Below are 55038 nucleotides of genomic sequence, written 5' to 3' on the forward strand. Positions count from 1 at the left end.
CCGACGAGGCCGCCAAGCCGCGCCGACGCGCCACTGCGGAGAAGCTCTTGTCCTGGGCCACGTCGACGAACATCGAGAGGCTTTCGGCGAATCGGATGGATTCCATTTGTGCGGCCTGTGCAAAGGCCTTTGGCCTTCGGGATGGATTCCCCTGATCGGGCGCAAAGAATAGCATCGCTGCGACCCTCCAACCAGGACCCGTTCCCATGCACTCACAAGAGACAACGCCCGTCGTCGCACGACGCTTCCCCTCGGTTTTCTCGCGCCGCGTCGCCATTGCTGCGGCGCTGCTGGCTGGCGCCGTGCCGGCCTTCGCGCAGCAGGCGGCCTATCCGTCGCGGCTGGTCACGGTGATCGTGCCCTTCGCCGCGGGCGGCACGGTCGACAAGGTCGCACGCCAGATCCAGGAGCCGCTGCGCGCCCGACTCGGCCAGCAGGTGATCATCGACAACCGCGGTGGCGCGGGCGGCACCATCGGCATGGCGGCGCTCGCCAAGAGCACGCCCGACGGCTACACGGTGGCACTGGTGTTCGATTCGTACGCGACCGAGCAGCACATCTACCCGAAGCTCTCGTACCACACGCTGCGCGACTTCAGCGGCGTGTCGTACGTGGCGCGCTCGCCCATGGTGCTGGTGGTGCCGGCGGCCTCGCCCTACAAGACGCTGCAGGACTACGTCGAGGCCGCAAAGAAGCCAGGCGCGGTGTCGTACGCCTCGGTCGGCGCGGGCAGCTCGAACCACCTGGCGGCCGAGCTGTTCCACGAGACCGCGGGCAGCCACGGCCTGCACGTGCCTTTCAAGGGCGGCGGACCGGCCATCACCGACCTGATGGGCGGCCATGTCGACTCGATGATCGCCAGCCTGCCGCTGGTGCTGCAGCAGGTGCAGAGCGGCAAGCTGCGCGCACTCGCCGTGACCTCGCCGCAACGCAATGCCGCGCTGCCCGAGGTGCCGGCAGTGGCCGAGCGCTACAAGGGCTTCGAGGTCTATTCGTGGGTCGGCATGGTCGCGCCCGCGAAGACGCCTGCGGCCGTGCTCGACAAGCTGGCCGCCGAAATGAGCGCCACGCTGCGTGATCCCGAAGTGGCCAAGCGGCTGTCGGACGGCGGCTTCGAAGTGGTGGCGGGCGGGCGCGAGCAGATGGACCAGCTGGTCAAGGCCGAGAGCGCGCGCTGGGGCCGGCTGATCCAGAGCCACAAGATCGTCGCCGAATGAAGGACCCCGGCATGGCCGCTCGCAAGCCTTTCGCCTTCGAGACGCGCGCGCAGCGCGTGCTGTTCGGCCATGGCACGCTGGGCCAGGTCGCGGCCGAGCTCGCCGCGATGGGCGCACGCAAGGCGCTGGTGCTGTGCACGCCGCAGCAGCGCGCCCAGGCCGAGCGCGTGGCCGCCTTGCTGGGCGAGCGGTCTGCCGGCATCTTCGACGGCGCGGTGATGCATGTGCCGATCGCGAGCGCACGCGCGGCACGCGCCGCGGCCGAGCGCGCCGGCGCCGATGCGGCGGTGGCCGTGGGCGGCGGCTCGACCATCGGACTGGGCAAGGCCATCGCGCTCGACTCGGGGCTGCCCATCCTCGCGATCCCGACCACCTACGCCGGCTCGGAGATGACGCCGATCTACGGCCTGACCGAAGACGGCCTCAAGCGGACCGGCCGCGATCCGCGCGTGCTGCCGCGCACCGTGATCTACGACCCCGCGCTCACGCTGGGCCTGCCGCCGGGCATCTCGGTGACCAGCGGCATCAACGCCATCGCGCATGCGGCCGAGGGCCTCTACGCGCCCGACGGCAATCCGGTCATCGAGCTGATGGCCGCCGAAGGCATCGCCGCGCTCGGTCGCGCGCTGCCCGGGCTGCATGCCGACGCGGGCGACCTGCAGGCGCGCACCGACGCGCTCTACGGTGCCTGGCTCTGCGGCACGGTGCTGGGCAGCGTCGGCATGTCGCTGCACCACAAGCTGTGCCACACGCTGGGCGGCAGCTTCAACCTGCCGCATGCCGAGACCCACACCATCGTGCTGCCTCACGTGCTGGCCTACAACGCGGCGGCGGCGCCCGAGGCGATGCGCCGCATCGCGGATGCGCTGCAGGCGAGTGACGCGGCGCAGGCGGTGTACGACCTGGCCCGGCGCCACGGTGCGCCAACCGCGCTCAAGGACATCGGCCTGCGCGCGCAAGACCTGGATCACGCCTGCGACATCGCCCTGCAGAACGCCTACGCCAACCCGCGTGCGGTCGAGGCACGGCCCTTGCGGGCTCTGCTGCAGGACGCCTTCGACGGCACGCCGCCTCGGCCTTGACCCGCACGCTCCCAGGGTCGCGCACCTGTGCCTAAGATGCCGCTCCGCCACCGACCCCGCCCATGACTGCCGTCGCCGCATCGCCCAGCCGATTTGCCCGCCAGCTCGCGCACCAGTACGGGCTGGACGAAGTTGCCACCGCGAGCGCCGGCACGCGGCCGCTGGACATGGTGCGCATGCACTACGAGCAGCCGCATCTGTTCGTGCTGGCCCCGCTGCCGGCCGACGATGCCTTCGTGGTCAGCGTGGAGCTGTCGCGCGCAGGCAGCCGGCGCTTCTTCCAGGGCGATGCGCAGACGCGGCTGGGCCTGATGGAGGTCGGCGCGGTGCACATCGCCGACCTGGCCGCCCGGCCCGCGGCCTACGTCTGCAGCCCCTTCCATTCGGTGCTGTTCCGCATCACGCGCGCGGCGATGGACGACTTCGCGCGCGACGCCGGCCAGGCCCCGGCCACGGCCCTGCGCTGCACGCCTGGCGTCACCGACCCGGTGCTGGTCCATCTGGCCGCCGCCCTGCTGCCTTCGCTGCAGCGGCCGGAGGAAGCCTGCCCGCTGTTCCTCGACCAGATGGCGCTGGCGCTCTACGCGCACGTGGCCCACGCCTACGGCGACACGGCGCAGCGCGCGGCGGCCGTTGCGTGCCGGCTGGCACCGTGGCAGGAGCGGCGCGCCAAGGAACTGCTGGGCACCGACCTCGCGCGCGAGCTGTCGCTGGCCGAGGTGGCGGCCGAATGCGCGCTCTCGCGCAGCCATTTCGGCAAGGCCTTCAAGGCGAGCACCGGCCTCGCGCCGCACGCCTGGCGCATCGGCCGCCGCATCGAGGCCGCGCAGGCCATGCTGCGGCACGACGACGCCCCGCTGTCGGAGATCGCCATCGCCTGCGGCTTTGCGGACCAGAGCCACCTGACACGCGCCTTCAGCGCGCGGGTGGGCCGTTCGCCCGCGCAGTGGCGGCGCATGCGCAGGACGTAGAGCCGGTTCACACCGCAAGGTCAGCGGGCCGTCAGCAGTCAGCGCCGTCGGCGCCCCGGGAACCACTAAGATTTGCGCCGGCGCGCGGACCCGCGCGCCATGCGGCCTTCCCCACCCCGTCCGTTGCTGCCCCGATGTCCGTCGACACGCTCCTCGTCCCGCCCGCGACCCGCCGCCTTCCACTGCCCGGGGGCGCCACGCCATGAGCCGCCAGCGCAGCTCCGCCTTCGCGTCCGGTGGCGGCGAGATGGGGGCCCGGATGCGCGCCTTCGACTGGTCGGCCACGCCGATCGGGCCCATCGCCGCCTGGCCGGCCGCGCTGCGGATCTCGGTCGACAGCATGCTGTCCTCGGACTTCCCGGCCTGCCTGTTCTGGGGCCCTGACCTGATCGCCCTCTACAACGACGGCTACCGCAAGCTGCTGGGCAACAAGCCCGACGCGCTGGGCCAACCCTTTCGCGTGACCTGGCAGGAAGTCTGGGAGACGCTGCGGCCCATCGCGGAGAAGGCCCTGCAGGGCGAGTCGACCTTCATCGAAGACTTCCCGATCCACATCGACCGCTACGGCGTCCTCGAAGAGGCCTTCTTCACCTTCTGCTACAGCCCGCAGTACGACGCGCACGGCGACATCCTGGGCGTGCTCGACACGGTGGTCGAGACCACCGGCAAGGTGCTGGCCGAACGCGGCCTGCGGCACGAGCGCGAGCGGCAGCAGAACCTGCTGCAGCAGATGCCCGGCTTCGTCGCGGTGCTGTCGGGCCCGACCCATGTCTTCACCTACGTGAACGACGCCTATGTCCAGATCGCGGGGCCGCGCGACTTCATCGGCCGCACCGTGCGCGAGGTCTTCCCCGAGCTCGACGGCCAGGACATCTACGAACGGCTCGACCGCGTCTTTTCGACCGGCCAGCCGGTGCACGCCAAGGCCCTGCCGCTGCTGCTCGAGGGCGACCGGGAAGCCCGCTACATCGACCTGCTCTACGAGGCCATCCGCGACGACAACGGCCAGACGACCGGCATCTTCGTCGGGGGCTACGACATCACCGAGCACGAGCGCGCCAAGTCCGACCTGGCCGCGAGCGAGACCCGACTCAGGGAGCTGGCGGCTTCGCTCGAACAGCAGGTGGAGGAACGCACGCGCGCGCTGCAGGACTCGGAAGACTTCACCCGGCTCGCACTGGGCGCCACCGGCGGCGTGGGCGTATGGTCGTACCGCGTGGCCAGCGACACCTTCTTCTGCGACGCGGCGATCTCCGAGCTGTACGGACTCGACCCCAAGGTCGCGGCCAAGGGCATCCCGCGCACCGCCTTCCTCGCCAACGTGCACCCCGACGACCTGCCGCGGCTGCGCGAGACCATGTCCGGCGGCCTGCGCAACGAGGGCGCGCTCGAGCTCGAGTACCGCATCCGCCACCCCGACGGCTCGGTGCGCAGCGTGCTCTCGCGCGGCCACACCTACTTCGACGACGCCGGCCAGGCCGTGCGCCGCACCGGCGTCGGCATCGACATGACCGGCCAGCGCCAGCTCGAGGAACAGCTGCGCCAGTCGCAGAAGATGGAGGCGCTGGGCCTGCTCACGGGCGGCATCGCGCACGACTTCAACAACATGCTGCAGGGCATCGTGATGCCACTGCAGCTGATGAGGAAACGGCTCGAGCAGCGGCGCTACGAAGGCCTGGAACGCTACATCGAGGCCGGCCTCGACTCGGCGCGCCGCGCCGCCTCGATCACGCAGCGGCTGCTGGCCTTCTCGCGACGCCAGCCGCTGGCCAACCGCAGCCTCGAGATCGCGACCGCGCTGCGCGGCCTGGAAGAGATCCTGCGCAACGCAGTGGGCGAGAACGTCGCGGTGGTGTTCGACGAGCAGGAGGGCACCTGGGACGTGCTGACCGACCCGCACCAGTTCGACAGCGCGCTGCTCAACCTGACGATCAATGCACGCGACGCCATGCCGGTCGGCGGCACGCTGTCGATCCAGGTGCGCAACCTCAGCCTGAGCGCGTCGGAGGCCAGCCGCATCCAGGGGCTGATGGCCGGCGATTACGTGCGGGTCTCGGTCGCCGACACCGGGATCGGCATGTCGGCCGCGGTGATCACGCAGGCCTTCGAGCCCTTCTTCACCACCAAGCCGATGGGCCAGGGCACCGGACTGGGCCTGTCGATGATCTACGGCTACACCCGGCAGTCCAAGGGCAGCATCACGATCGAGAGCGCGGAAGGCACGGGCACCACGGTCAGCCTGTTCCTGCCGCGCGCGCCGCTGGCCGCGGCGCCCGAGGACGCCCTGGCGCCGCCGGCCCCGGGCGCAGGCCCCACGCGCCGCCGCATCCTGGTGGTCGAGGACGACGCCGTCGTACGGCAGATCGCGGTCGAGCTGCTGCGCGACCAGGGCTACGAGGTGCTCGAGGCCGCCGACGGCACGGCCGGCATGGCCTGGCTGGAGCAGGCGCCCCACATCGACCTGCTGTTGTCGGACGTCGGCCTGCCCGGCCCCAACGGCCGCCAGCTCGCGGATTTCGCGCTCACGCGCCGGCCCGGCATCCGGGTGATCCTGATGACCGGCTATGCGGCCCACGTCGCCACCGACGCGGCGCTGCTGCAGGGCAACGTCGAGCTGATGACCAAGCCCTTCGACGCCGATGCGCTGCTGCACAAGGTCAACCGGATGCTCGGCGCGCAGGACGACGCGTAGGCTCTTTCCTGCGCCCGTTCATGCCCTGGGCTCACCCGGCGCGAGGCGGCAACGCGAAGAATCGGAGCAAAGGTTCTTCACCATGCCCCTGCCCATATTCCTTGCCGAAGACGATGCCCGGCTGCGCGACGCCCTGATCGCCGCCATGGACGCCGTGTGCGACGCCGAAGTCGTCGCGACCGCCGAAACCGAAGCCGATGCCGTGCGCTGGCTCAATGCCCATCCCCGCGACTGGGGCCTGGCCGTGCTGGACCTGTTCCTGCGGGACGGCACCGGTTTCGGCATCCTGCAGAAGCTGGCCGGCGAGGCCAAGGACCGGGTCATCGTGCTGACCAACTCCGCCACCCGCGAGAACCGCAGCCGCTGCCTGCAATTGGGCGCACGCGCGGTCTACGACAAGACCACCGAGCTCGACCAGTTCCTGGACCACTGCCTGCGGCACCACCACCAGCACGCGGTCGCCTCACGCGCCGTTTGAGTGCGCGGGGCCGCTGGCCTTGCAGAATTCTTGGAGATCCTTGCACGATCCTCCGGCGACGCATCGGCGGGCGAGACAAGCGGCGGCGAGTTGCCTAAGCTTCGGTCCATGCTGACCTCGACCCCCCACACCCTGCGCAACGACCCACCCGTCGACCGGCTGCGGGCGACCGTGATGCGGGCCGAGTTGGCCGCGATGATCGATCGCCTCACCGTCACCGACGGCGCCCACGAGACCGCGATCCCGCGCCTCGGCCTGGTCCGCGCCACCCAGACCCAGCACCCGGTGCACGGCATGTGCGAGCCGGCCTTCTGCGTGCTCGCCCAGGGCAGCAAGCGCGTGCTGCTCTGCGACGAGGTCTACATCTACGACAGCAGCCAGTACCTGGTGGCCGCGCAGAACCTGCCGGTGACAAGCCAGGTGATCGACGCCTCGCCGGAAGCGCCCTACCTGGGCTTGCGGCTCGGCTTCGACGTCAAGGAAGTCACCGCGCTCGCGCTCGATCTCGCCTTCGGCAAGACCGCGCCGACGCGCGCCTCCCAGCGCGGCATCTTCACCGGGGAACTGTCGCCCACCTTGCTCGATCCCGTGCTGCGGCTGGTCAAGCTGCTGGACTCGCCCGAGGACATCGGGGCGCTCGCGCCGCTGATCACGCGCGAGATCCTGTACCGCGTGCTGCGCTCGACCGACGGCTGGCGGCTCGCGCAGATGGCGGTGGTCGACAGCCACAGCCAGCGCATCGCGCAGGTCATCAGCCTGCTGTCGCAGCGCTTCCAGGCGCCGTTGCGCATCGAAGACCTGGCCGACCAGGTGCACATGAGCGTGTCCTCGCTGCACCAGCACTTCAAGGCCGTCACCGCGATGAGCCCGCTGCAGTTCCAGAAGCAGCTGCGGCTGCAGGAGGCCCGGCGCATCATGATCGGCGAACACCTCGACGCCGCCACCGCGGGGCACCGCGTGGGCTACGAGAGCCAGTCGCAGTTCAACCGCGAGTACAGCCGCTTCTTCGGCTCGCCGCCCGCGCGCGACATCAAGCGCCTGCGCGAACGCCAGCTGGGGCGCCCGGACAGCTGACGGGCGTCGGCCCGCGCCATCCCGCACACCCGTCGCACCCGCAAGGGCGGCGGCCGCATTTCCGAGAAAAAAGCACTGTCGGTGCCGCCCAGCGGCGCACCGCGGTCGCATCCGTTCCTTCGCTGGGCAGCCAACACCCTAGGGGTACCCCATGAAAATCCATCTGACACTGAACCATGGCACGGTGATTTCCGCCACGCTGGCGGACCACAGGACGGCCGAGGATTTCGTGGCCATGCTGCCGCTGACCCTCACGCTGCACGACCTGTTCCGGCGCGAGAAATTCGGCCCGCTGCCCGGCCTCGTCTCGGGCCGCGGCACGCGCGAGCGGGGCTATGCGGTGGGCGACATCGTGTGCTGGACGGCCGGCCCGGACCTGGCGATCCTGCACCGCCAGGACGGCCAGCCCCTGCGCGGCGGCTTCGAGCTGCTGGGCCGGCTCGACTTCGGCGCCGAACACTTCGCCGTGCCCGGGCCGATCGACGTGACCATCACGCTGGCCGCGCCCGCGCACACCGATGTCACGACGGCAGGATGTCCGGCACCAGCGGCCGCTGAAGGCGCGCGCGCCACCACTTGAGCGCCTCGCCCATGGCGCTGGGCTTCCAGGCCAGCCAGAAGGTCTCGTCGGGCCGCGATTCCTCGCAGGCCAGTTCGACCAGCGTGCCACGCGCCAGCGCGTCCTTCACGCAGTCGCGCGGCAGGAAGCCGTGGCCCAGGCCGTCGATCTGGCAGGTGATCTTGGCCGCCATCGACGGCACCGTGATGCGCCGCTGCCCGGCCAGCAGGCCGATGGTGCGGTCGGACATCGTGCGTGCGCCGTCGCCCACCACCACCGCCGTGTGCTGCAGCAGGTCGGCGCGCGTGAGCGGGCGCCGCAGCATCGCCAGCGGGTGCGTCGGCGCCACGCAGAACACGAAGGCCAGGCTGCCCACGGCCACCGCCTTGTAGCCGCCACCGGCCGGGCCGTCGCCGGCGGCCACGATGATGTCGGCCCGGCCGTCGCGCAGCGCCTCCCAGGTGCCGGTCATGGTCTCGCAGGCGATGCGCAGCCGGGTGCCGCAGTTCAGGTCCTCGAAGGCGCAGATGTCGTGGTTGAAGGCGCTGGTGGGGATCAGCGAGTCGTGCACCAGCCGCAGTTCGGACTCGAAGCCGGTGGCGATCTGCCGCATGCGCGATTCGAGCTCGCCCGCGGCCGCCAGCAGCCAGCGCCCCTCCTTGAGCATCTCCTGCCCGGCCGGCGTCAGCGTGACGCGCGGCCCCTGGCGCGTGAACAGCGCGAGGCCCAGCTGCTCCTCCAGCTTGCCGATCGCGTAGGAGATGGTCGAGGGCACCTTGTGCAGCCGCTCCGACGCGGCCGCGAAGGAGCCGTGGCGCGCGATCGCATCGACCAGCTCGATCGCCTCGAGGGTGATCTTCAGCATGGGCCTGCCTCTTTCTTGATCATCGAAATATTCGATTGTTCTCGCATAAAACCTTCAGCATGGACGGCCTCCCGGCGTTCGATACTTCTTTCACACCGAGAGATCTTCCTCTGTGGATCGCCCGAACAGGGCGACCGATCCACCGCGGATCTTCTCGTGAATCTTATCGACAGTCTCAACGCAAAAGGACCCCATCATGCTCGAACTTCGCAAGGCCGATCACCGCGGCGTCGCCAACCACGGCTGGCTCCGCTCGCGCCACACCTTCTCCTTCGGCCACTACCACGACGCCCGGCAGCAGGGCTTCTCCGACCTGCTGGTGATCAACGACGACCGCGTCGACCCGGCCCAGGGCTTCGGCACCCATCCGCACCGCGACATGGAGATCTTTTCCTATGTGCTGGAGGGCGCGCTGGCGCACCAGGACTCGATGGGCACCGGTTCGGTCATCCGCCCCGGCGACGTGCAGATGATGAGCGCCGGCACCGGCGTGCGCCACAGCGAGTTCAACCACTCGAAGACCGACGGCGTGCACTTCCTGCAGATCTGGATCGTGCCCTCGCTCAAGGGCGCGGCGCCGCGCTACCAGCAGGTGCATTTCGCCGAGGCCGAGAAGCGCGGCCGGCTGCGCCTGATCGCCTCGCCCGAGGGCGACGGCGGCTCGCTGGGCGTGCACCAGGACATGCGCATGTACGCCGGCCTGTTCGACGGCGCCGGCGAAAGCGCCACGCTGGAACTGCCCGCCGACCGCTACGCTTACGTGCATGTGGCACGCGGCAGCGTGGAAGTGAATGGCGAGCGGCTCGGCGAAGGCGACGGCGCGCGCATCCGCGGCGAAAGGCAGTTGCGCTTCGCCAAGGGCGAGCAGGCCGAGGTGCTTGTGTTCGACCTGCGGCCGCACGAGCTGCCGTCGATGTGAGCACGGAACAAACCAGGAAACGCAGCATGCAAGACCCGCAAGCCCAGCCCGCGATCGTGAGGGACCGCCCCGAGAAGAGCCGCTTCGAGATCGCGCTCGACGGCCACCGCGCGGTCGCCATCTACGAACACGCGCCCGGCGTCATCACCTTCGTTCACACGCTGGTGCCCGACGAGCTGCAGGGCAACGGCCTGGCCCGGCAGTTGGTGCTGGCCGGCCTGGCCTCGGCGCGCGAACGCGGGCTGGCGGTGATCCCCCGCTGCCCGGTGTTCGCCGCCTACATGCGCAAGCACCCCGAGACACACGACCTGCTCGCGCCCGAGGGGCGGGCCCTGCTGGGGCTGTAGCTCAGTCCTTCGCGGCGGCGGCCCGCGCATGCTTCATGTCCAGCGCCAGGAAGTGGTGCACCACCGGCTGGCCCGGCCCGATGTGGAAGCGGATCGCCTCGTTCTGCAGGTCGGCATCGGCATGCGATACGCGGTGGTGCTGCCGCAGGTGCTCGGCCCAGGACTCGACCAGGAACCACTCCATCAGCCGCTCGGGCTCGCTGGTGTGCTCGGTCAGGCCCCAGGCGTAGGCGCCGTCGCGCCGGCGCTCGAGCGACACCCGTTCCATCGCCTGCACGAAGGCCGGCTGGTCTTCCTTGCGGATGCGGTACTCGACCTGCACCATGACCGGGCCGCGATCGTGCGCCACCGGCGCGGTCAGCAGGGGCTCGGGCCAGTGGTTCGAGGCCTGCAGGTCGGCCTCGCCGGTGGGCAGCCTGATGCGGTGGAACACGAAGGCCACCACGGCCAGGCCCGCGGCGCCGATGACCAGGGTCGTCGGCACGCCGATCTGCTGCGCGACCAGGCCCCAGCCCAGGCTGCCGCCGGCCATCGCGCCGTTGAAGACCGTGAGGTAGATCGCCAGCCCGCGGCCGCGCACCCAGTTGGGCAGCACCGCCTGCGCCACGCCATTGAGCGTGGTGAGCGCGATGATCCAGCCCACGCCCAGCAGCAGCATCAGCAGCACGGCCACCCACTGCGGCGGCGCGAGGGCCAGTGCCACCATCACCACGGCCGAGATCAGCGAGGCGGCGAGCACCAGCCCGTCGGCATCGAGCTTCGCGCGCAGGCGCGGCAGCAGCACCGCACCGAGGATCGCGCCCGCGCCCACCGCGCCCAGCATCACCCCGTAGAAGCCGGCCGTGCCGCCGAGCATCTTGCGCGCCACCAGCGGCAGCAGCGCCCAGACCGCGCTGGCGAACAGGAAGAACACCGCTGCGCGCAACAGCACCACGTGCAGCTCGCGGCTGGCGCGCGCATAGCGCAGGCCGGCGCGGAAGGCACCGAAGAACTGCTCCGACAGGCCGGTGTCGACGGCGGCCGGCCGCTTCCACCACAGCAGCGCCGCGATCACGAACACATAGCTCAGCACGTCGGCCCCATAGGCCGTGGCCGCGCCGAAGCTCGCGAGCAGCAGGCCGCCCACGGCCGGGCCGATGGCGCGCGCGATGTTGATGCCCAGCGAGTTGAGCGCCACCGCGTTCTTCAGGTCGGCGCGCGGCACCAGCTCGGGCACGATCGATTGCCAGGTCGGCCCCATCAGCGCGGCACCGATGCCGCCGACGAAGGTCAGCGCGACCAGGTACTCGACCGTGAGCGCGTTGCTGCGCGACAGCAGCAGCAGCGTGGCGCTGACGCAGGCCAGCATCACCTGGATGAAGATCAGGAAGCGCCGGCGGTCGAGGATGTCCGACAGCACGCCCGCCGGGATCGCGAGCAGGAAGATCGGCAGCATGGCCGCGGTCTGGATCAGCGCCACGGCCGCAGGGCTGGCCGACAGCTCGGTGACCATCCACGAACTGGCCACGTCGCGCATGAAGCTGCCGACGTTGCCCAGCACCGTCGCGGCCCAGAGCACCGCGAACACGGGCTGGCGCAAGGGCGCGAAGCTGCCTTGCGCCTTGGTTGCGTCAGTGCTCATCACGCCCCTTCAGGTCATGCCAGGCCACCAGCAGGAAGCCGCCTACCAGGCCCCAGTGCTCGAAGAAGGCGTTGGCCGCCATGAAGCGCTCGGGCGCCGCCACAGCGATCTCCCAGAAGCGGTTGGCCACGAAGGTCGCCATCAGCGTGAATCCCGCCAGGCCCAGCGCGCCGACCCAGCGATGGAAGCCGGTGAGGATCATCAGCGCCGCACCCAGCTCGAACACGATGACCGCCACCGCCATCGGCCCGGCGGGCGACAGCCCGAAGTGATTCATCTCGGCGATGGCCGAGGGAAAGTCGGTCGCCTTGTTGAAGCCGCCTTGCAGGTAGGCGGCACAGAGGAAGAGCAGTGCGAGCCAGTGCACTGCGCGCGTGGTGAAGAGGCGGCGCATCTAGACGGCCCAGCAGGCGCAACCCAAGGCGCCCCAGAAACTCTTCAAGTCCGCGATCGGCAGCTGGCTGCTCCACGCGGTCGCATGCTGGTGCCCGTGCACGTTGCAGTCGTTGGCGCAGGCGCAGTCGGCGGCCATGCGACGCAGCGTGGCCTGCATCGGCTGGCCCTCCTTTTCGCCCCAGCCGCCGTAGCCGCCGAAGGTGCGCACCGGCGACCAGTCGGGCATGGCGGGCGGCGGCGTGCCGTCGTCATGCGACTGGAAAGGGCCCGCGCCGTAGACCACCCGGCCGCCGACCATCGTCAGCAGCGCGGTGGTGTCGGCGATCTCGGATTCGGGGCAGGCGAAGAAATCGCGGTCGGGCACCACCAGGTCGGCCAGCATGCCGGGCTCGATGCGCCCTTTCTTGCCGACCTCGTTGGAGAACCAGGTCACGTTCTCGGTCCACATGCGCAGGGCCGCTTCGCGGTCGATGCAGTTGCGCTGCGGATAGAGCTGCAGGCCGCCGACCGTCTTGCCCGTGACCAGCCACGACAGCGAGACCCAGGGGTTGTACGAGGCCACGCGCGTGGCGTCGGTGCCGGCCGAGACCTTCACGCCCTTCTCCAGCATGCGCTTGACCGGCGGCGTGGCCGCGGCCGCGCCCGCGCCGTAGCGCTCGACGAAATACTCGCCCTGGTAGGCCATGCGGTGCTGCACCGCGATGCCGCCGCCCAGCGCGGCGATGCGGTCGATCGATTTCTCGGAGATGGTCTCGCAGTGGTCGAAGAACCAGTTCAGGCCGGCCAGCGGCGTGTCGCGGTCCACCTTCTCGAACACGTCGAGCGCGCGCTCGATGGTCTCGTCGTAGGTCGCATGCAGGCGCCAGGGCCACTTGTTCTGCACCAGCACGCGCACCACTTCCTCGAGTTCGCCTTCCATCTCGGGCGCCATGTCGGGGCGCGGCTGGCGGAAATCCTCGAAGTCGGCGGCCGAGAAGACCAGCATCTCGCCCGCGCCGTTGTGCCGGAAGTAGTCGTCGCCCTGCTTGTATTTCGAGCTCGCGGTCCAGTTGAGGAAGTCCTGCTTCTCCTGCCTGGGCTTCTGCGTGAACAGGTTGTAGGCCAGGCGGAGGGTGAGCTGGCCGGCGTCGGCCAGCTGCTGGATCACCTGGTAGTCCTCGGGGAAGTTCTGGAAGCCGCCGCCCGCGTCGATGGCGCCGGTCACGCCCAGACGGTTGAGCTCGCGCATGAAGTGGCGCGTGGAGTTGAGCTGGTAGTCGAAGGGCAGTTTGGGCCCCTTGGCCAGCGTCGCGTAGAGGATGCTGGCGTTGGGCTTGGCCAGCAGCAGCCCGCTCGGGTTGCCGGCCGCGTCGCGCACGATCTCGCCGCCCGGCGGCGCGGGCGTGTCTTTGGTGTAGCCCACGGCACGCAGCGCGGCGCCGTTGAGCAGCGCGCGGTCGTACAGGTGCAGCAGGAACACCGGCGTGTCGGGCGCCACCGCATTGAGCTCGGCGATGGTCGGCAGCCGCTTCTCGGCGAACTGGTGCTCGGTGAAGCCACCCACCACGCGCACCCATTGCGGCGCGGGCGTGATCGCGACCTGGCGCTTCAGCATGCCCATCGCATCGGCCAGGCTGCGCGTGCCGTCCCAGCGCAGTTCGAGGTTGTGATTGAGCCCGCCGCGGATGATGTGCAGGTGGTTGTCGATCAGGCCCGGCAGCACCGCGCGGCCCTGCAGGTCGATCACGCGCGTGCCGTCGCGCGCGAGCGGCAGGATGTCGGCATCGCGGCCCACGTGCGTGAAGCGGCCGTCGCGGATCGCGACCGCGGTGGCCGTCGGGTTGGCGCGGTCCAGCGTGGTGAAGCGGCCGTGGTGCAGGATGAGTTCGGGGGCATCGACCATGTCGGGCGTCCTTGAAGAAGCGGGAGTTTGCGCCAGGCCGGGCGCGGCCCATGCGGCGCCCAGTGCGCCCAGCGCACCGACGAACTGGCGGCGTCCCCGGGGATCGGATCCGGCGCTCATGCCTTGCGCTCGACAGGTGCCTGCGCACCGTCGGCCGCAGGCTTCGCGCATTGCGGCAGTTGGCCGAACATGTGCGGCTTGACCTGGTGCTGCAGCCAGGATGTGGCCGTGGGGCCGCGGTCGAGCACGCGCTTGACCAGCGGCGGCAGCTGCTCGCCCGCGAGGATGCCCAGCAGGCCGACCAGCGCGATGATCGGCGGCGCCGGCGAGCGCACGCTGAACAACGCGTAGATCACGCCGACCAACACGCCGAGGGCAAGCGAGACGATGTAGGGCTTCATGGCGCGCTGGCGCTCAAGCCTCATGCGCGTTGAACATGGTCTTCGCGTAGGCGATGCCCAGGCCGTACGCACCGCCGAACCGGCGCGCGATGCCCGTGGTCATCTCGTAGCTGTCGGTGCGGGCCCAGTCGCGCTGCAGTTCGAGCAGGTACTGCAGCGCGGTCATCGGCTGTGCGCCGGCCTGCACCATGCGGTCCATCGCGCGGTCGTGGGCCTCGGCGGAGACGTCGCCGCAGGCATCGGCGATCACGTAGACCTCGAAGCCCTGGTCCAGCGCCGACAGCGCCGGGCCCACGATGCACACGCCGGTCCACAGGCCCGAGAGCACGATGCGCGACTTGCCGATCTCGTTGATCCGGCGGATCACGGCGGCGTCCTCCCAGGTGTTCATCGACGTGCGGTCGAGCATGGCCTGGCCCGGGAAGGCGGCGGTGATCTCGTCGAACATCGGGCCCGAGAAGCTCTTCTCGGCCACCGTCGTGAGGACGGTCGACACGCCGAAGCCGGCCGCGGCGTTCGCCACCAGCGCGGCGTTGTTGCGCAGCGTGACGGCTTCGATCGAGTGCGTGGCGAAGGCCATCTGCGACTGGAAGTCGATCATCAGCAGCGTGTGGTCCTGCGGGTTGAGCAGCTTGGCGCCGGGGGTCGGCGTGGCGGTGAGGGACATGGTGTTTCTTTCGGGGAAGTGTGGAGGGGAGTTCAGAAGGTGCGAGCGGCCATGCGCACCTTCTTCAGGCCTGGAGGAAGGCCAGCAGGTCGGCGTTGAGCCGTTCCTTGTGGGTGAACGGCAGCGCGTGCGGCGCGCCCGGGTACACCTTGAGCGTGGCACCGGCGATGTTCTCGGCGGCGAGCTTTCCCGTGGCCTCGAAGGGCACCACCTGGTCGTCGTCGCCGTGCACGACCAGCGTGGGCACGTCGAACTTCTTCAGGTCGGCGAAGAAGTCGGTCTCGGAGAAGGCGGTGACGCAATCGACCGTGGCCTTGATCGAGGCCAGCAGCGCGATCTGCAGCGTCTGGGCGAGGATGCCCTTCGACACCTTGGCGCCTTCGCGGTTGGTACCGTAGAACAAGGTGCCGAAGTCGTCGAGGAACTGCGGGCGGTCGGCCAGGATGCCGGCCTTGATGCCGTCGAACACGGCCTTGTCCACGCCCTGCGGATGCGCGGCGGTCTTGATGAACAGCGGCGTGACCGCGCTCAGCAGCGCCACCCTGGCGATGCGCGCCGTGCCGTGGCGGCCGATGTAGCGCGCCACGTCGCCGCCGCCCATCGAGAAGCCGACCAGCACCACGTCCTGCAGGTCGAGGGTCTCGATCAGTTCCGACAGGTCGTCGGCGAAGGTGTCGTAGTCATAGCCGGTCCACGGCTGGCCCGAGCGGCCGAAGCCGCGGCGGTCGTAGGCGATCGCGCGCAGGCCGTGCTCGGCCAGGAAGTGCATCTGGTACTCCCACATGTCGGCGTCGAGCGGCCAACCGTGGCAGAAGACGACCGGCTGGCCCTGGCCCCAGTCCTTGTAGTAGATCTCGCATCCATCGCGTGTGGTGAAAGTGCTCATGTCGGACTCCGGCTGAGGAGCGCTGGCGGCAGAGGGCAGCGCAGGACACGCGCCCTCCCGTCAGACGCCCGAAAGGAGTCCGCAGGCTACCGGCGCACGGCACCGGTGGCTTGAACAAAAAGGCGCCGCCTTGTCGGATTGCGCGGTACGGCTGCAACAGAAGGCAAACGCCGCGCCGGCTCAGGCTTCCAGGGGCGGCAGCGCGCCGATGCGCTTGTCCAGCGTGAGCGGGTAGTCGCGCACCCGCGTGCCGGTCGCGTTGTACATCGCGTTCGACACCGCGGCCCCCACGCCGCAGATGCCCAGTTCGCCCACGCCCTTGGCCTTCATCGGCGAGGACATCGGGTCGGTCTCGTCGAGAAAGATCACGTCCTGGTGCGGAATGTCGGCATGCACCGGCACCTCGTAGCCGGCCAGGTCGTGGTTGACGAAGAAGCCCAGCCGGGGGTCGACCGCCAGTTCCTCCATCAGCGCCGCGCCCACGCCCATGGTCATGCCGCCGATCACCTGGCTGCGCGCGGTCTTGGGGTTGAGGATGCGGCCCGAGGCGCAGACCGCGAGCATGCGACGCACGCGCACCTCGGCGGTGAAGGCATGCACGCCGACCTCGACGAAGTGCGCGCCGAAGGTGGACTGCTGGAACTTCTTGTCCAGGTCGCCGTAGTTCATGGTGTCCTCGGCCACCAGCGCCTGGGCCGAGGCGAGTTCGGCCAGCGGCACGCTGCGCCCGCCGGTCGTCACGCGGCCATCGGCGAAGGTGGCGCTGGCGATGTCGAGGCCGGCGCGCTGCGCCACCAACTGGCGCAGCTTCACGCAGGCCGCGTAGACGCCCGCGGTCGAGCTGTTGGCGCCCCACTGCCCGCCGGAGCCGGCGGAAACGGGGAAGCTCGAGTCGCCCAGCCGTACCACCACGCGCTCGATCGGCACGCCCAGCATCTCGGCCGCGGTCTGCGCGATGATGGTGTAGCTGCCGGTACCGATGTCCGTCATGTCGGTCTCGACCGTGACCACGCCCTGCGCATCAAGCCGCACGCGCGCGGCCGACTTCATCACCAGGTTGTTGCGGAAGGCGGCGGCCATGCCCATGCCGACCCACCATTGCCCGTCGCGCACGCGGCCGGGCACCGGGTTGCGTCGGTCCCAGCCGAAGCGCTCGGCGCCGATGCGCATGCACTCGATCAAACGACGCTGCGAGAACCTGCGCTCGGGCTTGGCCGGATCGACCTGCGTGTCGTTGAGCGCGCGGAACGCGATCGGGTCCAGCCCCAGGCGCTCGGCCATCTCGTCCATCGCGACCTCCAGCGCCATCAGGCCCGGCGCCTCGCCAGGGGCGCGCATCGCGTTGCCTTCGGGCAGGTTCAGCACCGCGAGCCGCGTGCCCGTCAGCCGGTGGGGCGCGGCGTAAAGCAGCGCGCTCTGCTGCGTGGCCTCTTCGGGCTGGCCGCCGGGCTGGTCGCCGGACCAGCTCTCGTGGCCGATGGCCGTGAGCCGGCCGTCCTTGCCCGCGCCCAGCCGGATGCGCTGGACGGTGGCCGGCCGATGGGTGGCGTTGTTGGCGATCAGGGGACGCTGCAGCGCGACCTTCACCGGCCGCCGGGCGATGCGCGCGCCCAGCGCCGCGAGCAGCACGTCGGCACGCAGGAACAGCTTGCCGCCGAAGCCGCCGCCGATGAAGGGCGAGACCACGCGCACCTTGGCCTTGGGGATGCCCAGGGTCTTGGCCAGGTCGGTGGCGGCCCAGTCGATCATCTGGTTCGAGGTCCAGACCGTGAGCTGGTCACCGCGCCAGGCGGCGATGCTCGCCATCGGCTCCATCATCGCGTGCGAGTGGTCGGGCGTGGTGTAGGTGGTGTCGAGCTGGACTTCGGCCTGCTCGAAGTGGGTGGCGAAGTCGCCGACCTTCTTGTCCTTCTTGACCAGCTTGGGCTGCGACGCCTTGGCCTGCGCCAGGTCGAAGCTGCCGTCGGCCGGCGCGTAGTCGATGCGCAAGAGCGCCGCGGCCGCACGCGCCTGCTCGAAGCTCTCGGCGACCACCAGCGCGATCGCCTGGTGGTAGTGGTCGATGCCCGGTCCGCCGAGCAGCCTGGCGGTATTGCGCTCGCCCTTGCCCAGCTTGCCCGCGTTTTGCGCGGTGACGACGGCGATCACGCCGGGCGCGGCCTGGGCCAGCGACGTGTCCATCGACACGATGCGGCCCTTGGCGATGCCGGCGCCGACCACGACGCCATAGGCCTGGTTCGCGACCACGTCGTGCTGCTCGTAGGCATAGCGCGCGGTGCCGGTGGTCTTGAGGCGGCCGTCCACGCGGTCGACGGCCTGGCCGACGACCTTGAGCTGGTCGATCGGGTTGGTGGTGGCGGGGGTGTCGAACTTCATGGCTCAGCTCCTCGCCTGGGCAAAGGTGGCGGCCAGCGTGCGCTCGGCCAGCGGCAGCTTGAAGGCGTTGTGCGATGTCGGCCGGGCGTCGGCGAACAGCGCATCGGCCACGGCCTTGGCACCCCGCGGCATGAGCGCGTCGGCGCGCTCCATGCGCCAGGGCCGTGGCGCCACGCCGCCCAGCGCGACGCGCCCGCTGCCGTCGCGCTGCACGATGGCGGCCACCGACACCACGGCGAAGGCATAGGACGCGCGGTCACGCACCTTGTGATAGATGTGCGTGCCGCCGACGGGGCTGGGCAGCGTGACGGCCGTGATCAGCTCGCCCGCGGCCAGCGCGGTCTCGACCTGCGGCGTGGTGCCGGGCAGCCGGTGCAGTTCGGCGATCGGGATCACGCGGCGCGTGCCGTCGGGGCGCAGGGTCTCGACCGCGGCATCGAGCACCCGCATCGCGACCGCCATGTCGCTCGGGTGCGTGGCGATGCAGGCCTCGCTGGTGCCCACCACCGCCAGTTGCTTGCTCACGCCGCCGAGGGCCGCGCAGCCGCTGCCCGGCTGGCGCTTGTTGCAGGCCTGGTTCGTGTCGTAGAAGTAGGGGCAGCGCGTGCGCTGCAGCAGGTTGCCCGCGGTGCTGGCCTTGTTGCGCAGCTGGCCCGAGGCGCCGGCCAGCAGCGCGCGCGACAGCACGCCGTAGTCGCGCCGCACGCGCAGGTCGGCCGCGAGCTGGGTGTTGCTCACCAGCGCGCCGATGCGCAGGCCGCCCTCGGGCGTCGCCTCGATCGTTTTCAGGCCGAGCCCGTTGAGGTCGACCAGGTGGGCCGGCGTCTCGATCTCCAGCTTCATCAGGTCGAGCAGGTTGGTGCCGCCGGCAATGAACTTCGCGCCCGGCACGCGCACCGCCTGCGCCAGCGCGTCCTCGGTCGAGGACACGCGTTGGTAGGTGAAGGACTTCATGCCTTGGCTCCCGTGCCGCCCGCGACTTCGGTGATCGCGTCGACGATGTTGCTGTACGCGCCGCAGCGGCAGATGTTGCCACTCATGCGTTCGCGCAGTTCGCCCGCCGAGAACATCGGCTGCGCGTTCAGGTCCTCGCTCACGTGGCTGGGAATGCCCTTCGCGATCTCGTCGAGCACGCCCGCGGCCGAACAGATCTGGCCCGGCGTGCAGTAGCCGCACTGGAAGCCGTCGTGCTTGACGAAGGCCGCCTGCAGCGGATGCAGCCGCTCGGGCGTGCCCAGGCCTTCGATGGTGGTGACCGCGCTGCCCTCGTGCATGACCGCGAGCGTGAGGCAGGAATTGATGCGCTGGCCGTCGACGATCACGGTGCAGGCGCCGCACTGGCCGTGGTCGCAGCCCTTCTTGGTGCCGGTGAGGTGCAGGTGCTCGCGCAGCGCATCGAGCAGCGTGGTGCGCGTGTCGAGCGCCATGCGCTGGGTCTTGCCGTTGACCTGGAGCGTCACGGTGGTGAGCGGCGGGCCGCCGGCGGGCGTGTTCGGGGAGCGCGCGGCGTCCTGCGCCTGGGCCGGCCTGGCGACCATGGTGGCCGAGGCGGATGCCGCGCCGGCGGCGAGCAGGCCACGCCGGGTGATCGGCAAATGGTTCGAGGTTTGCATGGGTTCGTCCTTCTTCGTGGGGAGGCGGTGTCGAGCGCTGCACGGGCATCGCCCGCCGCTCGCACACCGAACGAACCACTCTAGGGACCGATGGCGCATCACACCAGAGGCGCAGCGCCCGACCCCGTGCCCAGCAGTGAGGGCAAATCGGCGCCCGAAGCCGCGCCTCAGAGGGAGATGGCCCCGCGCGATCAGGCGCCGTCGGCCCCCTCCTACGGCAGCTGTCGAATCCAGCCTAAGCGCGCGGCGGGGCGTGCTCGCACCGCCACGGTGCACAACACGCCCGGGCTGGCGCGCATCGCCTTACTTCGCGCCCGGGTACAGCCCCAGCACGTTGGCGCCGATGGCGGGGTCGACGAAGCGCTCCAGCCGCTGCGGATGCAGGATCACCGTGATCTCGCACGAGCCCGTGCCCACCGTCATGCCGAGGAAGTGGCCGCCGGCGCCGATGAAGGTGCCGTCGGTCACGATGCCGTGGGCGTGGATCGAGGGCTTGCCTTCCTTCCACGCAATGCTTCCGGTGAGGTTGGCCATCTCGACGTCCTTGAAGGTCTTCGGGTTGAAGACCTTCTTCGAGAAGTCGTAGAAGCCGAAGGTCGCCTCGCGCATGAAGCCGATGCCGAAGATGCTCGCGCTCTGGATCTGCTCGACTTGCGCCAGCTTCTCGATGTGCGCGAGCACGTCGTCGCCGTTGCGCAGCACCATCAGGTAGCCGGTGGGCGTGCGCGTGACCTTGCCGGTCAGGTCCTGCGCCTGGGCCGACGTGCCGAAGGCGAGCGCGGCGAGCAGCGCAATGCACAGGGATGTGAAAGTCTTGATGACCATGGGATGCCTCGATTTCTTGGTTTGGGTGAGAGGGTGATGCACGGATGCGGCTTGCGCCGCGCGATGGCCGTCGCCGCCCCTCGAACGGTTCCGGCCGGGTGAGGAACGGCTGCACGCGCGGCCGGGGCCGTGCGCGCAGTCGTTCGACGCTGGAGGCCTCCGCGGAGGCCGAAGGAGATCAGCCCGCGGCGGCGGTCTTCGGCAGGCTGCCCTGCACCTTGGCGCGCAGGCGCTCGACGTTCACCACGAAGCGGCTGTGGGTGCCGCGCGCGACTTCCTTGTCGCCCTCGTGCACCGTGAAGTCGAAGCCCACGCTGCGGCCGTCGACCGCGTTCACGCGCGCCTCGATGCGCACCGCCTGGCCCAGCAGCGTGGCGCCGCCGTGCGTGAGTGCAATCGCCGTGCCCACCGAGTTCTCGCCCGTGGCCACATGGCCGAGCAGGAAGTCGAGGCAGGTCTGCTCCACGTCGCGCACCAGCTCGGGCGTGGCGTAGAGGCGCAGTGCCTCGCCCAGGAAGTCCACGGTGCGCGGCCGGTCCACCACCAGTTGCCGATGGGCGACGGCGCCCACCACGAGTTCGTTTGTCATGCCGATTTTCCAAGGGCGCCGCAGCGCGTGGGAGTGTGAACAGAGCGCAGTCTAGGAAGGCACCCGCCAACGGGCAAACGAGTTTTTCTAGGGCGAATGCGGAGAAAATATTGAAGGCTTTTGGCGCACACTCGGCGCTCCCGACCTGCAAGGTGCAGCTCGGCGCACCGGGTCTGTCGATCCGGGCCGGTCATCGAAGGAATCCACTGTGTCGCGCCCCATCCCGCCGCTCAATCCCCTGAGGGCTTTCGAAGTCGCCGCCCGGCACCTGAGCTTCACGCGCGCCGCGGAGGAACTGTTCGTCACGCCCTCGGCGGTCAGCCACCAGATCAAGACGCTGGAAGAAAGCCTGGGCATCGCGCTGTTCACGCGCGACGCCAAGTCGCTCTCGCTCACTGCCGCCGGCAAGGCCTACCTGCCGGGTGTGCAGCAGGCCTTCAAGCAGCTCGCGCATGCCACGCACCAGCTGCAGACCCAGGGCATGCCCGCGCTCAAGATCAACGTGCCGCCGACCTTCGCGGTCAAGTGGCTGATCCCGCGCATGGACCGCTTCATGAAGGCGCATCCCGAGATCGACCTCAAGGTCTCGACCTCCAAGCACATGGTCGACTTCGCGCGCGAGGACTTCGACCTGGCGGTGCGCTACGGCCGCGGCCGGTACCCGGGCCTGCATTCCGAGCTGTGCCTGCCGGTCGAGGTGTTCCCGGTCTGCAGCCCGGCGCTGATGCGCGGCGAGCACCCGCTGCACACACCGGCCGACCTGCGCTTCCACACGCTGCTGCACGACGACAGCACCTACAGCGACGTGAGCAACCCGCACTGGGCCATGTGGCTCGAGCATGCCGGCGTGACCGACGTGGATGCCACGCGCGGCCCTTCGTTCTGGCCCAGCCACCTGGTGATCAACGCCGCGGTCGACGGCCTGGGCGTGGCGCTGGCCAAGAAGAACTGGGTGCTCAAGGACCTGGCCGACGGCCTGCTGGTGCGGCCCTTCGACATCAGCCTGCCGGTGGAGTTCTCCTACTTCATCGTCTACCCCGAGGAGCGGGTCCACGACCGCCGCATCGCGGCCTTCGTCGACTGGGTGCGCCAGGAGGTGGCGAGCGAGCCGTCCGGCGTGGCCCCGGCCATCGCCGGCCTGACGGCCTTCGCGTCCTGACAAAGGGAGGAGACGCGCCATGACCCGCTACTGGCTGATGAAGTCCGAGCCCGACGAATGCGCGATCGACGACGCGCTGGCCGCGCCCGCATCCACCGTGCCCTGGACCGGCGTGCGCAACTACCAGGCGCGCAACTTCATGCGCGACGGCATGCAGGTGGGCGACGGCGTGCTGTTCTACCACTCGAGCTGCCCCGAGCCGGGCATTGCCGGCATCGCGCGCGTGGCCTCGGGCACGCGCCCCGACCCGACGCAGTTCGACCCCGCCTCGCCCTACTTCGACGCGGCCTCGAAGGCCGATGCGCCGCGCTGGCTGCTGCTGGACGTGCAGGCCCTGCGCAAGACCCGTCTGCTCGGCCTGCCCGAGCTGCGCGCCACGCCGGCGCTGGCCGAGCTGGTGGTGCTCCAGCGCGGCAACCGGCTGTCGATCACGCCGGTGGACGAAGCGCACTGGCGGCTGATCACCGAGGTTCTGCTGGCCTGAGGGCCGACGGGAGCCTCAAGGCAACTTGGCGCGCAGGCGATCGAGCAGTGTGGGCGGCAAGGCGATGTAGGCGTCTTCGGGATAGGTGTCGTACCAGATGCGGTCCTGTGCCCAACCGACATTGGGGGTACCTAGCTGGAAGTAGGTTCGATCGGCAAGCATTTTCTGGCCATCGGCATCGTGGAGTTGGATCCACACCGTGTCATTGGTCAACTTGCACCACCTCGCGGTGTACGGTGCATTGCCTGCATCGGGTACCGCGTTCCATTGGCAGGATGGCGCTCTTGTCGTTCTCTTTCTGGCGTCAACAAGGTAGTCGGACACCTGAAACACGAAGACGAGCACCGCAAGCCATGCCGCACAGCGAATGAGCACAGACCCCAGCCTTGCGACGCGATGCATGGCAATCAAAGCCGGACCCGAATCGGACGATCGAGTTTCACGCTGACGCGATCCGTATAGATCATGAAGTCCCCCCCTTGGGCGTATTGAAAACGCCAGTCCCGGTAGTCCTTGTTCGTCACGGGATACAGCACGGCATCCTTTTCATGCACGCTGCCGTCCACTATCGGATAGTCGAGCCAGCCCGATCCTCCTGCCAATTGATGTGCGGGCACCACCGCTACATGGCTGGGACTCCAATGCCCAAGATACTGATCGTCGGAGAACTCATAGGGATCGCGCACGTATACAGAGATATGCGTTACCACGACCTCAGGTCTCGGATGGTCGAAGTAGGCGTACTGAACGGCGGCATTGAACGCGCCCAAGGCACCAGTGAGGTCATCGGGCACGCCATTCGCCTTGGCCGATCGATCGAGGAATTCGCCGATCCGCTGCGCCCAGGTTGCGTTGACCGGCTGGAACTGGAACTGGAATTTTTGATGAAACGCCAGGAAATCAGAATTGGCTACATTCCATGCAACGATATCCTGGCGAGCCCGATAGGGCATCAACTTGCGTCGCAAGATCTCGAGTGCTGCGGGCGTCCACAAATGCGCATTGACAAGTTCATCGAATTCCTTTTTTGCGCGCGCGAACGATAGAACCCACTCCATCTTGACCGTCGTCGAATCGACCATGGCCTGCGCATATCGCGCCCCGCTTTGATCGATCTCATCCATGAGGTCCTGCGAGGATCTTGAATAGTTCGCCTGCCCTGCAAACCACCGCTCCTGCAGCTTCGCCGCTATCGGCATGCCGACCTTGCGCATGGCCTTGGGCACATCCTGGATGTCGAAGGGTGGAACGGGTTTGCGTGCCGGGGGAGGCGGTGGCGCCGGGGGCAGGAGTGGTGCGGGTGGCGGCGCCGGACTGCGCACCCAATCAGAAAAGCGAGACACCGCATCGGCGGTCGCGAATGCCATGTTCAGCAGGTTCACGAGCCGGTCTTCCGACGTCAGCTTCTTTCTGGCAGGCACCGTTTTATTCGCCCGCGGTGGAACCTCCTTGGGCCGCGCATGTGCAACGCGCGGTGCGGGCCGCGCGGAAGACAGCTTCACATCCGCGAGATCGCAGACTTCGCATTCACGCACGGTCCAGCGCCGCAAGAAGTTGCTGGACTTGAGGTACGTGAGTTTTCCTTCGATGGCTTTGGCCATTCATGTACTCCCTGGAAAAAACGCGCGGTCATTTTGCGCGTCTCTTCGAGGCAGCACCAGCCCCGTTCACTCCAGCCGGTAGAGCCGCACCGCGTTGTCGTGCAGCAGCGCACGCCGCTCGTGTGCGGGCCGGTCGGCAATGGCGGCCACGAAGCCCGCGAGGATCGTGCCGTAGCCGGCCACCAGGCTGTCGACCGGGAAATTGCTCGCGAACAGGCTGCGGCTCGCGCCGAAGATCGCGATCGCGTCGCGGATCACCGGCAGGTTGTCGGCCTGCGTCCAGGGCTTGCCGCGCTGGCCCAGCCCCGAGATCTTGATCGCGGTGTTGGGCTGCGCGGCCAGCGCCTCCAGCGCGCGGCGCCAGCGCGCGAGCCCGGCCGGGCTGCGGTCGGCGGGCAGGCCCGTGTGGTTGAGGATCAGCAAGGTCTGCGGAAAATCACGCGCCAGGTCCGCCGCCTGGTCGAGGTTCCACCAGGGCGCCTGCAGGTCGAAGGACAGGCCATGCGGCTGCAGCAGCGCATAGCCGCGGCGCCAGCGCGCGTCGTCCATCGAACCCGCGAGGCCGCGCTGCGCGACATCGGCCGAAGCCGCCGTCACCGGCTTGTGCCGGATGCCGCGCACCAGCGGGAAGGCGGCCTGCGCGGCCAGCAGCGCGGGCGCGTCGCCATGGTCGAGCGCCACGTGCGCGACCAGCGCGGTGGGCCGGCCGTGGGTTTGCGCGAGCTGCGTGAGCCAGCGTGTCTCGGCCACCGGGTCGGTCCGGTCCCACTCGGCCTCGATGTGCACCGTGCCCGCGGGCGCATGGCCGCGCGTGTCGCGCGCCAGGTCCTCGGGCAGGTAGTTGCGCTGGAGCGCCGAATAGTCGCCGTAGCGGAAGTTCGGCACCGTCTCGCCCTGCAGCCAGGGATAGGGGTTGGCGCCCAGGTCCCAGAAGTGCTGGTGCGCGTCGATGAAGGGTTCGTCGAACTCGAAATCCATCGCCGGATTCTCGCGCTCAGCCCGCGAGCTTGAGCTTGCCCGCCAGCTCCTTGAAGAAGGCGCTCTCCCGGGTCATCACGGCCTCGAGCGTCGCGTCGTCGGCGTAGGTGTCGGTGCTGAAGTGCAGCTTGGTCAGCGCGTCGATCCAGACCGGCTCCTTGACCGCCTTGGCGGTCGCGGCCTTGAGCACGGCCATCACCTCGTCGGGCGTGTTGCGCGGCGCCGAGAGGCCGCGCCAGATGCCGATCGACAGGTCGATGTTGCGCTCCTTGAGCGTGGGGATGGTCTCGAAGCCGTCGGCCACGCGCTTGTCGGCCATCACGGCCAGCGCCTTGAGCTTGCCGGCCGCCACGTAGCTCGACACCTCGGCCGTGCTGACCGTCACCGCCTCGATGTGGCCGCCCAGCAGCGCCAGCACCGCGGGCGCGCCGCCGGGGTAGGGGATGTGGTTGAACTTCGCGCCGGTCTTCTCGCCCAGCGCCGCGGCCGCCATGTGCCAGGTCGAGCCATGGCCGGCGTTGCCCACGCGGATGTTCGCGTCGGCCTTGCGCGCGGCGTCGAGGAACTGCTCCAGCGTGGTCCAGGGCGCATCGGCGCGCACCACCACCGCGGCCGGGTCGGCGTTCAGGCGCGCGATCGGGCGCAGGTCCTTGTACGAGAACTTGGCCAGGCCCAGGTGGTTGAGGAAGGTGAGTTCGGTCGACGAGAGCACGATCTTGTAGCCGTCGGGCTTGGCGTTGACCACGTCGCCCAGGCCCAGCACGCCGCTGGCGCCGGGGCGGTTGACCACCACCAGCGGCTGCGGCAGGAACTTGGCGACCGCGGCACCGAAGGAGCGGCCGACCACGTCGGCGCCGCCGCCCGCCTGCCAAGGCACGACCAGCTCGATCGGCTTGCTCGGGTAGGCGCCGGGCTGGGCCCAGGCGGGCACGGCCAGCGTGGCGCCGAGCATCAGGGCCGCGCGCAGGCCGTGGCGGCGCGCGGGGTCGAAGGATTGTTCTGTCGTCATGTCGTGTCTCCGTTCCTTGTTCGTCTCGCTTCAGCTGGCGGCCGCGGCTCCGACCTTGGCCGGGCCGAAGGCGCCGGCCTGGCGCAATGCGTCGATGCGCTCTGCCGACAGGCCGATCTCGCCCAGCACCTGCTCGGTGTGCTGGCCCAGCAGCGGCGCGGGATGGCGCACCTGCTGCGGCGTGCCGCTGAGTTTGACCGGGAAGCCCAGCGCGCGGGTCTTGCCTTCGACCGGATGGTCGATGGTGAGCACCATGTCGCGCGCCACGGCCTGTTCGCTGTTCAGCGCCTCGGCATAGTCGTAGATCGGGCCCGCGGGCACGCCGGCGGCGAGCAGCGCGGCGACCCATTCGTCGGCGGTGCCGCGCGCGAACTCGGCCTCGATCTCGGCGATCAGCACCTCGCGGTTGCGGATGCGCAGCACGTTGTCGGTGAAGCGCGCATCCTGCACCAGGTCGTCGCGCCCGATCACGCCGCACAGCGCCTTCCAGAGTTTCTGGTTGGCCGCGCCGATGACGAAGGGGCGGTCGGACGCGCGCACCGCCTGGTAGGGCGCGCTCATGCGGTTGGCGCTGCCGATGGGCACCGGCACCTCGCCCGTGCCCCAGTACTCGGCCGATTCCCACACCGACAGACTCAGCGCGGTCTCGAACAGCGAGGCGTCGATGAACTGGCCCTCGCCGGTGATGCCGCGGCCGATGATCGCGCTCAGGATGCCGTAGGCCGCGAACAAGCCCGCGCCCAGGTCGGCCAGCGGCACGCTCGACTTGACGGGCGGCTGGCCCGCATGGCCCATCACGCTCATCACGCCGGTCATGGCCTGCGCGATCAGGTCGAGGCCGGGGCGGCGCGACCAGGGGCCGGTCTGGCCGAAGCCCGAGATGCTGGCGTAGACCAGCCGCGGGTTGATCTCGCGCAGGGTGGCGTAGTCGATCTTGAGCCGCGCGACCACACCGGGGCGGTTGTTCTCGACCAGCACGTCGGCCTCTTTCACCAGCGCGTAGAAGGCTTCGAGGCCGGCCGGGCTCTTGAGGTCGATCTCGACGCTGCGCTTGTTGCGGTTGAGCGCCAGGAAGCCGCCGCTGTCCTCGCCCTTGAGGCGGAAGCCCATCGACTTGCGGGTCTGGTCGCCGATGCCCGGCGTCTCGACCTTGATGACGTCCGCGCCCATGTCGCCGAGCAGCATGCAGCAGAAAGGGCCGGCCATGATCTGGCTGACGTCCAGGACCTTGATGCGGGAAAGAGGAAGGGTCACGCGATGCTCCGTGGGAATGTCGGGGGGATCAGGCGCACTCAGCGGCCCGTGAAGACCGGCTTGGTCTTGGCGAGGAAGGCCTGGAAGCCGATGCGGAAGTCCTCGGTGTCGAAGCAGGCGTAGGCCTCGTCGGCCTCGGCGGCCGTCAGCGGCTGCGGTTGCGCCAGCCGGCGCACGAACTGCTTGTGCCAGCGCGCCACCAGCGGCGCGCCGTTGGCGATGCGGCGCGCGGTGGCCTGGCCCTGCGCCAGCACCTCGGCGTCGTCGACCACGCGGTTGACCAGGCGCTTCTCGAAGGCCTCCTTGGCGTCGAACACCCGGCCCTCGAGCACGATCTCGAGCGCGGTCGCGCTGCCCACCAGGTCGACCAGGCCGCCCAGCTCGCCGTACGACATCACCAGGCCCAGCTTGTTGACCGGCACGCCGAAGCGGCTCGACGTGCCGCAGATGCGCATGTCGCAGACCGAGGCGATCTCCAGCCCGCCGCCCACGCAGGCGCCCTCGATCACGGCCAGCGTCGGGTGCTTGCTGTGCGCGATGGCCTGCATCGCGGCATGCGTGACCTTGGCGTAGTCGCCGGCCTGGGCCGCGCTGGAGCGCAGGCGGGTGAACTCCTCGATGTCGGCGCCGGCCGAGAAGGCCTTGCCGCCGGCGCCGCGCAGCACGATGCAGCGCAGTTCGTCGTCGGCCGACAGCTCGGCGAAGGCGTCGGTCAGGCCCTGCCACATGCCCAGGTCCATGGCATTCATCTTGTCGGGCTTGTTGAGGATGACGGTGGCGATGCGCTCGTCGCGCTCGATGAGGATGAGCGGGGTCATGTCGGGGCGTCTCTTTCGTGTGGTGCGCCGCGCCTTCTTCGGCGGCGTGGGATGAGGGGTGTGAACGGCCCGAAGTCTAGGAATGGCACGCCCTGCCGACAAACGAAAAAAACTGGGCCGGTCTTCAAGAAAAACTCGCGTCGCTCCCAGCGCATGGCTTGTGAATTTTTCTCGGTCGGGCTTCAAGTTATTCCACGTTGCCCCGCCGGCGCCCCCTTCCTAGACTCGCGGCCCACGACGGCAGAGCGCCCAGCCGAGGCCGCCGTCGACGAGACAACACCCGATTTCGCAGCCCGACCGGAGACCGCATGGCCCTCATCCACTACATCACCCAGATCCAGATCGACTTCGGCGCCGTCAAGCTGCTCGCGCAGGAATGCGAGCGCATCGGCATCCGCCGGCCGCTGGTGGTCACCGACGCCGGCGTGCGCGCCGCGGGCGTGCTCGACCGCGTGACCGCGCAGCTGGGCGGCCTGCCCTTCGTGGTGTTCGACGGCACGCCCTCGAACCCCACCGAGCGGGCGATGCGCGCCGCGGTGGCGATGTACGTGGAGAACCAGTGCGACGGCATCGTCGCGGTCGGCGGCGGTTCGCCGATCGACCTGGCCAAGGGCGTGGCGGTGTGCGCCACGCACGAAGGCCCGCTCAAGTCCTTCGCGGCCATCGAAGGCGGCGCGGCGCGCATCACCGCCGCCACCGCGCCGGTGATCGCCGTGCCCACCACGGCCGGCACCGGCAGCGAAGTCGGCCGCGGCGCGGTGCTGATCCTCGATGACGGCCGTAAGGTCGGTGTGCTCTCGCCCCACCTGGTGCCGCGCGTCGCGCTGTGCGACCCCGAACTCACGCTGGGCCTGCCGCCGCTGCTCACCGCCGCCACCGGCATGGACGCGATCGCCCACTGCATGGAGACCTTCATGGCGCCGGCCTTCAACCCGCCGGCCGACGGCATCGCGCTCGACGGCCTGCGCCGCGGCTGGCTGCACATCGAGACCGCCACCTCGACGCCCGGCGACCGCGCGGCCCGGCTGCACATGATGAGCGCCTCGATGCAGGGCGCGCTGGCCTTCCAGAAGGGCCTGGGCTGCGTTCACAGCCTGAGCCATTCGATGGGCGGCCTGAGCCCGCGGCTGCACCACGGCACGCTCAACGCGATCCTGCTGCCGGCCGTGATCCGCTTCAACGCCGAGGCCCCGTCGATGCAGCAGGAGCAGCGGCTCGCGCGCATGGCGCAGGCCATGGGCCTGGGCAGCGCCGACGAGGTGGCGCCCGCCGTGGACGCGATGAACCGCCGGCTCGGCCTGCCCACCGGCCTGGCCGCGCTCGACGTGTCGCCCGAGCTCTTCCCGCGCGTGATCGAGGGCGCGCTCAAGGACCACTGCCACAAGACCAACCCGCGCGAGGCCAGCCCCGCCGACTACCAGGCGATGTTGATGGACTCGCTCTGAGCCCCTTCGACAGCGGCCTTTCCAAAGAAAAAACCGGAGACAAAGACATGCAAAGACGCCACTTCCTCGCCACCACCCTCGCCGCCTGCAGCGTGCCGCTGGTGCACGCGCAATCGCCGCTGCCGAGCGGCCCGATCCGCATCGTGGTGGGCTTCCCGCCCGGCGGCGGCACCGACGTGATGGCGCGCGTGATGGCGCAAAAGCTGTCGGTGATGTGGGGCACGCCGGTCACCGTCGAGAACAAGACCGGCGCGGGCGGCGTGATCGCGGCCGAGTACGTGGCCAAGCAGCCCGGCGACGGCACCACGCTACTGATGACCAACATCAGCAACCACGCGATCGCGCCCGCGCTCTACCCCACGCTGTCCTATGTGGTGGAGCGCGACTTCACGCCCATCGTGCTGGTGGGCATCACGCCCAACCTGCTGATCTGCAACACCAGCCAGCCGGCGCGCACGCTCAAGGACGTGGTCGCGCTGTGCCGCGCCCAGCCCGGCGCGATCACCTTCGGCTCCTCGGGCGCGGGCGCCTCGCAGCACCTGGCGACCGAGCTGTTCAAGCTGCGCGCCAAGGTCGATGCGCTGCACGTGCCCTACCGCGGCTCGGCGCCGATGCTGACCGACCTGATCGGCGGCCAGATCAACTACAGCTTCGAGACCATGACCTCGGCCACGCCGCACGTGGCCAGCGGCAAGCTGCTGGCCATCGCGCAGACCCGGCCGCAGCGCTCGAAGGCCCAGCCCAACGTGCCGACCGTGGCCGAGCTGGGCTACCCGGGCTTCGACGCCAGCACCTGGTACGGCCTGGCCGGCCCGGCGCGCATGGCGCCGGCCATGGTGCAGCGCATGAACGAGGACTTCAACAAGGTGCTCTCGATGCCCGACGTGGCCGAGAAGCTGGCCAGCTACGGCGCCGAGGACGGCGGCGGCTCGGCCGCGAAATTCGTCGACTTCATCGCGGTTGAGAAGGAGAAATGGGCCAAGGTGGTCAAGGACGCCAAGGTCACGGTCTGAGCCGCATCGCGGCAGCCATCCACCACAGGAGACAAGCATGCACACACCCTTCAAGCCCCTCGCGGGCGGCCTGCTGGCCCTCGCCTTCGCACTCGGCGCCGGCACGGCCGCCGCGCAGACGCCGGTCAAGCTGCGCTTCAGCCACACCGTGCCCGAGAGCGACTCGCAGCACAAGGCCGCGCTCGACTTCAGCAAGCGCGTCAAGGAACGCACCCAGGGCGGGGTGGAGATCCAGGTCTTCGCCAACAGCCAGCTGGGCAACGACGTGACGCTGGTGACCGGCGTGCGCAGCGGCACCATCGACATCGGCGCCACCGGCAACCCCTTCGTCACCGGCCTCGCGCCCAAGCTCAACGCGCTCGACCTGCCCTACCAGTTCGCCGATGCGCAGCAGGCCTACCGCACGCTCGACGGCCCGGTCGGCCGCGGCCTGCTCGACGAGCTGGGCGCGCACCAGATCAAGGGCCTGGCCTTCTGGGAGATCGGCTTCCGCAGCCTGGGCAACAACAAGCGGCCGATCAACACCGCCGCCGACATCAAGGGTCTGAAGATCCGCACCACGCCGAACCCTTCGCACCTGAAAGCCTTCCAGCTGCTGGGCGCGAACCCGCAGCCCATGCCCTTCGCCGAGGTCTTCGGTGCGCTCGAGTCGGGCGCGGTCGACGGCCAGGAGAACCCGCCCACGCTGATGCTGTCGTCGAAGATGTACGAGGTGCAGAAGTACCTCTCGCTCACGCGCCATGCCTACACCCCGCTGGTGGTGATCATGAACAAGGCGCGCTTCGAATCGCTCAAGCCCGAGTTCCAGAAGGTCATCCTCGAGGAGGCCACCGCCGCCGCGAACTTCCAGCGCAAGCTCAACGCCGACGGCGAGAAGGACGCCATCGCCCAGCTGCGCGCCAAGGGCATGCAGATCAACGAGAACCCTGATATCGCCAGCATCCGCCAGATCGTGCGCGACGAGACGCGCAAGCTCTACGTCGAGAAGAACGGCGACGCGGTGCTCAAGGCCATGGACGCGCAGCCGTGAGCACGCCGCCGCTCCCCACCGCGATCGTCGACGCGCACCACCACCTCTGGCACCTGGCGGAGGGCCACTTCCCCTGGCTGCAGGACGGCTACGACGCCGAAGCCTTCTTCCTCGGCGACTACAGCGTGCTGCAGCGCGACTTCGGCGTGGCCGACTACCGCGCCGTGACCGCGGGCCTGCCGATCGTCGCCACCGTGCACGTGGAAGCCGAGCGCTCGCGCGCCGAGTCGCTGGCCGAGACGCGCTGGCTGCACGCCGTCCATGCGCAGCACGGCTTTCCCGACGCGGTGATCGCCAACGTGGAGTTCCTCGCACTCGACGCCGAGGCCCAGATGCGCCAGCAGGCCGAATGGCCGCTGGTGCGCGGCGTGCGCTGCAAGCCCCGCATCGCGCGCAGCCCGGTCGACAGCGTGCGCGGCCAGCCCGGCACGCTGCAGCACGAACCCTGGCTCGCGGGCCTGGGCCTGCTGCGCGAGCACGACCTGCTGTGGGACGTGCGCGTGCCCTACTGGCACCTGGAGGAAGCGGCCGAGGCCATCGCGCGCTTTCCCGGCCTGCGCGTGGCGGTCGAGCATGCGGGCCTGCCCTGGGACCGCAGCGAGGACGGCCTCGCGCACTGGCGCCGCGGCATGACGGCACTCGCCGCCCTGCCCGAGGTGGTGGTGAAGCTGTCCGAGTTCGGCCTGCCCGACGCGCCCTGGGACGCCGCGAGCAACGTGCGCGTGATCCGCGAGACGGTCGAGATCTTCGGTGCGCAGCGCTGCATGTTCGCCAGCAACCTGCCGGTGTCGGGCCTGCGTGCGCCCTTCTCCGAGGTGGTGCGCACGGTGGCCGAGGCGCTGGCGCCGCTGGACGCGGCGGCGCGCGACGCGATCTGGTGCGGCAACGCGCTGCGCGTCTACCGCATCGCGCCCGCCAGCCGCTGAAGCCGACGCATCCCATACCGACAACAACAGGAGACCGTCATGCTGTCCCGCCTTTTCGAGCGCACCGCGAACGTGCTGATGATCACGATGATGGCCGTCATGGTCGCGCTCGTGTTCGGCAACGTGGTGCTGCGCTACGCCTTCAACTCGGGCATCGTCTTCTCGGAGGAAGCCTCGCGCTTCGTCTTCATGTGGCTCACGCTGATCGGCGCGCTGATGGTCATGAAGGACAACATGCACCTGGGCATGTCGACCATCGTCGCGCGGCTGGGCGAACGCGGCCAGCGCTTCTGCCGCTTCGTCGCCGACGTGGGCGCGCTGGGCTGCTGCCTGCTGCTGGTGCACGGCGCCTGGAAGCTGGTCGTGATCGGCATGGACGACCGCGCGCCGGTCACGGGCGTGCCCATCGGCGTGGTCTATGCCTGCCTGCTGGTGAGCAGCGCCGGCATGGCGCTGCTGCTGGTGCGCTCGCTCTGGCGCCTGCTGAGCGGGCGCATGCCGCGCTCCGAACTGGTCAACGACACCGGCAGCGCCGGCGAATGACGAACCTCCGATTCCGAAAGCACGCATGACCATCTTCGTCTTCGTTTCCTCGCTGCTCGGGGCCATGGCCTTCGGCATGCCCATCGCGTTCGCGCTGCTGTTCTGCGGCGTGGCGCTGATGGTCCACCTGGGCACCTTCGACACCCAGATCCTCGCGCAGAACATGCTCGAGGGCGTCAACAACTACCCGCTGATGGCGGTGCCCTTCTTCATGCTGGCCGGCGAACTGATGAACGCCGGCGGCCTTTCGACGCGCATCGTGCGGGTGGCCGACGCGATGGTCGGCCACGTGCGCGGCGGCCTGGGCTACGTGGCGATCATCGCGGCCACGGTGGTCGCCAGCATCTCGGGCTCGGCCGTGGCCGACACCGCGGCGGTGGCGGCGCTGCTGATCCCGATGATGCGCAACGCCGGCTACAACGTGCCGCGCGCGGCCGGGCTGATCGCCGCGGGCGGCATCATCGCGCCGGTGATCCCGCCCTCGATCGCCATCGTGGTGTTCGGGGTGGTAGCACAGGTCTCGATCACCAAGCTGTTCCTGGCCGGCCTGTTCCCCGGGATCATGATGGCGCTCACGCTCACCGCCACCTGGTGGCTGTGCGCGAAGAAGGAGAAGAGCGTGGCGGTGCGCGAATTCAGCGGCGCCGCACTGGGCCGTGCGCTGCTCGACGGCGTGTGGGCCCTGATCCTGCCGATCGTGATCATCGGCGGCATGAAGTTCGGCGTCTTCACGCCGACCGAGGCCGCGGTGGTGGCGGTGGTCTACGCCTTCGTGGTGGGCATGTTCGTCTACGGCGAGCTCAAGCTCTCGCGCGTGCCCGAACTGGTGCTGAGCGCCGCCAAGACCTCGAGCACGGTGCTGTTCCTCGTGGCCTGCGCGCTGGTGTCGGCGTGGCTCATCACCATCGCCAACATCCCGGCGCAGGTGACGGCGCTGCTCGAGCCCTTCGTCGACAGCCCGGTCCTGCTGATGTTCGTGATCATGGTGCTGGTGATCATCGTGGGCACCGCGCTCGACCTGATGCCCACCGTGCTGATCATGACGCCCATCCTGATGCCGGTGATCACCAAGGCCGGCATCGATCCGGTGTACTTCGGCGTGATGTTCATCATGAACAACGCCATCGGCTTGCTCACGCCGCCCGTGGGCACGGTGCTCAACGTGGTGGCGGGCACGGCGCGCGTGAGCCTCGACAGCGTGATCTCGGGCGTCTGGCCCTTCCTGCTCTCGCTGACCGCGCTGATGTTCCTGTTCGTGCTGTTCCCGCAGCTGATCCTGGTGCCGGCGAGCTGGCTGCGCTGATCTCCCTTTCCTTCCCCCCTGCTTCATGACCCTGATCACCAACATCGAAGACCTGCGCCTGCTCGCGAAGAAGCGCGTGCCGCGCATGTTCTACGAGTACGCCGACGCCGGCTCCTGGACCGAGAGCACCTACCGCGCCAACGAGGCCGACTTCCAGCGCATCCTGCTGCGCCAGCGGGTGGCGGTGGACATCGGCGCGCGCAGCACGCGCACGCAGATGCTCGGGCAGGACGTGGCGATGCCGGTGGCCATCGCGCCCACCGGCCTGACCGGCATGCAGCACGCCGACGGCGAGATTTTGGCGGCGCGCGCGGCCAAGGCCTTCGGCATCCCGTTCACGCTGTCGACCGTGAGCATCTGCTCGATCGAGGACGTGGCCGAGGCCACCGACGGCCATCCCTTCTGGTTCCAGCTCTACGTGATGCGCGACCGCGCCTTCGTCGAGCGGCTGATGGCGCGCGCACACGCCGCCAACTGTACGGCGCTGGTGCTCACGCTCGACCTGCAGATCAGCGGCCAGCGCCACAAGGACCTGCGCAACGGCCTCTCGGCGCCGCCGCGGCTCACCTTGCCCAACCTGCTCAACATGGCGAGCAAGCCGCGCTGGTGCGCGGGCATGCTGGGCACCAAGCGCCGCAGCTTCGGCAACATCGTCGGCCATGTCGAGGGCGTGGAGACCATGAGCTCGCTGGCCGACTGGACCGCGCAGCAGTACGACCCCACGCTCAACTGGCAGGACGTGGCCTGGATCCGCAAGGAGTGGCCAGGCAAGCTGATCCTCAAGGGCATCCAGGACGTGGACGACGCGAAGCTCGCGGCCGACAGCGGCGCCGACGCGCTGATCGTGTCGAACCACGGCGGGCGCCAGCTCGACGGCGCGCCCTCCTCGATCCGCGCGCTGCCGCGCATCGCCGAGGCCGTGGGCCACCGCATCGAGGTCCACATGGACGGTGGCATCCGCTCGGGCCAGGACGTGCTCAAGGCGCTGGCCCTGGGCGCCAAGGGCACCTTCATCGGCCGCGCCATGCTCTACGGCCTGGGCGCGATGGGCGAGGCGGGCGTGACGCGCGCGCTGCAGGTGATCCACAAGGAGCTGGACCTGACCATGGCCTTCTGCGGGCGCACCGACGTGCGCACGGTGGACCGCAGCATCCTGCTCGACGAACCCGCACCATCGCCCGGCTTCCCCATGTTCTGAGCGCAACGCACGCTCGCCTTTCCGCCACCCCTGGAGACACCATGCCGACCCTCGCTTCCTTCCGTTCCCCTCGCCCCTTGCTCGCCGTGTCGCTGGCCCTCGGCGGCCTGCTGGCCACCGGCGCCACGCAGGCCGCGGACTATCCGGTGCGCCCGATCGAGCTGGTGGTGCCCTACCAGGCCGGGGGCGGGGCCGACGTGATGGCGCGCGGCTTCGCCGCCGCGGCGGTGAAGCACCTGCCGCAGCCCATCGTGGTGGTCAACAAGCCCGGCGCGGCCGGCGTGATCGGCTGGAACGACGTGATCAACGCCAAGCCCGACGGCTACCGGCTGGCGCTGACCACGGTGGAGGTCACTTTCCTGAACCAGATCGGGCTGGCCAAGTTCGGCTGGAACGACCTCACGCCCATCGCCCGCCTCAACGCCGACCCGGCCGTGGTGGTGGTGCGCACCGACGCGCCCTGGACCACGCTGGAGCAGTTCGTCGCCGCGGCGAAGAAGCCCGACGCCAACGTCCGCGTCGGCAATGCGGGCCAGGGTTCGATGTGGCACCTGGCGGCGGCCGCGCTGGCCGACCGCACCGGCGCCAGCTTCAACTACATCCCCTACGCGGGCGGTGCGCCGGCCGTGCTCGCGCTGCTGGGCGGCCATGTGGACGCGGTCACCGTCAGCACGCCCGAGGTCGCGGCCCACATCGCCGCGGGCAAGCTGCGCGCGCTGGGCGTGATGGCCGACCGGCGCGTGAAGGGCTTCGAGACCGTGCCCACGCTCAAGGAGCGCGGCATCGACCTCGAGCTCGGCACCTGGCGCGGCCTGGCTGTGCCCAAGGGCACGCCGCCCGAGGTGATCGCGGTGCTCAAGGCGGCGACCGCCAAGACCATGAAGGAGCCCTCGCTGCGCGCCGACATGGAACGGCTGAACTTCACCGTCGACACCGACCTGGACAGCGCGGCCTTCGAGGCCCGCATGGCCCAGGAGAGCGCCTACATCAAGGACATCCTGAGCCGGGTGGTGCTGCTGCAGAAATAGGCGCGCCCTGCCCGGCGCTGAGGCCGGCCTCCTCGTCGTAGAGGCGCACGACGGAGGCCGAGTCGGCCGTCTCGTTGCCGCGGCCCACGTAGTCTGCATAGCGCGCGGTGGCGGCCGCCACCAGCGGCAGGTCGAGCTGCAGCTGCGACGACAGCGCCTGCACCGCGCGCATGTCCTTGAGCAGCTGCCGCGCATAGCCGCGCGGCTGCGCGAAATCGCGCGCCTGCATCTGCGGGTAGATCTTCTGCAGCAGGCCGCTGTCGGCCAGCCCGCCCGCGAGGCAGCGCGGCAGGTCGGCGGCCGCGATGCCGGCGACCTCGGCCAGCACCAGCGCCTCGGCCATCAGCACATAGCCGGTGCCGACGATGGCCTGGTTGATCGTCTTGGCCGCCTGGCCCGCGCCCACCGGCCCCATGCGGGTGCAGTTGGCCGCGAGGTCGGCGAACACCGGCCCGGCGCGCGCGAAGTCGGCCTCGCTGCCGCCGGTCATGAGCGTGAGCGTGCCGTCGCGCGCCTGCAGCGGCCCGCCCGACACCGGCGCATCGACCCAGCCCATGCCGGTCTCGGCCGCCAGCCGCGCGGCCATGGCGCGCGTGGCGTCGGGCGTGATGGTGGAGTGGTCGAGCAGCAGCTTGCCCGCCGCGGGTCCGGCCGACGCGATGCCGCCGTCGCCGAAGACGCAGGCCTGCACGGCCGGCCCGTCGAGCACGCACAGCAGCACGATGTCGCTGGCCGCGGCCACGCCCGCCGGGTTCGGCGCCGCGACCGCGCCGGCCGCGACCAGCGGCGCCATGCGTTCGGGCTCGAGGTTCCAGACCGTGAGCGCCCAGCCTTGTTCGAGCAGGCGCTGCGCCATGGCCGAGCCCAGCAGCCCGAGGCCGATGAAGCCCAGGCGCGGTCGGGCGGAAGTGGAATGGGAAGTCATGCGATACCTTGTGGAGTCGGCCCGCAGTCTAGGCAACGAGAAGTCGGGCGGCAAACCAGAAAAGTTCGCGCAGCGGGTGACAAAAACTCATGCGCTTCAAGCGCTGCGGCGTCGAGGTGTCACCAAGGTATTCAGCGGGGTGTCGGTCCGCATCGCCCGCACTTGAAACAGCATGTATCTTCCCGGGTGGCGCCGGCATCTCGCCGCGCCAGCGATAACAACACAAGGAAGAGCATGAGGATTCTGTTTTCATTGGCCTGCGTGGCTGCACTGGCAGGTTTGACAGGGTGTGGAGGAGGAGGTGGTGGTGGTGGCGCTGCGACACCTTCGGCGCCCGACGTCCCGACCGCCGACGCGCGCAACGGCAGCTACCGGGTCTACGCGAGCAACGGGCTGCAATACCAGCTGAGCCTGGACTTCGACCAGAATCGCTATACCTTCACCGACCAGGACGGCAGCCACCCGGTCTCCAACACCTTCGGCACGGATGCATCCGAAGCCGGCAGCTACTTCTTCAAGAGCGACCGGGCGCCGTCGACAGCCAACGTGTCGCGCTTCCGGGTCACGACCGACGCGGTGGTCGGCGCTTTCCCCTTTGTCGAGCCACTGGCGGCCACCCCCACCTACGTGGTCAAGCCCTTCATCGCGGCGCGCAAGCTGATCACGGCCGCGGCAGAGCTCGACGGCACCTACAACCTGTTCGGCATCAGCCGTGAAGCGGCCGGCGACGGCTCGGCGATCACGCAGACGTCGCTGTCCGCAGGCGGCACGGTGTTCAAGCTCTGCAACAGCATGCAGATCTTCAGCATCGCCAATTGCCCGGCCAACGTGCTCCTGACCTACACCGTCGCGCCCACCGATGTGGCCGGCACCTGGCGCATGGTCAACGACGCGAACCCCAACGACACCAGCCGCTTCTCGGTCGCGCGCATCGGCAACCAGAACGTCTACCTCTCGGGCGGTGCCTCCATCGCGATCGCCGGGCGCTACCTGATGCGGATCGGCGTGCAGGACACCCCGGTGTGGAACGCCGCCGCCGGCTACGGGGCGTCGACCGGTGGCTCGTGGGGCAAGGTCACCCTCAGCGCCACGGGCAACACGCGCAACGTGATCGCCGCCAACGGCAGCACGTCCACGTCCACGAACTTCTTCGGGGGCTTGGGGACCACGGGACCGCTCGGCATGCGCGACATTTCCAACGCCGCACCAGGTGCCGGATACTTCGCCATCTACAACACGAAGCTCCTGGTGCTCGTCGGCGGCGCGGCGCCCTCCGCCAACGTCGGCTACCTGCAGATCAACCTGCTCGACTAGGCGGCCATGGCCTCAGGCAGCGCCCTTCAAGCGCGCTGCTTGAGCGCCAGCACCGACAGCCCCGACGCGATGAAGGTCAGGCCCGCGCCCACGTTGAGGCCGGAGCCGAAGCGCGGGTGGCGGCGCAGCCAGGCCGACAGGGTGGAGGCGCAGCAGCCCAGCACGGAGAAGATCACGGCCGTGAGCAGCGCGAAGATCGCGCCGTAGACCAGCATCTGCACCGCCACCGGGCCGCGGCTCGCGCTCACGAACTGCGGCAGGAAGGCCAGCACGAACAGGCCCGGCTTGGGGTTGAGCACGTTCGACAGCAGGCCGGTGAAGAAGACCTTGCGCAGCGACTGGTGCGCGCGGGGTTCGAAGGAGATCAGGTTGCGCGAGGCCAGCGCCTTCCAGCCCAGCCACAGCAGATACACCCCGCCCACCGCCTTGACCACCCAGAAGGCCACGGGCGAGGCCTGGATCAGCAGCGACAGGCCCAGCGCCGCGGCCAGCGCATGCACCATGATCCCCAGCCCGGCGCCGGTGGCCGACAGGCAGGCCGCGGCACGGCCCTGGCTCAGGCCCCGGCTGATCGCGAGGATGTTGTCGGGGCCGGGCGCGATCACGACGATCAGGCAGGCGGCCACGTAGGTCAGCAGCAGGTCGAGGGGGAACATGGTTTTCTCCGGAAGGGGCGCGCGCTCAGACCCAGCCGGCCCGGCGGAAGCGGTAGTAGAGGTAGCCGCAGATGCTGACGATCAGGCCCAGCGCCATCGCATAGCCGTAGCGCCATTTCAGCTCGGGCATCTGCTCGAAGTTCATGCCCCAGATGCCGACGAAGGCGGTGCACACCGCGAAGATCGCGGCCCAGGCGGCGAGCCGCTTGGTGACCTCGCCGTCGGCGATGGTGACCATCGACAGGTTGGCCTGGATCGCGATGCCGATCGTGTCGCGCATCGCGTCGATGGAGCCGTTGATGCGGTTGAGGTGGTCGAGCACGTCGCGGAAGTATTCCTGCGTGCCCACGCAGAGCTGCGGCACGCGGCCGCCGTGCAGCTTGTTGGCGCCCTCGAGCAGCGGCGCGACCGCGTGCTTGAGCACCGTGAGCCGCTGCTTCAGGCCGTAGAGGCCCTGGATGTTCTCGCGCGCCCCACCCTGCGTGAAGATGCGCTCCTCGATGCCCTCGAGCTCGACGTCGAAGGCGTCGATGGCCGGGAAGTAACGGTCGACCACCGCGTCCATCAGCGCATAAAGCACGAAGCCCGGGCCGTTCCTGAGCAGTTCGGGTTCGCGCTGGCAGCGCTCGCGCACCTCGACGAAACCGTGGCTGCTGCGGTTGCGCACCGACACCACATAGTTGCGACCGACGAACACGTCGAGCTCGCCGACCTCCATGGCGGTGCGCGGCGCGTCGGCGTCGGCATCGAGCAGGTGCAGCACCACGAACAGCGAGTCGCCGTACTCCTCCACCTTGGGTCGCTGGTGACCGTTCTGCGCGTCCTCGACGGCCAATGGGTGCAGGTCGAAGGCCTGCTGCAGTTCGAGCAGTTCTTCCTGCGAGGCGTCGTTCAGCGCGACCCAGACGAAACAGCGCGGCAGCGAGAGGTATTCGCCGATGCGGCTCACGGGGATGTCGGCGAGCTTGGAGCCGTCTTCGTAGACAACGCAATTGATGAGCATGCGAAAGACCGTGGAGCGATGGAGACGTGTGCATCTTGCCACGCGCCGGCCTGCGTGGCCCGACGCCGCCCGCACGCCTTTTTACGCCGGGGCCCCGCCTTTTTACGCGGGTTTTACGCGCCCGCTTCTACGCTCGCGCTTCCTCATTCCCAGCTCATTCTCTTCATGTATTTCCCCACCTCGCACTCCACCCTGGCCCTGCTCGCACTCGCCGTGCTGCCGGCCTTCGCCAACGCCCAGACCACGGCCAACATCGCGCTCAGCAGCGACTACAAGTTTCGCGGCCAGGACCAGGACGTGCTGGGCCACGACGGCGGCGCCAAGACCCGCGCGCTCAAGCCCTCGCTGCAGGGCGGCTTCGACCACGCCTTCGGCGACAGCGGCTGGTATGTGGGCAACTGGAACGCCAGCGTCGGCTGGCTGGCCGGCAACAGCATCGAAAGCGACCTGTACGGCGGCTACAAGTTCAAGGCCGACGTGTTCGACATCGACCTCGGCGCGCTGACCTACCTCTACCCCGGCAACCATGCGGGCAACACGACCGAGCTGTACGCTGGCGCGAGCTACACCGACGCGACGCTGGGCAGCGTGACGCTCAAGTACGCGCACACCGTGTCGAAGGACTACTTCAACTACGCGGGCAGCGCCGCGGGCTCGGGCCTGTCGGGCCGCAACACCGGCTACCTGAGCCTGGCCTACAGCAAGGAGATCGGCGCGGGCGTCACGCTCAAGGCGGCGCTGGGCCACACCCGCATGGCCAGCGACATCCGGCGCCTGGGCTACCGCAGCTTCGTCGACTACAGCGTGGGCGCCAGCCTGGACCTGGGCAGCGGCGTGTCGCTGGGCGGCGCGATGCAGGGCGCGAGCCACGAGCGCGCCTACGCGCTGACCAGCGGCCCCGACGCCGGCTGGTCGCCCAACCGGCCGCGGCTGGTGCTGACGCTGGCCAAGACCCTGTGATGCGCCGACAGGGGGCGTCGAGTACGTGACCGGCGGGCCGGCGCCATGCTGCCGATAATCGACGCATGGTCCGCCCCACACAACTCACATACCCCCCACGCGAAGCCGCCCCCGTGCGCGACGCCGCCACCCTGCTGCTGCTGCGCGACACGCCGGCCGGCATCGAGGTGCTGATGACGCGCCGCTCCGACAAGGCCAGCTTCGGCGCCGGTGCCTACGTCTTCCCCGGCGGCCGCATCGATGCGGGCGACGCCCAGGCCCACGGCGTGGCCGAACGCCGCGTCACGCAGAGCGACCTGCAGCTCACCCAATCGATCGCCGCGCTGCGCGAATGCTTCGAGGAACTGGGCGTGCTGCTGGCGCGCCATGCCGACGGCCGCCCGGTCGAGGCCGCCGAAGTCGCGGCCATGGACCGCAGCACCACCGACGGCACGCAGCCCTTCGCCGCCCAATGCGCCACGCAGGGCCTGCGCCTGGCGACCGACCAGGTCTTCACCTTCGCCCACTGGATCACCGACCGCGACCTGCCCAAGCGTTTCGACGTGCCCTTCCTGGTGGCGCGCATGCCCGAGGGCCAGACGCCCACGGCCGACGAGACCGAGCAGTTCGAACCCGTGTGGGTGCGGCCGGCCGACGCGCTGGAGCGCCACAAGGCCGGCGGCTTCCTGCTGATGTTCCCGACCGTGCGCACGCTCGAACGCTTCACCGCCTACGCCACGGTCGACGCGGTGCTGGCCGCCTGCGCGCAGGAACAGCCGCTGTTCACTAGCTGCCCGCGCGCCGGCCTGCTCAAGGGCCAGGAAGCCCGCTTCATGGAAAGCGACACGCCGTATGGCGAGCTCGCGCTGGTCTGCCCCGACGGCCAGATCGTGCATGCGCTCGACTGGCAGAGCGAGGCGCCGGTGCGGCTGCTGCACAACCTGCAGCGCCTGACCGCGCCCAACCCCAGCGCCATGACCGGCCCCGGCACCAACAGCTACATCGTGGGCGACGCCGCCACCGGCTACATCGTGGTCGACCCGGGCCCGCGCGACGAAGCGCACATCGCGCGGCTGCACGCGGCCACGGGCGGCGACATCCGCATGATCGTCTGCACCCATTCGCACGCCGACCATTCGCCGGCCGCCGCGCCGCTGCAGGCGCTGTGCACGTCGACGAAGCCGCCGATCCTCGGCCTGCCCTCGGCGCCCACCGCACGCGCCCATGCGCAGTTCACGCCCGACCGCGCCCTGGCCGACGGCGAGCGCCTGGTGTTGCAGGGCGCATCGCGCGAGACCACCCACACGCTGCGCGTGATCCACACGCCCGGCCACGCGGCCAACCACCTGTGCCTGGTGCTGGAGGAAGACGGCCTGCTGTTCTCCGGCGACCACATCCTCAACGGCAGCACCACGGTGGTCGACCCACCGGACGGCCACATGGACGCGTACCTCGATTCGCTCGACACCCTGGACGAGGCCTGCGCGACCGGCGATGTCAACTTCATCCTGCCCGCGCACGGCTATGTGCTGGGCTCGGCGCGCGATGCCATCGCGTACCTGAAGATGCACCGCCTGCGGCGCGAGGCCCGCATCCTGGCCGCCATGCGCGCGCAGCCGCAGGGCACGCCCGAGGAATGGCTGCCGGTCGCGTACAGCGATGTGCCGCAACGCATGTGGCCGGTGGCAGCGCGATCGCTGACCGCACATGTCGAACGCATCCGCGAGAAAGGCCTGGCATGAACCGCGCACCCGCACGCCATGACACCCGGAACGACGAGAGCGACGAAGGCATCCGCCTGGCCAAGCGCGTCGCGGCGCAGGTCGGGTGCTCGCGCCGCGAGGCCGAGCTGCTGATCGAGAACGGCGCCGTGCGCGTCGACGGCCAGCGCATCGAGGTGCCGCAGGCCCGCGTCAAGCCCGAGCAGACCGTCGAGGTCGACAAGAGCGCCAAGCCCGAGCCGGTGCAGGTCGTGACCCTGCTGCTGAACAAGCTGCCGGGCATGGCCTTCGACGCGCCGATCGCGCGCCTGCTGGTGCCCGACCAACGCTGCGAGCACGACGTGTCGCAGCGCCCCACGCTGCAGCGCCATTTCGCGAACCAGCGCTGCTTCACGCCGCTGGAGACCGGCGCCGGCGGCCTGATCGTCTTCACGCAGGACCCGCGCATCGAGCGCAAGCTGGTCGAAGACGCCGCGCTGATGGAATACGAGGTGATGGTCGACGTGCAGGGCGAGGTCGGCCCGCAGGCGCTGCACCGCCTCAACCAGTCGCCCGTGATCGACGGCCGCGCCATGCTGCCGGCCAAGGTCAGCATCAACCGCCAGAACGAGGGCGTGACCGGCCTGCGCTTCGCAATGAAGGGCGCCTGGCCCGGTCAGATCGCGCAGATGTGCGACAGCGTGGACCTGCGCATCGTGGCGATGAAGCGGCAGCGCGTGGGGCGCATGTCGCTGGCGGGGATGGCGCCGGGGAACTGGCGCTATCTGCTGCCGCATGAAAAGTTTTGAGGGTGAGGCCTGGGCGGCCTGTCGGCCGTAAAGCTGCGTAAAGCGTTCTTCTACCTAAGGCTGCTTTCACAGAGCCCTTCTAAGCTCAGGTCGTCGTCTCTTCTCTTGATTGGAGTTACACATGAAAAAAATCGCATTGTTCGCCGCGGCTGTTCTCGTTTCCTCACTGTCCTTCGCCCAACCCGGCCCGGCCCATCACGGCAACGGCCCGCACATGAAGCGCGCCCCGTCACACCAGGTGCATCGGCCGCATGCGAAGAAGAAGATTTGGGTCAAGGCGCATCGGGAGCATGGGCGGGTGGTGAAGGGGCATTACGTTTGGCGGTGAGAGGTTTGGGCAGCTACGGCACGAAGCTTGCCGATGCTCGACGTCTGCTGCAGGCTGAACGGTGTCGGCCCGCAACAGCTTTTTCGTTGACTGATCTTTGTGAGAGTGGACGCTCAAGTCGTAGGCAAATGAACTGTTTGCTTATCTCTACTGGTCCGGCAGCTTTCGGAGAACTGGTCTTTGTGTGCAGCAGCATGCGCTCATGAAGCCCTTGACCCAGCGCTTTGCGTTAATAGGCCAACGAGATGCTGGCATCTCCTGCACCCCGTTTCTTGCATCTCTCAATCGAGCGAGCCCATAGAGGGCGAACCGAGCCGTATCGACTGCTGCAACGTTGTCCTAGACGTATTGAGCTACTGTACGATCGCTCGGCACTGGGTCACGCAGCTTCTAAGTAGCCGGGAAAGACGCTCACCCCAGGCGTGACGATTTGAGTGCTGATCTGCTGAGGGAGGCGTTCTGCCCATCCGGGCAATCTCCTCAAGATCGCCCGCAAGCTTTTTGCATTCGTCAATTTTTGGCCCGGCACCACTGAGGAGATATTTCGCTAGCCGAGCGGGGCCTTCGATTGCAACAACCGGACCTCCGTCCGGAGTCACGGTGGTGGCGGCTTCGGCGAGCTCGTCCAGTGAGGCTAGCCACTCTTCGAGCACACCGTGTGGGTCTTCGGTCATTGCCTTCCCGCTGAGCAGCGTAGAGGCCAAGATGAAGTACTTCTCAGGTGTCTGATCGAGCCAGCGGTCAATGACCGGCATCGCCACATGCGTCGGCAGAACTCCAGCAGAACGTGCACATGCGGTCACCGTGGTGATGCGGCCGGGACGTCCTGCAAAGCCTTTGGCGACTTCAGTCTGGAGGTGTAATAGCTCAGCTACGTTGATCGGCCACCACTGAACCATTTCTTGGGTTCGATAGTAGCCGACGCAGTCCACATAAATTGCACCCCCCTCATCCCGGCGGGTAAACTGAACCAGACAGAATGATGCAAAGTCGTTCTTGGCGCCAGCGACATCTTTGAAATCAATTGAAGGGTCAACCAGCAGGGCGATAGCACGCGTCGTCTGCTTGGTTTTCAAGAGGCTGCGGACTCGATCAATCTGATTGAGGTTGCTAGCATAGTTGTGCAATCGGGCGCCGTGGATATAGGGCACACGTTCCTGGAGCTGCGACTGAGGCAGTTGCCACCAGTTCACCAGGTCCGCGAGCCAGTGGCTGCGTTCCTCAGTGGTCCTTAGCTTGGTCGGATAGCCCTCAGGGAGCCGCTTCACGGTAGTGAAGTCTGAGAGGTCGAGTTGGACAATGAGAGTCCGCTCCTTTGCTTCCTCGCGTGCTGCGACAACGACACGTGCGTAGACCTCATCGAAGTTGGTGCCTTGGATAGCTACCGGAGCTTCCTCAGCACTATCCGTCGGAGACCACAGTCGCACAGACGTGGATTTCCCTGCAGCCGTACCTAGGCCCTGCCGAGGGAGCGCGATTGGCTCAATATCCAGCGTAGGAACCCACGGCAGTCCAGTAAGGCTGAGAAGCCTCATCGCATCTGCATGATCGGAAGCGCTGAACGACGAGCCTGCAACCATCAACACTTTATGCGGTAGATGACTTGCGGCTGACTCAATGAAGTCGGAGTGGACGCGTGCCGCATGCTTGTGGCCATGGAGCACCACGCGAATGCCCTGTTCGGCAATGAAGGTCCGTACTTGTTCGAGATTGCTTAGGTCAGAAAAAGGTTTCACCTCCTCCGCAAGAGAGGGCGAGCGCAGGTGGTGGTGAAGGGCCATCACCCTCAGTTGCCGGCCACGCGTCGGTGGGGGCAACTGCGCGAGCATGTGCCGCACGGCGGCAAGCTGGGCTGGTGATACGCGCGCCATGTCGTAGCGGCTTAAGGAATCAAGCTCGTCGGTGAGCGTCTTCCTCAGCACAGCGTCAGTAGGTGCCAGGGCCTTTGGAATGTCGGCCCATCTGGCTAGCAGATTTTTGGGGAGGGCGCTGACGTGCGACCAGTTGCTGGAGTTGACTGCCAAGACCGCCCATTCGTTATCCGGGCCGAGCAGAATGTGGTCTCTGAAGTCCGGTTTCGCCGCGTCAATTCCGTCGATCCAGGGCGTTATGCAGCCAGCATCGCGCCAAGCCGCGAGGAATTGCTCGTAGCGATCCTGGGAGCTCGGTGCAACACCTCGAGGCACGTCGTGATTCCCAGGTACGGCGACAATCTGTTTCGCTGTGATGCCGAACGGCTCAAGGTGACGGAGCATGAGTTCAAGCAGGAGCTTGTCACCGCCGGGGGTTCCGCCGCTCAACGCATCTCCGCTAAAGATGACGCCATCCAGCCGTGCACGAGCGTCCTTAAGCCGTTCTGCCAGCCGTTCAAGTCCGCCCTCTAGGGCAATTTCTCGAGTCTGAGGCTCCAGCTGCACGTCAACCTTCCGTTCGTCGAGTTTGTACTCGGAGCCTCCCGGCTTCAGGTGCGTATCAGTGATATGCAGAAAACGCGCTGCTGGCGCCATGGTTTCTCCTATGTTGTCGATGCTGGCCTAGAATTTGTAAGAATGGGCGATCTACCGGCTCGCGACCTCCGCTCCGCCGGGCGCCCGGAGATGAATACTTGCCACTCAATCAAGCCCAGCTGTTCGAAGAAGTCGGCGACGCCCTTCAGCTCGACGAGTACCAAGACTTTACGGCAATCTCTGATAGGTCCGGCCTCTCAGGGGCAGACGGCGTTGGGTTCATGCTGCTTGGCTTGTTTGGTGAGGTTGGTAGCCTGCTGAGCGCTCTCAAGAAGAAGCGGCGCGACAAGGATGCCTTCATCGCGTACGAGTCGGCGGTGGTGGAGGAGTTTGGCGACGCGCTCTGGTATCTTGCCAATGCTGCGAACCGGGTCGGCCTTAAGCTTTCCGACCTAGCGGGTCGTGTGGTGGCCAGCCACGTTGACTGGAGCTATCACGGCCAGCCGATCGTGCACACTTTTGCACACTTGCAGAACACTAGCAATTACGAAGCCTCGACCAGCACAGCCTTCGAGACCCGCCTCATCGAGTTGGCAGCGAAAGCAGGTGGTCTCCTGGACAGTTATGCGAGTGGCCGTACTGGCAGCAACCGTGATCGGCTGGCCGCGGACCTGGTCGAGGTCTTCCGCGCTCTAGTACGTGCGGCCGACGACGCGGACATCAGCCTTGACATTGCCGCGCGGCAGAACGTGGTCAAGTCCGAAGGCCGTTGGCCTCACAAGCGGGTCTGGGGACGCCCGTTCGATGAGGGTTACCCGGCGCCGGAGCAATTCCTACGCCACATGGTGTTCGACTTCTCCGAGCGGACCGTGAACGGCAACACGTTCGTGGTGCTCGAAATGAACGGCGTCTACGTCGGCGACATCCTCACCGACAATCGGCCCGTGGAGGACGACTATCGCTTCCACGATATTTTCCATCTGGCTCACGCCGCAGTGCTGGGTTGGTCACCAACCCTGCGTGCTTTGCTCAAGCGCAAGCGCAAGTCTAAACCGGAGATCGACCGAAATGAGGATGGAGCGCGTGCCATTCTCATTGAGGAGGGCATCTCGTCCTGGATCTTCACCCATGCGTCGCGTGCGATGTTTTTCCGCTCGACGACTTCATTGGACTTCGACCTATTGAAGTCGGTGCGGGACTTTGTCCAGGGCTACGAGGTCGACGTGAGGCCGATGTGGCAGTGGGAGGCCGCGATCCTCGAGGGCTACCGTGTTTTCCGACTGCTAAAGGAGCATCGAGGCGGCCAGGTCATTGTGGATCTGGACGAGCACTCTTTGACTTTCAAGACACGCTGAGGCGACCCGCTTCGCGGTTTCTAAGCCTCCTCGAGTTCAGACAAAGAGTTCGTTCTGGCACCTGACCTTTGCTTTGGGAAACGGCCAATGGCTTGTTTTCTTAGGCAGCTCGAGTTTGAGCTTCCACTTGGGCGGGAAGTAGGGAGAAGGGAGTTCTCCGCTGCTCGAAAACTTCTGCTTGATGCGAGCGCGGCCTGTAAGGACGCTGAACTCTGGATGTACCACTCGTGCGTACTTGTCGACCTCACAGAACAGATTTTGGCAGTCGATGAGCTGAAGTGGCCGCCCCCACAGGGACTTAAAGTCGAGTCCTCTTGTCTTGAACTCAGACTCTTGACGTTCGGTAACCCACCGAATGGCGTCAGCTGGAGAGTAGTCTCCAAGCGAGGAGAAGCACTTCGTCAAACCGTTCAAGGCACCGGGGCCCGGCTGAACAAACTCGTTCTCGCTGAACTCAAAAATATCGCTGTAGTTGAGGTCCACAGCGTACTGGTAGGCGAGGAAGGGCCCAATGCTGGGAAGGGAGAGCAAGAGTTCGTAAACCTCTCGCATGGAACCTGTAGCGAAGAGCTTTTCGAAGAGCCCAGTTTTGACCATTGAGCTCAGCAGATCCAGATGAGTGCGGTGCTTGTACGACCCCTCAATCAAGCGAGGAGCGTTGGGCATGATGTACGCAGCGGAGTAGATCCGCTGGTTGGCCCGTATCGCTTCGCTTAGAGCTGCGTCAAACCTCGCTACGTCGAAGGTCGCCCTCGATAGGGGCCCAAAGCGCGCCGTGAGAAGCTCCCAAGTCTCTATCTTGTTGAAGAGCTTGAACAGCAGGGTGCGGAATGCCACGTCCAACTCATCGAACGAGCCTCGGTAGATGACCTGTCTGATAAGGTACTGGCTCACGCGGTCGGCCGCCCGGTAGGCATTTGTGAACTTGTACTCTTTGAGCACAGGATCTTGAGTCCAAGGGCCATGCTCGTCGGTGAGCCGATTGAAGTAGAGCTGCTGGCGCTCAGCGGCGAACTTCCAGTAGGAGTCGTAGACGATGGTCGGGGTAGGCTCCGTGCGCTTTGCGAACGTGGTTGCTCCGTTCGTCTTCGAGGAGTTGGGCCTAGGCCCAAGGTTTTTTCCGGTCACCGTTACAAATCTCGCGTCGCTGAGTGAAGTCGTTTGGAGGCGCTCAATGCGCCTCTTTCGCCAGCGCTTCATTGTCTCATGCCCAAAAGGACGTCGGAGTTGCCACCTATAGGACTGCACTGGATTGGCGAGCACCTGGTCGCTTGCTTTGTGACAGTGTCACGGACGCCTGAAGAGCTGCGGCTCGACGAGGAGGCTCTCATGGCCGATGCCACCCTACGACGGCGCGCCGAATTCGCTGCAGGGCGTGATGCGGCCCGCCAAGCGATGGTTGCCCTTGGGCTACGTGCCGTTGGTATTGGGCGGGGTGCCGAAGGAGAGCCCGTCTTCCCGGCCGGGCTTCGCGGGAGCATCAGTCACACGCACGCGCGTGCCGTCGCGCTGATCGGTCTTGCCACCGAGTATCGCTCGGTAGGTGTCGATATGGACGACGCGCGTCCGTTGGGGGATGAAGCCGCCGCCGGCGTGACCTGGGAGTCCGAGGTCCAGCGCGTCCAGCGCGCTTTGGGGGTGAGCGAGCGTGCAGTTGCCCAGAACTTTGCGTTCTCCGCGAAGGAGGCGATCTTCAAGTGCCAGTTCCCGCTGACACAGGACGCTGCCCTTAAAGCGCATCAGGCGCGGCTGTTGGCAACACACCACCCAGCTGATGGCGAAATGGTCGTCGCAGGCTGGCGCGCAGCGCGCTCCACGGCGCGCGTGCTCGACCTGATGCGCGTGCGGCGCGTCGGCTTTGAGGGCGCACCCCTGGCGATCGCCACCATCTCCGCAGCCGCTTTCCCGTAGTGGGGACGGCTAGGCTAAAAAACGGATTGTTTGAATATCGAACAACATGTGATAAACTTCGTTTGAATTCCGAACAGGAGTGCGCATGAGCAAGCCGAAGATGATGACCCCGGCCAAATTCTGGGAGCTATTGCCCACGTTGAAGGACCGGTTGACGAAGGACCTTGAGCGAGAGCAGGAGGACTGTGCGCTCCCGGATCTCGCGAAAGACCCTTTGTGGGATACCCCTGTCGTGGACTCGAAGACGGTCGCGAAACTATCGCCGGCGGTCAAAGAGCTGACCGGCGAGTCCCTTGACCCACGCTGGATCCAGCGTGGCGGCTACCAAACGGTGGAAGCCGCGGTGACACACATCCTCAACCAGATCAAACAGCACCGCGTCGCGGTTCCGGCTGAGCCGGCTTCCGTGCCCGCACCGGAAGAGGCCGACGCGGTTCACTAGAGCAGGAGACCTGAACATGTCCGACGACCAAGCCGCAATTGCTGCAAGGCTCAAGGAAGCGCGTGAGTACCTCGGCCTCTCGCAGCAAGAGGTCGCCCACGCAACAAGCATTCCCCGCTCGGCGGTCTCGCTCATTGAGAGCGGTAAGCGCAGCGTCGTAGCCCAAGAACTGACCGCTCTGGCTCGGCTCTATCAAAGGCCCACGGCGCACTTCACTGGCGAAGAGCAGGTCGAGTATCCAGCTGACGTCAACATGCTGGCGCGGCAGGCTTCAACTCTGTCTGAGAAGGACCGCTCGGAAGTCCTGAGATTTACCGAGTTCCTGATGCAGCGGTCGCAGTCCGACGGAGGCGGTAATGACTAAGCGCGACGCCATCCTCAACGGCATCGCTCGTGCGGCCGAGCTTCACCACAAGCTTGGCTTTCGGGAGCAGTTGAAGGACGGCAGCCGCCCGATGGACATCTTTGCCGCCATTGAAGCGCTTAGGATCATGGTGCTATTCCGGCCGTTGGATGGGCTTCTTGGCGTTTACGTGCCGACACCAAATTCTGCCGGGATGCTTGTGACGACACAACGCGACCATCACGTCCAGCGATTCACCGCGGCCCACGAGCTTGGCCACCATGTGCTCCAGCACCGGACCGTCAGCCTCGACATCAGCGTCGGCTACGTCGGACGTGGTGAGAAGACGGGCTACGACGAGCAAGAGCTTGAGGCTGACTCCTTCGCTGGAGAGTTCATGCTGCCGAAGTGGTTGATCGTTGCGCACGCTCGACGGCAAGGCTGGGGAGTAGTTGAGTTGCGGCGCAGCGAGGTCGTGTATCAGCTGTCTTTACGCCTGGCTGCCAGTTATCAAGCTACGTGCTACGCGCTTGCTTCGGCAAATCTGCTGACCCAGCGGGAAGCTGGAGCGCTCGCCGCCAAAGCACCGAAGGAATCGAAACAGCGGACGATGTATGACGTTGTTCCATCTTCCTGGCGTCAGGACGTATGGCTCCTTTCCGATCGCGACAAAGGCGCTCAACTCCTCGGCAGTCCCGAAGATTTCGTTGTTCTCAACCTTGAGGAGCACCTGGCGAGTGGCTACGAATGGGACATCGAGCCTGTCCCATCTACCGACTTCGAGGTGCGAAAGGATGACCGTGCCGAGCCAGTCGACGCCTCACTGGGCGGTACCGTATCCCGACGCGTCGTCGTTCAAGGCAGGGCTGCGCCCGGCCGTACCACACTGCGCCTGGAAGAGCGTCGACCTTGGGAAGGCAGCGACAGCGCGCTGAACTCGATGGAGTTCAAACTGGCCCTCCTGGGGAAGGAGCCCGTTGGTCTGCTTCGCGCCGAAAGGTTGATGGCTGCATGAGCGAAGTCGGAGGCATCGTTGTCCATGCCGATATACGCGGCGCTTGGACCGGAGTACGGGATCAGGGTGCGCGACCCACGTGCTTGGCCTGTGTCGTGTCGGACGCTCACGCCCATGCCCAAGGCTTGGAGCACCGACTGTCGGCGGAATACCTGTTTTACACGGGCTTCAAGAGAGTCCCCTCGCTGATCGTGGCAGATGGCCTGACGCTGGTCGCAGCTGACCAAGCGCTGCGCAACGATGGACAGCCCAGTGAGGTCGAGTGGCCCTATCAGCCGAAGACGCCGGATCCCTGGGAGCCCCCGGCGCTGACAAAGATTTGGCGTGGCAGCCTGAATGTGTGCGCTGATGGGGCATCTGGCGTCATCGACTCATTACAGGCAGGGATGCCCGTGGTGCTGGGTTTGCGCTTAGTCCCTGGGTTCAACCGGGTCCAAGTTGCTCCCCATGTCATTGACACGTCTGGCAAGGCTGCTGGCGGGCATGCCGTGTTGTGCGTAGGACTGGGCTCTTCGGTTGAAGGCAGATACAACGACCTAGTGCTCATCCGAAACAGCTGGGGGTTCAGGTGGGGAGCGGGCGGTCATGCCTGGCTGCCACTGGACTACCTGAAGGACAACCTTGTCGGGTCAAGAACGATTGCGACGCTGCCCCCGCCGGCATAGCGAAAGGACACCATGAAACTCGTATCTAAAACGTCTCGCGCCGAAGCTTGGCTGGAGTCTGCTCGTCATCTGCTGGACGAGCATGAGCGCATCTACAACCTCATCGTCGAGATCGAACAGCCGGGAGCTGAGACCGAGGTGACCAAGGCTATCGAACAGCGCGTGGACGCGTTCTTGGCTAACCACAACTGCCTTCCGGTGCAGACCGTGTCAGACACGATTTTTCCCGCGACAGAGTACAAATCTGGCGGACTGAAAAAGGTTTATGACTATCCGACCGCTGTCTATCCACACATTAAGGCAGTTCGCGCGAACCAGTGGGGAACCTACGCACTGCGGCTGACCCGGCGCGAGTGTGCTGACGGCACAGCCATCAACCCGCTCAAGCTCGCCATAGAAAAAATGAAGAAGGCGATTGAGACGTCCGAGCGGGTCAAGAAGGGTGGCCCTCCGAGGGCGACGTATGAACTCGACCTGACGTTTTCTCCACTGGAGTTGAAGCTCTACGACGCTGAGAATGACTACGACAACGGACGTGGTGGGCAGTGCCTCAGTCACATCAGCCTGAAGCTAGGGCCAAACAAAGAGCTCTACCTCACGGCGATCTACCGATACCAATTCTTCATTCAGAAAGCGCTTGGAAACTTCAAGGGTCTTGCGCGGCTGCAAGCGTGCATCGCGCGCGAAGTTGGCATCCCGGTGGGGCCGCTCGTCTGCCACGCAACGCTCGCAATACTTGAAGAGGGCGATGGGAAGAGCGGGCAGAAGCCGTGGCGGCAATCAGCGCTAAAGACTCTAGTCAACGAATGCGAAGCAATTCTGGCTCGTTCGGAGCAGTCAGTTGTTGCCTGACGGTGATCGCGAGCCCTTGCTCAGGCCTGTTCGCACCGAAGTAAAACTGACCCCCTGGGGGGGCGGATAAAAGCTTGGACTGGTTTTATGCTGTAAGTCCAAGACTCTCTCGGTATTCGATGGGGCTGAGAGAGCCCAGGGAGATCTTGATTCGCTGTTCGTTGTACCAACGGATGTAGCCGTCCACGGCTTGGATGAACTGCTCGATGGTTGTGGACTGCCAATTGCGAGATAGAACAGCTCGGCTTTCAATCGACCGAAGAAGTCTTCGCATGCCGCGTTATCAGGCGAGTACCCCTTGCGAGACATCGAGCGAATGAACTTTGCATCAGCGATACGCGAGAGCCAGCCTAACCAGCGATAGTGGGCACCACGATCGGAGTGAACAACGGGCGGTCTTCAGTATCGACAACCGTCTCGATGGCCGCATCCAGCATCGTGTTGACGAGTTCAGCGTCCGTGCGGGTGCCCGCGATCACGCACAGCAGCAGATACTCGCGCCGCAACATGTCGAGCTCCCGAATGGCGCGCAGCCGGGCCTCGGCGGCCAGTTCATTCCAGCCGTAGAGCAGCAGGACAAGGCGGCCCGCATAGGCAAGCCGCACCAAGTGCTGCGCGGAGAGCCACTCGTCCGTATGGAATGGCTGCTTTGGTAGCAACCGGCCGACAAGAGTTGCTGTCCAAGCGAACCGCACCGATGCAAAGCAGAAGTTCCGCTACGGCACCCTAAAGGCCCGTTGTTGACTTCTAGCATCCTTCCTAGGTGCCGCCGAGCTTGACCCCGACAGCGCGCCCGGGTCACAAGCTCTCAGCCGTGTCTCTGTCTAGAAAGCATTGCTGCGTACACCGGCAATTCCGATACCTCCCGCCGCGAAAGCATCTTCGCCTGCCGACGCAAATAGTCCGTCGGCATGGCCTGGGAATCCCAAACGGAAACCCACCCTGCGTGCTCGCCAACAGCCAGAACTCCCGCACCGCGATGAAGTGTCGCAACTGCCCCTGCCGCTTTGTCGCTCCAAGCTCCTTCGGGCGTGCGCGGATGGAGACTCGACAGATAGACCGCGAGTTCGCAAGCCAGGTGGCCT

At 67.7% G+C, this 55038-nt stretch carries 55 protein-coding genes and 1 pseudogene (1 of these 56 cut by a window edge); 31 read left to right on the forward strand and 25 right to left on the reverse strand.

Annotation, left to right across the window (positions count from 1 at the left end; genetic code table 11):
- A protein-coding gene (locus tag K0H49_RS07055) for a LysR family transcriptional regulator (RefSeq protein ID WP_219210633.1) crosses the window boundary here: on the reverse strand, window positions 1–106 show its 5' end (the start). It extends 827 nt beyond the left edge of the window; the window shows 106 of its 933 coding nt (coding positions 1–106); its start codon is at window positions 104–106; its stop codon lies off the left edge, out of view.
- 100 nt (window positions 107–206) lie between these two features.
- On the opposite strand from K0H49_RS07055, the gene K0H49_RS07060 reads away from it, so the two are divergent.
- The 7 genes from K0H49_RS07060 (at window position 207) to K0H49_RS07090 (ending at window position 8094) form a co-directional block, all read left to right on the forward strand.
- Complete coding sequence (locus tag K0H49_RS07060; RefSeq protein ID WP_219210634.1) at window positions 207–1217, forward strand: tripartite tricarboxylate transporter substrate binding protein; 1011 nt, start codon at window positions 207–209, stop codon at window positions 1215–1217.
- A gap of 11 nt (window positions 1218–1228) precedes the next feature.
- Window positions 1229–2299, forward strand: coding sequence for a maleylacetate reductase (locus K0H49_RS07065; RefSeq protein ID WP_219210635.1), 1071 nt, complete (start codon window positions 1229–1231; stop codon window positions 2297–2299).
- Between the two features lie 62 nt (window positions 2300–2361).
- Window positions 2362–3270 carry a helix-turn-helix domain-containing protein gene (locus K0H49_RS07070; protein ID WP_219210636.1) on the forward strand — a complete coding sequence of 303 codons (909 nt, stop codon included), beginning with the start codon at window positions 2362–2364 and terminating at the stop codon, window positions 3268–3270.
- Between the two features lie 202 nt (window positions 3271–3472).
- Window positions 3473–5962, forward strand: a complete 2490-nt coding sequence (locus K0H49_RS07075) for a PAS domain-containing protein (protein ID WP_219210637.1) — start codon at window positions 3473–3475, stop codon at window positions 5960–5962.
- 82 nt (window positions 5963–6044) lie between these two features.
- Entirely contained in the window at window positions 6045–6440 is a 396-nt protein-coding gene (locus K0H49_RS07080) for a response regulator (protein ID WP_219210638.1), read from the forward strand.
- 108 nt (window positions 6441–6548) lie between these two features.
- Window positions 6549–7514: an AraC family transcriptional regulator gene (locus K0H49_RS07085; RefSeq protein WP_219210639.1), complete on the forward strand. Its 966-nt coding sequence runs from the start codon at window positions 6549–6551 to the stop codon at window positions 7512–7514.
- Window positions 7515–7665: 151 nt separating this feature from the next.
- Entirely contained in the window at window positions 7666–8094 is a 429-nt protein-coding gene (locus K0H49_RS07090; RefSeq protein WP_219210640.1) for a cyclophilin-like fold protein, read from the forward strand.
- Here the strand turns inward: K0H49_RS07090 and K0H49_RS07095 are convergent.
- Window positions 8036–8938: a LysR family transcriptional regulator gene (locus tag K0H49_RS07095; protein ID WP_219210642.1), complete on the reverse strand. Its 903-nt coding sequence runs from the start codon at window positions 8936–8938 to the stop codon at window positions 8036–8038. The genes K0H49_RS07090 and K0H49_RS07095 overlap by 59 nt on opposite strands.
- A 196-nt stretch (window positions 8939–9134) precedes the next feature.
- Here K0H49_RS07095 and K0H49_RS07100 point away from each other — a divergent pair, with 196 nt between their 5' ends.
- On the forward strand, window positions 9135–9857 hold the full coding sequence (locus tag K0H49_RS07100) for a pirin family protein (protein WP_219210644.1): 723 nt from the start codon (window positions 9135–9137) through the stop codon (window positions 9855–9857).
- A 26-nt stretch (window positions 9858–9883) separates the two neighbouring features.
- Entirely contained in the window at window positions 9884–10204 is a 321-nt protein-coding gene (locus tag K0H49_RS07105; protein WP_219210645.1) for a GNAT family N-acetyltransferase, read from the forward strand.
- Window position 10205: 1 nt separating this feature from the next.
- Here the strand turns inward: K0H49_RS07105 and K0H49_RS07110 are convergent, their stop codons facing one another.
- The 11 genes from K0H49_RS07110 to K0H49_RS07160 form a co-directional block, all read right to left on the reverse strand.
- Window positions 10206–11825: an MFS transporter gene (locus tag K0H49_RS07110; RefSeq protein WP_219210646.1), complete on the reverse strand. Its 1620-nt coding sequence runs from the start codon at window positions 11823–11825 to the stop codon at window positions 10206–10208.
- Window positions 11815–12219 carry a DoxX family protein gene (locus K0H49_RS07115; protein ID WP_219210647.1) on the reverse strand — a complete coding sequence of 135 codons (405 nt, stop codon included), beginning with the start codon at window positions 12217–12219 and terminating at the stop codon, window positions 11815–11817. The genes K0H49_RS07110 and K0H49_RS07115 overlap by 11 nt, the downstream gene beginning before the upstream one ends.
- Window positions 12220–14103 (reverse strand): amidohydrolase, encoded by a 1884-nt coding sequence (locus tag K0H49_RS07120; protein WP_219213092.1) that lies wholly within the window; start codon window positions 14101–14103, stop codon window positions 12220–12222.
- Between the two features lie 116 nt (window positions 14104–14219).
- Window positions 14220–14504: a XapX domain-containing protein gene (locus K0H49_RS07125; RefSeq protein WP_219213094.1), complete on the reverse strand. Its 285-nt coding sequence runs from the start codon at window positions 14502–14504 to the stop codon at window positions 14220–14222.
- A gap of 13 nt (window positions 14505–14517) precedes the next feature.
- On the reverse strand, window positions 14518–15171 hold the full coding sequence (locus K0H49_RS07130; protein ID WP_219210648.1) for a hydrolase: 654 nt from the start codon (window positions 15169–15171) through the stop codon (window positions 14518–14520).
- A 64-nt stretch (window positions 15172–15235) separates the two neighbouring features.
- The gene (locus K0H49_RS07135; protein ID WP_219210649.1) at window positions 15236–16057 is read right to left on the reverse strand and encodes an alpha/beta fold hydrolase; all 822 of its coding nucleotides are present in this window, start codon (window positions 16055–16057) and stop codon (window positions 15236–15238) included.
- Window positions 16058–16237: 180 nt separating this feature from the next.
- A complete protein-coding gene (gene paoC / locus K0H49_RS07140; RefSeq protein ID WP_219210650.1) occupies window positions 16238–18433 on the reverse strand; it encodes an aldehyde oxidoreductase molybdenum-binding subunit PaoC in 2196 nt (731 codons plus the stop codon).
- Window positions 18434–18436: 3 nt separating this feature from the next.
- Window positions 18437–19387 (reverse strand): FAD binding domain-containing protein, encoded by a 951-nt coding sequence (locus K0H49_RS07145; RefSeq protein WP_219210652.1) that lies wholly within the window; start codon window positions 19385–19387, stop codon window positions 18437–18439.
- Window positions 19384–20046, reverse strand: coding sequence for an aldehyde dehydrogenase iron-sulfur subunit PaoA (gene paoA / locus K0H49_RS07150; protein ID WP_219210654.1), 663 nt, complete (start codon window positions 20044–20046; stop codon window positions 19384–19386). The genes K0H49_RS07145 and paoA overlap by 4 nt, the downstream gene beginning before the upstream one ends.
- 303 nt (window positions 20047–20349) lie before the next feature.
- Complete coding sequence (locus K0H49_RS07155; protein WP_219210656.1) at window positions 20350–20871, reverse strand: PPC domain-containing DNA-binding protein; 522 nt, start codon at window positions 20869–20871, stop codon at window positions 20350–20352.
- A 178-nt stretch (window positions 20872–21049) separates the two neighbouring features.
- The gene (locus tag K0H49_RS07160) at window positions 21050–21460 is read right to left on the reverse strand and encodes a thioesterase family protein (protein WP_219210658.1); all 411 of its coding nucleotides are present in this window, start codon (window positions 21458–21460) and stop codon (window positions 21050–21052) included.
- A gap of 208 nt (window positions 21461–21668) precedes the next feature.
- Between K0H49_RS07160 and K0H49_RS07165 the strand changes: the two genes are divergently transcribed.
- Entirely contained in the window at window positions 21669–22619 is a 951-nt protein-coding gene (locus K0H49_RS07165) for a transcriptional regulator GcvA (protein ID WP_219210659.1), read from the forward strand.
- 19 nt (window positions 22620–22638) lie between these two features.
- Window positions 22639–23103: an EVE domain-containing protein gene (locus tag K0H49_RS07170; RefSeq protein WP_219210661.1), complete on the forward strand. Its 465-nt coding sequence runs from the start codon at window positions 22639–22641 to the stop codon at window positions 23101–23103.
- A gap of 15 nt (window positions 23104–23118) precedes the next feature.
- Here the strand turns inward: K0H49_RS07170 and K0H49_RS07175 are convergent, their stop codons facing one another.
- The 6 genes from K0H49_RS07175 to K0H49_RS07200 form a co-directional block, all read right to left on the reverse strand.
- Complete coding sequence (locus K0H49_RS07175) at window positions 23119–23316, reverse strand: hypothetical protein (RefSeq protein ID WP_219210663.1); 198 nt, start codon at window positions 23314–23316, stop codon at window positions 23119–23121.
- A 194-nt stretch (window positions 23317–23510) separates the two neighbouring features.
- Window positions 23511–24704 carry a DUF6402 family protein gene (locus tag K0H49_RS07180; RefSeq protein WP_219210665.1) on the reverse strand — a complete coding sequence of 398 codons (1194 nt, stop codon included), beginning with the start codon at window positions 24702–24704 and terminating at the stop codon, window positions 23511–23513.
- Between the two features lie 66 nt (window positions 24705–24770).
- On the reverse strand, window positions 24771–25682 hold the full coding sequence (locus K0H49_RS07185; RefSeq protein WP_219210666.1) for an amidohydrolase family protein: 912 nt from the start codon (window positions 25680–25682) through the stop codon (window positions 24771–24773).
- 16 nt (window positions 25683–25698) lie between these two features.
- Window positions 25699–26691, reverse strand: a complete 993-nt coding sequence (locus K0H49_RS07190) for a Bug family tripartite tricarboxylate transporter substrate binding protein (RefSeq protein WP_219210668.1) — start codon at window positions 26689–26691, stop codon at window positions 25699–25701.
- Window positions 26692–26721: 30 nt separating this feature from the next.
- Window positions 26722–27945, reverse strand: coding sequence for a CaiB/BaiF CoA transferase family protein (locus tag K0H49_RS07195; protein WP_219210670.1), 1224 nt, complete (start codon window positions 27943–27945; stop codon window positions 26722–26724).
- 38 nt (window positions 27946–27983) lie between these two features.
- Window positions 27984–28763, reverse strand: a complete 780-nt coding sequence (locus tag K0H49_RS07200; RefSeq protein ID WP_219210672.1) for an enoyl-CoA hydratase-related protein — start codon at window positions 28761–28763, stop codon at window positions 27984–27986.
- A gap of 308 nt (window positions 28764–29071) precedes the next feature.
- On the opposite strand from K0H49_RS07200, the gene K0H49_RS07205 reads away from it, so the two are divergent.
- From K0H49_RS07205 to K0H49_RS07240, 8 genes are read left to right on the forward strand one after another with little or no spacing between them, the layout of a single operon-like run.
- On the forward strand, window positions 29072–30208 hold the full coding sequence (locus K0H49_RS07205) for an iron-containing alcohol dehydrogenase (RefSeq protein WP_219210681.1): 1137 nt from the start codon (window positions 29072–29074) through the stop codon (window positions 30206–30208).
- A 47-nt stretch (window positions 30209–30255) separates the two neighbouring features.
- Complete coding sequence (locus K0H49_RS07210) at window positions 30256–31221, forward strand: Bug family tripartite tricarboxylate transporter substrate binding protein (RefSeq protein WP_219210686.1); 966 nt, start codon at window positions 30256–30258, stop codon at window positions 31219–31221.
- A 37-nt stretch (window positions 31222–31258) separates the two neighbouring features.
- Entirely contained in the window at window positions 31259–32251 is a 993-nt protein-coding gene (locus K0H49_RS07215) for a TRAP transporter substrate-binding protein (protein WP_219210687.1), read from the forward strand.
- Entirely contained in the window at window positions 32248–33177 is a 930-nt protein-coding gene (locus K0H49_RS07220; protein ID WP_219210688.1) for an amidohydrolase family protein, read from the forward strand. Before K0H49_RS07215 ends, K0H49_RS07220 begins: the two co-directional genes overlap by 4 nt.
- 39 nt (window positions 33178–33216) lie before the next feature.
- Complete coding sequence (locus K0H49_RS07225; protein WP_219210690.1) at window positions 33217–33720, forward strand: TRAP transporter small permease; 504 nt, start codon at window positions 33217–33219, stop codon at window positions 33718–33720.
- Between the two features lie 25 nt (window positions 33721–33745).
- A complete protein-coding gene (locus tag K0H49_RS07230) occupies window positions 33746–35023 on the forward strand; it encodes a TRAP transporter large permease (RefSeq protein WP_219210692.1) in 1278 nt (425 codons plus the stop codon).
- Between the two features lie 25 nt (window positions 35024–35048).
- Window positions 35049–36221 (forward strand): alpha-hydroxy acid oxidase, encoded by a 1173-nt coding sequence (locus K0H49_RS07235; RefSeq protein ID WP_219210694.1) that lies wholly within the window; start codon window positions 35049–35051, stop codon window positions 36219–36221.
- Between the two features lie 41 nt (window positions 36222–36262).
- Window positions 36263–37249: a Bug family tripartite tricarboxylate transporter substrate binding protein gene (locus K0H49_RS07240; protein WP_219210695.1), complete on the forward strand. Its 987-nt coding sequence runs from the start codon at window positions 36263–36265 to the stop codon at window positions 37247–37249.
- On the opposite strand, the gene K0H49_RS07245 is transcribed toward K0H49_RS07240, so the two are convergent.
- Window positions 37209–38174: an NAD(P)-dependent oxidoreductase gene (locus K0H49_RS07245; RefSeq protein WP_219210698.1), complete on the reverse strand. Its 966-nt coding sequence runs from the start codon at window positions 38172–38174 to the stop codon at window positions 37209–37211. The genes K0H49_RS07240 and K0H49_RS07245 overlap by 41 nt on opposite strands.
- Window positions 38175–38408: 234 nt before the next feature.
- Here K0H49_RS07245 and K0H49_RS07250 point away from each other — a divergent pair, with 234 nt between their 5' ends.
- Window positions 38409–39488 (forward strand): hypothetical protein, encoded by a 1080-nt coding sequence (locus K0H49_RS07250; RefSeq protein ID WP_219210700.1) that lies wholly within the window; start codon window positions 38409–38411, stop codon window positions 39486–39488.
- A 26-nt stretch (window positions 39489–39514) separates the two neighbouring features.
- On the opposite strand, the gene K0H49_RS07255 is transcribed toward K0H49_RS07250, so the two are convergent.
- Window positions 39515–40144: a LysE family translocator gene (locus K0H49_RS07255; protein ID WP_219210702.1), complete on the reverse strand. Its 630-nt coding sequence runs from the start codon at window positions 40142–40144 to the stop codon at window positions 39515–39517.
- A gap of 25 nt (window positions 40145–40169) precedes the next feature.
- The gene (locus K0H49_RS07260; RefSeq protein WP_219210704.1) at window positions 40170–41147 is read right to left on the reverse strand and encodes a magnesium and cobalt transport protein CorA; all 978 of its coding nucleotides are present in this window, start codon (window positions 41145–41147) and stop codon (window positions 40170–40172) included.
- A gap of 165 nt (window positions 41148–41312) precedes the next feature.
- Between K0H49_RS07260 and K0H49_RS07265 the strand changes: the two genes are divergently transcribed.
- The 4 genes from K0H49_RS07265 (at window position 41313) to K0H49_RS07280 (ending at window position 44923) form a co-directional block, all read left to right on the forward strand.
- Entirely contained in the window at window positions 41313–42107 is a 795-nt protein-coding gene (locus K0H49_RS07265; protein ID WP_219210706.1) for a TorF family putative porin, read from the forward strand.
- A 65-nt stretch (window positions 42108–42172) separates the two neighbouring features.
- A complete protein-coding gene (locus K0H49_RS07270) occupies window positions 42173–43828 on the forward strand; it encodes an MBL fold metallo-hydrolase (protein WP_219210707.1) in 1656 nt (551 codons plus the stop codon).
- The gene (locus tag K0H49_RS07275; RefSeq protein WP_219210709.1) at window positions 43825–44595 is read left to right on the forward strand and encodes an RNA pseudouridine synthase; all 771 of its coding nucleotides are present in this window, start codon (window positions 43825–43827) and stop codon (window positions 44593–44595) included. The genes K0H49_RS07270 and K0H49_RS07275 overlap by 4 nt, the downstream gene beginning before the upstream one ends.
- Window positions 44596–44716: 121 nt before the next feature.
- Window positions 44717–44923: a hypothetical protein gene (locus K0H49_RS07280; RefSeq protein WP_219210711.1), complete on the forward strand. Its 207-nt coding sequence runs from the start codon at window positions 44717–44719 to the stop codon at window positions 44921–44923.
- Window positions 44924–45276: 353 nt separating this feature from the next.
- On the opposite strand, the gene K0H49_RS07285 is transcribed toward K0H49_RS07280, so the two are convergent.
- A complete protein-coding gene (locus K0H49_RS07285; RefSeq protein ID WP_219210712.1) occupies window positions 45277–47430 on the reverse strand; it encodes a metallophosphoesterase in 2154 nt (717 codons plus the stop codon).
- A 98-nt stretch (window positions 47431–47528) separates the two neighbouring features.
- Between K0H49_RS07285 and K0H49_RS07290 the strand changes: the two genes are divergently transcribed.
- On the forward strand, window positions 47529–48725 hold the full coding sequence (locus tag K0H49_RS07290; RefSeq protein ID WP_219210713.1) for a nucleoside triphosphate pyrophosphohydrolase family protein: 1197 nt from the start codon (window positions 47529–47531) through the stop codon (window positions 48723–48725).
- A 36-nt stretch (window positions 48726–48761) separates the two neighbouring features.
- Here the strand turns inward: K0H49_RS07290 and K0H49_RS07295 are convergent, their stop codons facing one another.
- Complete coding sequence (locus tag K0H49_RS07295) at window positions 48762–49925, reverse strand: nucleotide kinase domain-containing protein (protein ID WP_219210714.1); 1164 nt, start codon at window positions 49923–49925, stop codon at window positions 48762–48764.
- Between the two features lie 6 nt (window positions 49926–49931).
- Between K0H49_RS07295 and K0H49_RS07300 the strand changes: the two genes are divergently transcribed.
- The 6 genes from K0H49_RS07300 (at window position 49932) to K0H49_RS07325 (ending at window position 53953) form a co-directional block, all read left to right on the forward strand.
- Complete coding sequence (locus K0H49_RS07300) at window positions 49932–50636, forward strand: 4'-phosphopantetheinyl transferase family protein (RefSeq protein ID WP_374122313.1); 705 nt, start codon at window positions 49932–49934, stop codon at window positions 50634–50636.
- 85 nt (window positions 50637–50721) lie between these two features.
- Complete coding sequence (locus K0H49_RS07305; protein ID WP_219210716.1) at window positions 50722–51078, forward strand: hypothetical protein; 357 nt, start codon at window positions 50722–50724, stop codon at window positions 51076–51078.
- A gap of 16 nt (window positions 51079–51094) precedes the next feature.
- Window positions 51095–51442: a helix-turn-helix domain-containing protein gene (locus K0H49_RS07310; RefSeq protein WP_219210717.1), complete on the forward strand. Its 348-nt coding sequence runs from the start codon at window positions 51095–51097 to the stop codon at window positions 51440–51442.
- On the forward strand, window positions 51435–52436 hold the full coding sequence (locus tag K0H49_RS07315) for an ImmA/IrrE family metallo-endopeptidase (RefSeq protein WP_219210718.1): 1002 nt from the start codon (window positions 51435–51437) through the stop codon (window positions 52434–52436). Before K0H49_RS07310 ends, K0H49_RS07315 begins: the two co-directional genes overlap by 8 nt.
- A 386-nt stretch (window positions 52437–52822) precedes the next feature.
- On the forward strand, window positions 52823–53101 hold the full coding sequence (locus K0H49_RS30955) for a C1 family peptidase (protein ID WP_374122351.1): 279 nt from the start codon (window positions 52823–52825) through the stop codon (window positions 53099–53101).
- Between the two features lie 12 nt (window positions 53102–53113).
- On the forward strand, window positions 53114–53953 hold the full coding sequence (locus tag K0H49_RS07325; protein ID WP_219210723.1) for a hypothetical protein: 840 nt from the start codon (window positions 53114–53116) through the stop codon (window positions 53951–53953).
- An 85-nt stretch (window positions 53954–54038) separates the two neighbouring features.
- Here the strand turns inward: K0H49_RS07325 and K0H49_RS07330 are convergent.
- Window positions 54039–54423 (reverse strand): annotated as a pseudogene (locus K0H49_RS07330) (transposase); the annotation flags it as partial.
- Between the last annotated feature and the right edge of the window lie 615 nt (window positions 54424–55038).

The organism is Variovorax boronicumulans (assembly GCF_019352895.1).
Lineage (GTDB): Bacteria > Pseudomonadota > Gammaproteobacteria > Burkholderiales > Burkholderiaceae_C > Variovorax > Variovorax boronicumulans_A.

Excerpts from the sequence above, each read along its gene's own strand:
- paoC (WP_219210650.1), bottom strand. The coding sequence starts at position 18,433 with ATGAAGTTCGACACCCCCGCCACCACCAACCCGATCGACCAGCTCAAG.
- K0H49_RS07300 (WP_374122313.1), top strand. The coding sequence starts at position 49,932 with ATGCCCAAAAGGACGTCGGAGTTGCCACCTATAGGACTGCACTGGATT.
- K0H49_RS07105 (WP_219210645.1), top strand. The coding sequence starts at position 9,884 with ATGCAAGACCCGCAAGCCCAGCCCGCGATCGTGAGGGACCGCCCCGAG.
- K0H49_RS07295 (WP_219210714.1), bottom strand. The coding sequence starts at position 49,925 with ATGAAGCGCTGGCGAAAGAGGCGCATTGAGCGCCTCCAAACGACTTCA.
- K0H49_RS07060 (WP_219210634.1), top strand. The coding sequence starts at position 207 with ATGCACTCACAAGAGACAACGCCCGTCGTCGCACGACGCTTCCCCTCG.
- K0H49_RS30955 (WP_374122351.1), top strand. The coding sequence starts at position 52,823 with ATGCCCGTGGTGCTGGGTTTGCGCTTAGTCCCTGGGTTCAACCGGGTC.
- K0H49_RS07285 (WP_219210712.1), bottom strand. The coding sequence starts at position 47,430 with ATGGCGCCAGCAGCGCGTTTTCTGCATATCACTGATACGCACCTGAAG.
- K0H49_RS07235 (WP_219210694.1), top strand. The coding sequence starts at position 35,049 with ATGACCCTGATCACCAACATCGAAGACCTGCGCCTGCTCGCGAAGAAG.
- K0H49_RS07145 (WP_219210652.1), bottom strand. The coding sequence starts at position 19,387 with ATGAAGTCCTTCACCTACCAACGCGTGTCCTCGACCGAGGACGCGCTG.
- K0H49_RS07090 (WP_219210640.1), top strand. The coding sequence starts at position 7,666 with ATGAAAATCCATCTGACACTGAACCATGGCACGGTGATTTCCGCCACG.
- K0H49_RS07100 (WP_219210644.1), top strand. The coding sequence starts at position 9,135 with ATGCTCGAACTTCGCAAGGCCGATCACCGCGGCGTCGCCAACCACGGC.
- K0H49_RS07180 (WP_219210665.1), bottom strand. The coding sequence starts at position 24,704 with ATGGCCAAAGCCATCGAAGGAAAACTCACGTACCTCAAGTCCAGCAAC.
- K0H49_RS07260 (WP_219210704.1), bottom strand. The coding sequence starts at position 41,147 with ATGCTCATCAATTGCGTTGTCTACGAAGACGGCTCCAAGCTCGCCGAC.
- K0H49_RS07170 (WP_219210661.1), top strand. The coding sequence starts at position 22,639 with ATGACCCGCTACTGGCTGATGAAGTCCGAGCCCGACGAATGCGCGATC.
- K0H49_RS07280 (WP_219210711.1), top strand. The coding sequence starts at position 44,717 with ATGAAAAAAATCGCATTGTTCGCCGCGGCTGTTCTCGTTTCCTCACTG.
- K0H49_RS07155 (WP_219210656.1), bottom strand. The coding sequence starts at position 20,871 with ATGGTCATCAAGACTTTCACATCCCTGTGCATTGCGCTGCTCGCCGCG.
- K0H49_RS07080 (WP_219210638.1), top strand. The coding sequence starts at position 6,045 with ATGCCCCTGCCCATATTCCTTGCCGAAGACGATGCCCGGCTGCGCGAC.
- K0H49_RS07095 (WP_219210642.1), bottom strand. The coding sequence starts at position 8,938 with ATGCTGAAGATCACCCTCGAGGCGATCGAGCTGGTCGATGCGATCGCG.
- K0H49_RS07070 (WP_219210636.1), top strand. The coding sequence starts at position 2,362 with ATGACTGCCGTCGCCGCATCGCCCAGCCGATTTGCCCGCCAGCTCGCG.
- K0H49_RS07275 (WP_219210709.1), top strand. The coding sequence starts at position 43,825 with ATGAACCGCGCACCCGCACGCCATGACACCCGGAACGACGAGAGCGAC.
- K0H49_RS07255 (WP_219210702.1), bottom strand. The coding sequence starts at position 40,144 with ATGTTCCCCCTCGACCTGCTGCTGACCTACGTGGCCGCCTGCCTGATC.
- K0H49_RS07065 (WP_219210635.1), top strand. The coding sequence starts at position 1,229 with ATGGCCGCTCGCAAGCCTTTCGCCTTCGAGACGCGCGCGCAGCGCGTG.
- K0H49_RS07200 (WP_219210672.1), bottom strand. The coding sequence starts at position 28,763 with ATGACCCCGCTCATCCTCATCGAGCGCGACGAGCGCATCGCCACCGTC.
- K0H49_RS07085 (WP_219210639.1), top strand. The coding sequence starts at position 6,549 with ATGCTGACCTCGACCCCCCACACCCTGCGCAACGACCCACCCGTCGAC.
- K0H49_RS07125 (WP_219213094.1), bottom strand. The coding sequence starts at position 14,504 with ATGAAGCCCTACATCGTCTCGCTTGCCCTCGGCGTGTTGGTCGGCGTG.
- K0H49_RS07115 (WP_219210647.1), bottom strand. The coding sequence starts at position 12,219 with ATGCGCCGCCTCTTCACCACGCGCGCAGTGCACTGGCTCGCACTGCTC.
- K0H49_RS07130 (WP_219210648.1), bottom strand. The coding sequence starts at position 15,171 with ATGTCCCTCACCGCCACGCCGACCCCCGGCGCCAAGCTGCTCAACCCG.
- K0H49_RS07185 (WP_219210666.1), bottom strand. The coding sequence starts at position 25,682 with ATGGATTTCGAGTTCGACGAACCCTTCATCGACGCGCACCAGCACTTC.
- K0H49_RS07245 (WP_219210698.1), bottom strand. The coding sequence starts at position 38,174 with ATGACTTCCCATTCCACTTCCGCCCGACCGCGCCTGGGCTTCATCGGC.
- K0H49_RS07310 (WP_219210717.1), top strand. The coding sequence starts at position 51,095 with ATGTCCGACGACCAAGCCGCAATTGCTGCAAGGCTCAAGGAAGCGCGT.
- K0H49_RS07325 (WP_219210723.1), top strand. The coding sequence starts at position 53,114 with ATGAAACTCGTATCTAAAACGTCTCGCGCCGAAGCTTGGCTGGAGTCT.
- K0H49_RS07270 (WP_219210707.1), top strand. The coding sequence starts at position 42,173 with ATGGTCCGCCCCACACAACTCACATACCCCCCACGCGAAGCCGCCCCC.
- K0H49_RS07205 (WP_219210681.1), top strand. The coding sequence starts at position 29,072 with ATGGCCCTCATCCACTACATCACCCAGATCCAGATCGACTTCGGCGCC.
- K0H49_RS07160 (WP_219210658.1), bottom strand. The coding sequence starts at position 21,460 with ATGACAAACGAACTCGTGGTGGGCGCCGTCGCCCATCGGCAACTGGTG.
- K0H49_RS07250 (WP_219210700.1), top strand. The coding sequence starts at position 38,409 with ATGAGGATTCTGTTTTCATTGGCCTGCGTGGCTGCACTGGCAGGTTTG.
- K0H49_RS07110 (WP_219210646.1), bottom strand. The coding sequence starts at position 11,825 with ATGAGCACTGACGCAACCAAGGCGCAAGGCAGCTTCGCGCCCTTGCGC.
- K0H49_RS07230 (WP_219210692.1), top strand. The coding sequence starts at position 33,746 with ATGACCATCTTCGTCTTCGTTTCCTCGCTGCTCGGGGCCATGGCCTTC.
- K0H49_RS07305 (WP_219210716.1), top strand. The coding sequence starts at position 50,722 with ATGAGCAAGCCGAAGATGATGACCCCGGCCAAATTCTGGGAGCTATTG.
- K0H49_RS07240 (WP_219210695.1), top strand. The coding sequence starts at position 36,263 with ATGCCGACCCTCGCTTCCTTCCGTTCCCCTCGCCCCTTGCTCGCCGTG.
- K0H49_RS07265 (WP_219210706.1), top strand. The coding sequence starts at position 41,313 with ATGTATTTCCCCACCTCGCACTCCACCCTGGCCCTGCTCGCACTCGCC.
- K0H49_RS07120 (WP_219213092.1), bottom strand. The coding sequence starts at position 14,103 with ATGGTCGATGCCCCCGAACTCATCCTGCACCACGGCCGCTTCACCACG.
- K0H49_RS07225 (WP_219210690.1), top strand. The coding sequence starts at position 33,217 with ATGCTGTCCCGCCTTTTCGAGCGCACCGCGAACGTGCTGATGATCACG.
- K0H49_RS07215 (WP_219210687.1), top strand. The coding sequence starts at position 31,259 with ATGCACACACCCTTCAAGCCCCTCGCGGGCGGCCTGCTGGCCCTCGCC.
- K0H49_RS07135 (WP_219210649.1), bottom strand. The coding sequence starts at position 16,057 with ATGAGCACTTTCACCACACGCGATGGATGCGAGATCTACTACAAGGAC.
- paoA (WP_219210654.1), bottom strand. The coding sequence starts at position 20,046 with ATGCAAACCTCGAACCATTTGCCGATCACCCGGCGTGGCCTGCTCGCC.
- K0H49_RS07190 (WP_219210668.1), bottom strand. The coding sequence starts at position 26,691 with ATGACGACAGAACAATCCTTCGACCCCGCGCGCCGCCACGGCCTGCGC.
- K0H49_RS07210 (WP_219210686.1), top strand. The coding sequence starts at position 30,256 with ATGCAAAGACGCCACTTCCTCGCCACCACCCTCGCCGCCTGCAGCGTG.
- K0H49_RS07075 (WP_219210637.1), top strand. The coding sequence starts at position 3,473 with ATGAGCCGCCAGCGCAGCTCCGCCTTCGCGTCCGGTGGCGGCGAGATG.
- K0H49_RS07315 (WP_219210718.1), top strand. The coding sequence starts at position 51,435 with ATGACTAAGCGCGACGCCATCCTCAACGGCATCGCTCGTGCGGCCGAG.